Source organism: Collinsella sp. wc0583, from assembly GCF_046116915.1.
GTDB lineage: Bacteria > Actinomycetota > Coriobacteriia > Coriobacteriales > Coriobacteriaceae > Collinsella.
In genome coordinates this window covers 56,803-114,473 of the sequence record NZ_JBJXBN010000005.1, presented here as the reverse complement: position 1 = coordinate 114,473, position 57,671 = coordinate 56,803, and the positions used below count along the sequence as shown (strand labels likewise).

Genomic DNA, 57,671 nt, shown 5'->3' with positions numbered 1-57,671 from the left:
GCCAACGAGCCGGGCGCCCTCTATCGCGTACTCGAGCGTTTCTATGCACTCAACATCAACCTCATCAAGCTCGAGAGCCGCCCCATCCCCGGGCACGACTTTGAGTTTATGTTCTACTTTGACCTGGACTGCCCCTTTGGCAGCAAGGCCCTCGATGACTTGCTCGATTCCATCGACGACGTGTGCGAGAGCTTCACCTACTTTGGCAGCTACACGGAGGTGCTCTAGATGACCGATACCGCCGCAACCCGTCCCTACGGCGTGCTGGGCCGCGTGCTGGGCCACAGCTACACCCCGACCATCTACAAGGAACTCGCTGGGCTTGAGTACGTGCGATTTGAGCGCGAGCCCGAGGACCTCCAGGCCTTTATGACCGGCGACGAATGGGAGGGCACCAACGTGACCATCCCCTACAAGCGTGCCGTCATGGAATACCTGGACGAGCTGAGCCCCCTGGCCGAGCGCATGGGAAACGTCAACACCATCACGCGCCTGTCCGACGGCCGCCTGCGCGGCGACAACACCGACTACTTTGGTTTTCGGTGCCTGGTCGAGGAGCTGGGCGTAGAGGTTGCCGGTAAGAAGGCCCTCGTGCTCGGCGCCACCGGCGGTGCCGGCACTACAGCGAGCATGGTACTCGGCGACTTAGGCGCCGTCGTGGTGCCCGTGGGCCGCACGAGCGACGTCAACTACGGTAACATCGCGCAGCAATCCGATGCCGCGCTGCTCGTCAACTGCACGCCTGCCGGCATGTTCCCCCACTGCCCCGACGCCCCCTGCATGCTCGAGGGACTTGACGCGCTCGAGGGCGTCATCGACATTGTCTACAATCCCGCCCGCACGGGCTTGATGCTCGAGGCCGAGCGCCGCGGCATCCCCTGCATCGGCGGCCTGCTTATGCTTGTGGCACAGGCGGCACAGGCTGTCGAGCGCTACACCGGCCAGATTACCCCGCGCGAGCGCATCCTGGACGTAACGGAACGACTTTCCCGCCGCGAGCAGAACATCGCGCTGATTGGCATGCCGGGTTCTGGCAAGACCCGCGTGGGCGAGCAGATCGCCCTGCTCACGGGTCGCGAACACATCGACCTGGATCGCGCGCTTGAGGAGCGTCTAGGCATGCCCTGCGCCGACTATATCGTCGAGCGCGGCGAGGTGGCCTTCCGCGAGCAGGAGACGGCGGCGCTGGCCGACATCTCCAAGCGCAGCGGCCTGGTGCTTTCCACGGGTGGCGGCGTGGTCACGCGCGACGAGAACTACCCGCTGCTACACCAGAACAGCCAGATCGTAATGCTCAACCGTAAGCTTGACGAACTCGCCCACAAGGGACGCCCCATCACTGCCCGCGATGGCATCGAAAAGCTCGCCGAGCAGCGCATGCCGCGCTACCGCGCCTGGGCCGACCACACCATCGACTCGCGCGACTGCGCCGCCAACACCGCCCGCGCCGCCCTCGACACCCTCCCACCCGCTCTCTAACAAAAACCACCACAAAGGGGGCAGGCACCTTTGTGGTGGTTTTTCAACTGCAAAGGAAGCAACCATGAAAGCACTCGTCATTAACGGCCCCAACCTCAACATGCTCGGCATTCGCGAGCCAGGCATCTACGGCAGCGACAACTACGATCGCTTAGTGCAGATCTGCCAGGAAGCGGGTGCCGCACAGGGCTTCGACGAGGTCGAGGTCTTCCAGTCTAACCACGAGGGCAGCATCGTCGACAAGATCCAGGAGGCTTACGGAAAGGTCGACGGCATCGTCATCAACCCGGCCGCCTACACGCACACAAGCGTGGCCATCCTGGACGCGCTCAAAGCCGTCGCCATCCCGGCTGTGGAGGTCCACATTAGCGCAGTCGAGACCCGCGAAGACTTCCGCCAGGTGAGCTACGCCCGTCTGGCCTGCTTCGCCACCATCACCGGAGAGGGCCTCCAAGGCTACGCCCACGCGTTGGAGCTGCTGAAAGAGCATCTCGAAAAGTAAAATGCCAACCCCAACAAACAGCAGCGGCTTGCTCGCGCTCGGCTCCAGCAGCACACAAGATGAAAAAAGCCCAGACCACCAAGCGGTCTGGGCTTAATAAACGATGGTGCTCCATGGCGGATTCGAACCGTCGACCTTGGGATTAGAAGTCCCCTGCTCTATCCAACTGAGCTAATGGAGCAAATAGCCGCACGCCCAAGCAAGCGCAAGCCTGTCAGGCGCAAGTAATTATAACCTAGTTGAACTGCTCGCGATACGCCTTGCAGACCTCATCAACCGGGCCGTCCATGCGAAGGTCACCCTTCTCAATCCAAACGGCACGCTGGCAGATGCGCTCAACCTGCTCCATAGAGTGCGAAACGAACAGAACCGTCACGTCGCCGCTCTGGATAAAGTGCTGGATACGGTCCTCGCACTTCTGCTGGAAGAACACATCACCGACGGACAACGTCTCGTCAACGATCAGAATATCGGGCTCGGTAATCGTCGCGATTGCAAAGGCGATACGCGCCACCATGCCCGAGGAGAAGTTCTTAAGCGGCATATCGACAAAGTTCTGCAGCTCAGCGAATTCGATAATGCCGTCAAAGTTGGCATCGATGAACTCCTTGGTATAGCCGAGCAGGGCGCCGTTCAGATAGATGTTCTCGCGGGCGGTCAGCTCGGGGTCAAAACCAGCACCAAGCTCAATCAGCGGCGCGATGTTACCGTGCACCTTAACGCTGCCCTCGCTTGGCTCAAGCACGCCAGCGATAATCTTGAGCATCGTAGACTTGCCGGAGCCATTGGTGCCGACCAGACCCACGACCTCGCCACGATGAATATCAAACGAGATATGCTTAAGCGCCCTAAACTCCTCAAAGAACAACTCATGCTTGGCAAGCTTAATGAAGTACTCCTTGAGGTTGGTCAGCGACTCGGACGCCATGTTAAAGATCATGGTGACGTCGTCGACCTCGACAGCCAGAGGCTGCTCGCTGTAATCAACAACAGATTCAGTCATCACAGCACTCCTTAGATGTAGAGGATGAACTTGCGCTCGGACTTATGGAACACGGTATAGCCAATAATAAGCGCAAGAACCGCCCAGGCAACGCACATACCAAACGTCATAAGCGAGGGCGTAGTCTGGAACAGGAAGATATCGCGCATAAACTGCAGGTAGTTGAACATGGGGTTCGCATACATCAAGATACGCACGAGATGCGGCATTTGCGCAATATAGTCAGTCGTCCAGAAGATGGGCGTAATGTAAGTCCACGCCGTAATGACGACGCTCCACAGATGCATAACGTCGCGGAAGAAGACCGTAAGGGCAGAGAGCATCATGCCCAGGCCCATGCAGAAGCACATAAGCAGCAGCAGGCAAACCGGCAACAGAATCAGTTGCCAAGAAGGCATAACGCGGAACCACAGCATGACGATGGCGACGGCGACCAGCGAGAAGGCAAAGTTGACCAGCGAGAAGAGCACCTTCTGCACCGGGAAGACCCAGCGGTGCACCTTAACCTTCTTGAGCAGAGGGGCAGCGCCCACGATCGACGTCAGGGCCTGGTTCGTAGACTCGGACATGACGGCAAAGGTAATGTTACCCACGATCAAGTACAGCGGGTACATCTCGGGCGTCATTGAGCCATTGCGACCCTGGCCAAAAATCGTCGAGAACACGATGGCCATGACGATCATCATCAGCAGCGGGTTGAGCACCGACCATGCGACGCCCAGAACGCTACGGCGATACTTGATCTTAAAATCCTTGGTAACCAGCTGACGAAGGATAAACGCGTCCTTCTCAAATTCGTTCTTAGCAAACGTCGCAGGCAGACTGCGAGTTTCTTGTTGCTTTGTCTGATCCGACACGGATGCAACTCCTTTACTCGTAATCGTTGACAAACGAACAGTATAGACCCGACGGCCATGCAAACGATTCGCGCAACAAAACTGGAGAACTAACCCACATCTTAGGATGCCAAGCCCAAACGGCTATACTTTCAAGGATTGAACGTATAAGGAGCATTGAGTGAATTCTGAATCCATCGCCGTCATCATCCCCTGCTACAACGAAGCGCCCACGATCGGCAAAGTCATCGACGACTTTCACCGCGAGCTTCCGCAAGCGACGGTCTATGTCTATGACAACAACTCGTCGGACGATACCTCACGCATCGCCACCGAGCACGGCGCCACGGTCCGCTTTGAGCCCCGTCAGGGAAAGGGCAACGTATGCCGCCAGATGTTTCGCGACATCGACGCCGATTGCTACCTGATGGTCGACGGCGACGACACCTACCCCGCCGAGGCGGCCAAGGCCCTCTGCGAGCCCATCCTTAACGGTACGGCCGACATGACCGTAGGCGATCGCCTTTCAAACGGCACCTACGCCGAGGAAAACAAGCGCGCCTTCCACGGCTTTGGCAACAATCTGGTCCGCGCCATGATCAAGTGGATCTATGGCTACAGCTTCGATGACGTCATGACCGGCTACCGCGCCATGAGCCGCCCGTTCGTTAAAACCTTCCCAGTGCTTTCCGAGGGCTTTCAGATCGAAACCGAGCTCTCGATCCACGCCGTCGACCACCGCTGGCGCATCAAAGATGTGCCCATCGAGTACCGCGACCGTCCCGAGGGTTCCGAGTCCAAACTCAACACCGTGAGCGACGGCATTAAAGTCGTTGCGATGATCGGCACGCTGTTCAAGGACTACCGCCCGCTGAAGTTCTTCAGCCTCGTAGCGCTTCTGTTCGCGGTATTCGGCCTCGCCCTGGGCATGCCCATCGTTGTCGAATATTTCCAGACCGGCCTCGTCCCGCGCTTCCCCACCGCTATGCTCGCCGCCTCGTTTATGTTCCTGTGCGGCCTGAGCCTTGCGACCGGCTTCATCCTAGATTCTGTAGCAAAGGTCGAAAAAAAGCAGTGGGAGGTAAACGTGTACAGCAAATACGCCTACGATGACCAGCCCGGCCGCCCTACTTCCAAGCCAAGCGAGAGGTAAACCACCATGCCGCTCATCTCCATCGTCGTGCCGTGCTACAACGAGCAGGAATCACTTCCAATCTTTCTCAAAGAGCTCGATGGCGTCGTTCGCATCATGACTCAGCAGTACCCCGAGATCTCCTTTGAAGCCGTCCTCATCGACGATGGTTCGGCAGACAAAACGCTTGCCGTCATGAAAGCAGAAGCCGCGGCGGCGCATCCATACGTCATCCACTGGCACTCTTTCTCGCGGAACTTTGGCAAGGAGGCGGCACTACTCGCAGGACTCCAGCACGCAAAGGGCAACTATGTCGCCACCATGGATGCCGACATGCAGGACCCGCCCTCGCTCCTGCCGAAGATGTACGAAATCTTGCAGACCGAAAACTACGATAACGTCGCCACACGCAGGACCACCCGCGAAGGCGAGCCTCCCATCAGGTCGTTCTGCGCCCGTATGTTCTACAAGATCATCAACCGCATTTCCAAGGCCGACATCGTCGACGGAGCACGCGATTTTAGGCTCATGAAGCGACCTATGGTCAACGCCATCATCTCCATGGGCGAATACAACCGATTCTCCAAGGGCATTTACGGCTGGGTCGGCTTCAAGACCAAATGGCTCCCCTACGTAAACGTCAACCGCGTGGCCGGCGAGACCAAATGGAGCTTTTGGTCGCTGCTCCTCTATTCCATCGACGGCATCGTCGCATTTTCCACGGCGCCGCTCTCCCTCGCCGCCCTCACGGGTATCGTTTTCTGTCTCATCGCTATCCTGGGATTCATCGTCATCCTGGTCAAAACGCTTGTTTGGGGTGACCCCGTCGGCGGATGGCCGTCCCTCGCCTGCCTCATAACGCTGTTTGGCGGCATGCAGCTTCTGTGCTTAGGAATCATCGGTGAATACTTGGCAAAAGCCTACTTGGAGACCAAGCGCCGCCCCATCTATATCATTCGAGAATCCAACGAGGAATCTGATGACACAGCCCAATAACAGCACGCTCAAGAATGTGGCGTTCTACGCCGCCTGCTTCGCGTTTTCCGTCGCACTCTTTGTCGCACTTGCAGCGGCGGACCATGTCTACCCCTTTGGCGGCAACTCGTTTCTCACCAACGATCTCAAATACCAATACATCGACTTCTTCGCGTGGTTTCGCCGCGTCCTTTTAGGCGAGGCAAACCTTCGCTATTCCTTCTCGCAGGGACTCGGCATGAACACATGGGGGCTCTATAGCTACTACCTCGCCAGCCCCTTCAACCTGCTCTGCGTGCTGTTTCCCGCAGACAAGCTGACGCTCTTCGTATTTGCCATAACCGCGCTCAAGCTTGGCTGCATTCACATCAGCAGCGCTTGGTTCCTGCAAAGGCGTTTTGGTCTACCCAAGCCCGCAGCATTCCTACTTTCCCTATCATTTACGTTTTGCAGTTGGACCATAAGTAATTTGTGTAATCCGCTCTGGATTGATTGTCTTATCCTACTGCCCATCTGCGCTTTCGGATGCTACGAGCTCATTCGGGAACAAAAAATGATACGCCTCGTTATTGCGATTGCCCTCAATGTCATGTTCTGTTGGTATACGGCCTATATCAGCATCCTATTCCTCTGCATCTTCGTATTGGTTGAGTTTGTCGATTACGTCGCTGCAGAAGGATTTAGCTGGATGCTCACGCTCGACCGGGCCCTACGATTTGCAGGGGCTATGATGCTTGGGCTGCTCCTGTCCGCCTGGACCTTTTTGCCGACCATCCTTGCCATGGCAAAAGGCGGCCCCGTGCTGGCACTTGGCCCTTTGCTTAAAACAGGCCTTAAATCGCTCATCAGGGGCTTCATCCCCGGCATGTGGGTGAATAACGGGAACACGCCGCAGTTCTATTGCGGCGTAATCATGATGTTACTTGCAATAAGCCTACTGTTTAACCGCAAGGTTTCGGCCAAGATACGCATCGCAACGTTCGTCGTCACAGCCGTCCTGATCGCTAGCTCCGTTTTGAGCCCGCTCGAGTACATCTGGTGCGGCATGCGCGTTCCCAACGGGTTCTATTCGCGCACAGCCTTTTTGCTGGGCTTCTTTACGATGTGGGCCGCAGGCTATTCGTTGCAGGTGTTCGAGGGCCAGCCCAAATTTCGTCATGTCTATCGACCCGCCGTCGTATTACCAATCCTGACAATCACCGCAATTGAGTTGTTTATCAACGCCCATGTGATGTGGAACCAACTGTACGCAGGCTATTCCGAAGATGCCAACTGTACCTATGTGACCACCGCAACCAACACGATCACAGCCATTCAAGACCAAGATTCTGCGTCATTCTACCGCATCGATCGAACGACCACGCGCGCCGATAGCGCCGCCCTCAACGAGGGCTTAGCGCTTGGGTACAACCAGCTGTCGTCCTACTCATCCGCAAATAACCCGCAGGCCATCGCACTGCTCAACTCCCTTGGATACAGCAGCGTCGGCGAATTCTCGACCCGTTATGCCGAGCCCATTCTCGCCGTCGATGCCCTACTGGGAGTCAAGTATGCTATTCCTGAAAACGCGCCCGCGGGATACGTTTTAGCCAAGACGAATCATGCCGACTCCACAAGCGCGGTGTACGAGAACCCCTATGCGCTCAGCATTGGCGTCGCGGCCTCAAGCGATATCCAAAACAGCACGCTAAAGATCGAGAACCCCTTCGAAAAGCAGAACGACCTCTACAGCAAAATCCTAGGCCGCGAGGTCGAGCTCTATACCAAGATCGAGGCCACGAGCACGGAGAATAGCGATGGCTTAAAGCAATGGAGCGTTACTGTACCGGCAAGCTCCATCGGGTATCTCTACATCAACAAAGATGCGACCGCCGGCAGTTATTGGCCCGTCACCCTTACCATCGACCAGCGAACGATCGAAAACGAAGCCTGGAGATTCGACAATAATATCCGCCAGATTGCGGATGCATCGGACACCCCGAGCCAGCATACGGTGTCAATCGGAGTCGCAGAGGGCTATACAGACATGCCCCAAGACAATGAGCCGGTCTTTTACGCCCTCAATCTGGACGTTTTCGAGCAGATTATTAACGAGCTTAAGACGAGCGAATTTGTTCCGACGGTTTTTGAGGACGGAAGAATCGAAGGCAAATATACCGCCAAGGATGACGGCAACCTGCTGCTGAGCGTTCCGTACGATGAGGGCTGGAACGTAACGGTAAACGGAACCGCCGCAGAACTAACGCCCGCCGCCGATAAGGGTTTGTCGTCCCTGAACATACAGAAAGGCGCAAATAGAATCGTGATGACCTACAAGACTCCGGGCGCCCTTGCGGGACTTGCAGTGAGTCTGGCGACCGCCGCCCTTGTTGCAGGACTATACGCCAGGCAAAAGAAAAGCCGCCGTTAACAAGCGGCGGCTTTTACTCTCGAAAAGTTAATAGCTGCTAGAGCGTCTTGAGGTACTCCCCCAGCTCTTCCTCCCAGTCGGGCATGTGGAAGCCGGCAGCCTCGAGCCTGGACAGGTCGAGCGCGGAGTGGACCGGGCGCGGGGCGACGGGACCGGCGGCGCTCGCGTAGTAGTCGGCGGTCGATACCGGCAAGACCTTGTCCCCGTTGCCGTTGGCGGCCTCGAAGACGGCACGGGCGATGTCGGCCCAGCTCTTCACGGCGCCGGAGCCGGTGCAATCGTAGGTGCCGTAGGGGGCCTTCGCGTCCAGCACATGGAAGATGGCCTGCGCCATGTCGCGCGTGAAGGTCAGGCGTCCCAGCTGGTCGTCCACGACGGTGACCTGCGCGAGCCCGTCCTCCGGGTCGGCGACGCGGTCGGACAGCCCCTTCATGGTCTTGACGAAGTTGCGGCCCTCGCCGATGACCCAGGAGCTGCGCATGATGTAGTGGCGCGGGCACCCCGCCACGGCGATGTCGCCGGCGGCCTTGGTCTGGCCGTAGACGGACAGCGGGCTGAGGGGCTCCTCCTCGTCATGCACCTCCGCGGTGCCGTCGAAGACGTAGTCGGAGGAGACGTGGACCAGGGTGATGCCGTGCCCGGCGCAGGTGCGTGCGAGAAGCGCCGGCCCGGTCGCGTTGGCCTTCCAGGCGGTCACGCGGCCCTCGGGGGTCTCCGCTTTATCCACGGCCGTGTAGGCGCCGCAGTTGATCACGGTGCCGTAGAGCGACCAGTCGTACTTGGAGTAGGCGTCCGGGTCTGACATGTCGAAGGTGTCGATGTCGCAGAAGTCGAAGTCCTTGGCGACGCCGCGCTCCTCCGCCAGCGCGCGGACCGCATGGCCCAGCTGGCCGTTGCAGCCGGTGACGAGGGTGCGCCTGGGAGCCATGGGGACGACGTCCTTCAGCATCGGATGGTTGAGGTCGGCCTCGGAGACGGTAGCCTGCTCGAGCGGGATCGGCCACTCGATGGCGAGCTCGGGGTCGGCGAGGTTCACGAAGGTGTAGGTCTTCTTCAGCTCGAGGGACCAGTGGGCGTCCACCAGGTAGGTGTAGGCGGTGCCGTCCTCGAGTGCCTGGAAGGAGTTGCCCACGCCGCGCGGGACGTAGATGGCCTTGGACGGGTCGAGCGTGCAGGTGTAGACCTTGCCGAAGGTCTCGCTGCCCTCGCGCAGGTCCACCCAGGCGCCGAAGACCGAGCCGCGGGCCACGGAGATGAACTTGTCCCAGGGCTCCGCGTGGATGCCGCGGGTGACGCCGCGGCTGTCGTTATAGGAGATGTTGTTCTGGACGACCCTGAGATCGGGGATGCCCAGGGCGGTCATCTTGGCGCGCTGCCAGTTCTCCTTGAACCAGCCGCGCGAGTCGCCGTGGACGGCCAGGTCGACGACCTTCAGGCCCCCGATGCCGGTCTCGGCGACGGAGAGGTCCTTCTCGAATGCGATATCTGCCATGTGGAAAAAGCTCCTATCGAAGAGGTTGGATAACCGGGGGCGCTTCGCCGGGGTGTGGCCTACTGGCCCTGTGCGCGGTAACGGGCCTCGGTGGCCTCCTTGGCCGGGCGCCACCAGGACTCGTTCTCGACGTACCAGTCGATGGTCTGCTTCAGGCCCCCGGCGAAGTCGGTGTGGGCCGGCCTCCAGCCCAGCTCGCGCTGGAGCTTCGTCGAGTCGATGGCGTAGCGGCGGTCGTGGCCGGGGCGGTCGGCGACCCAGTCGAAGTCCTCGGGGTCGCGGCCCATCGCCTCCAGGATCATGCGCAGCACGGTGATGTTGTTCTTCTCGCCATTTGCGCCGATGAGGTAGGTCTCCCCCATGCGGCCCTTCGTGAGGATGTCCCAGACGGCCGAGGAGTGGTCCTCGGTGTGGATCCAGTCGCGGACGTTCTCGCCCTTCCCGTAGAGCTTGGGGCGGACGCCGTCGATGATGTTCGTGATCTGCCTGGGGATGAACTTCTCCACGTGCTGGAAAGGGCCGTAATTGTTGGAGCAGTTGGAGATCGTGGCGCGAAGCCCGTAGGTGCGGGTCCACGCGCGTACGAGCATGTCGGAGGACGCCTTGGTGCTCGAGTACGGGCTGCTCGGGTGATACGGCGTCTCCTCGGTGAACTTCGCCGGGTCGTCGAGCGCCAGGTCGCCGTAGACCTCGTCGGTGGAGACGTGGTGGTAGCGGATGCCGTACTTGCGGACGGCCTCCAGCAGGCGGAAGGTGCCCTCCACGTTGGTGCGCAGGAACGGCTCGGGGTCGGCGATGGAGTTGTCGTTGTGGCTCTCTGCGGCGTAGTGCACGATGGCGTCGTGGCCCGGGACGATCCTGTCCAGCAGCTCGGCGTCGCAGATGTCGCCCACGACGAGCTCCACGCGGTCGGAGGGCAGGCCCGCGATGTTCTCGGGGTTGCCGGCGTAGGTCAGCTTGTCCAGGACGGTCACGTGCACCCCGGGGTGGTTGTTGACCACGTAGTGCACGAAGTTGCTGCCGATGAAGCCGCAGCCGCCCGTGACGATGATATTCTTGGGTTCAAAAATCTCAGACATGAAAATCCAATCTGAAGCATGTACAGCTTCTTTAGTATGCCGCAGGAAGTGACGACGCGACACTATTCAACAAAACTATCGGACATTTCGGCATGCGATAAGAGCCATAACCTTCGCAGAATTACCCCCCGTACAAAACGCCTCCGGAATGCAGTCTTTGTCGTAGTGAAAAACCGAATCCCCAGTTATTTCACGTAAGTACTTATAGAAGAAATCCTCCCAGCTTTTAAACTTCTCACTGTTTACAAAGGCTTCTGGGGTTTCCAAAACCGTCTTAACATCTAGCCCTGAAATTACGCCGGAGCTCAGCAGAAGCCATTCGAACGACTCGGGAAGACAAACCGTAACAGTATCGCGGTGAATGTCTTGCAGCTTAAGGACGCGGTCCGCATAGCACCCAAATGCCGCTCCGTCCGCAACAAGAAACACGCGATCGTCGAGATGCTGATCCAACCAGCGCAAAATCGCGCTGTTCGTCATGGCCGAAGTACAGGTAAGCTCACTGTCAGCGAAATGCCGTTCAAAGAACTGGAAACCAGACTTACTGTCCTCGCATAGAAGGATAGAAAAGTCCTGTTTTGGCGCCGACCGGGAAATAGCATAACGATGATTCCCGCGATCTTGATAAACAGGGATGAAAGAATGGTATTTTCCGCTCGTCTTAATCTTGTAAATCTCATCCACGCTATACGGAAGATTGGGGAAATCAGCCCTTGAGATCAGCACGAAATAATTCGAGGAATACAGCACATGATGGGCAAACTCATCAGAATGAATCTCTTTTAAGCCCTCATCGACAAATACAATCGAGTCATGAACGGACGAAAGCTGGTTTCGCCAATCATAATCGGTCAAAGCGACACAGGGACAATCACATTGCAAGGAAACACCCGACTGCTCGCCCGTTCGCATGTAGTCTGCGACCATGTCAAACAGTGTCGTCTTACCCGTGCCGCTATCGCCACGCACAATAGTGATGTTCCGCTTGATGGTAAATGTGTACTTAGTTCCCCTGCGGCGGGAAATCTTAACGAGATGCGAACCGTTCATAAGCAGTACCTACAGATACGGAATCGACTCGTGAATCAATTCGGCCATGTTGTGAACGATTCGGCCGCTATTCACGACTTTAATTTTAAAATCCTCGCGACCAAAGTCCATCACATGATAGAGATTCACAACGAGCTTGCGATCTTTCGCCATGTCGAGAATCCACTTGGCACAGTTGTCACCACAGGTAGAAGCGTTAAAAATTTGCTTACGATCAAATCTCATAAGCAGCAGCGTTTTCACGCCACCAGAAAGCTGGAGTGGGGAGATGGATCCAAGCACAGGGCTTTCGATGACGTTTTCGGAGACAACATCCGATCGATCGACATCTTTAATTATCGAGACTGCATAGGGATTCGTAATCCAAGAAGACCGGTAAGAGTTTTTGAAATATGTCGCTGTGTTGTAAATCGCTTCTGGCATATCGCCAAAGTAGACGCTTAACACATCCACTCCCAATCATATTGGCTATATGGTCACCGTAATCATAACGAAAGGGGCCACCAGATAACGGTGACCCCTAAAAGAAAACAAGAAGGCGCTAATACTCGCGCGGGCTGTTGACGATCTCGCCGGCGGCGACCTTCTTGAGATGCCGGCCGTAGACCGACTTGCCGTAGGCCTTCGCGGCCTCCTCCAGCTCGGCGGTCGTGATCCAGCCGTTCTCCCAGGCGATCTCCTCGGGCACCGAGACCGGCAGGTCCTGGGAGTGCTCGACGGCGCGGACGAACTCCGCCGCCTCGTGGAGCGACTCCATGGTGCCGGTGTCCAGCCACGCGTAGCCGCGGCCGAGGGTCACCACGGAGAGCGTCCCCTCCTCCAGATACATCTGGTTGAGCGTGGTGATCTCCAGCTCGCCGCGGGCCGAGGGCCTCACCTCGTGCGCCTTGGCGGCCACGTCGCCCGGGTAGAAGTACAGGCCGGTGACGGCGTAGCTCGACTTGGGCTCGGCGGGCTTCTCCTCGATGGAGACGGCCCTCCCCTCGCCGTCGAACTCCACGACGCCGAAGCGCTCGGGGTCGTCCACGTGGTAGCCGAAGACCGTGGCGCGACCCGACTCTGCGTTCTGGACGGCGCGCGTCAGGTGGCGCGACAGGCCGTTGCCGTAGAAGATGTTGTCGCCGAGCACGAGCGCGCACGGCTCGCCGTTAATGAACTCCTCGCCGATGGTGAAGGCCTGCGCCAGGCCGTCGGGGCTCGGCTGCTCGGCGTAGGAGAGGTTCACGCCGTAGCGCGAGCCGTCCCCGAGCAGGCGCTCGAAGTTGGGGAGGTCCGTCGGCGTGGAGATGACCAGGATGTCCCGGATGCCCGCCAGCATGAGGGTGCTAAGCGGGTAGTAGATCATGGGCTTGTCGTAGACCGGCAGCAGCTGCTTGGAGGTCACGAGCGTGAGCGGGTACAGGCGGGTGCCGGACCCGCCGGCGAGGATGATGCCCTTCATAATTGAAGAACCTTTCTAACAGAAATCAAACCGTTAGGTTAATTTTATTATTAATAATCCCACAATGCTAAATTCGCACAAGAACCTTGCCGACTACTAGGATTTTAAATCACGTTTAATTTGAGTGGTGGAAACTTCCGGCGTGCGTGGCAGGTAAACGACATCAACGCCCTCATCCTGCAGAAAGTCGAATTCGCCTTTCCAATCATCGCCCATAACAAACGTATCGATATGGTATTCACGCACGTCAGTCACTTTCTGGTCCCATGATTCTTCGGGAATCACAAGGTCAACGTAACGAATTGCTTCAAGAAGAGCTTTGCGTTTGTCAAAAGAGAAATAACACTTCTTTCTCTTCTGATTCCAATTGAAGTCATCGGTAGACAAAGCGACTATTAGATAGTCGCCATACTGCTTGGCCCTCCTTAATAAATTGATATGCCCGTAATGTAGTAAATCAAACGTTCCATATGTAATAACGCGCTTCACGTCAATGCCTACCAAACCTAAATACACGACTCAATGACCCCGAAAGAGAATGCACGGGCTCTTCTGAAAGAGAGCGTCCGCGCTCCATGAGACATGAAACATAGTCAGCTGAATCTCCAAGCTCGCATCTGTCGAAATTGACACACAGTTCGCCGGCCGAGCCATCAAAACCTGAGACCAGAATCTGGGGGTCAAGTCCGCAGAATACGATATTGGAGTGTGATTCAGAACCATTTAGCGCGTCCCAAATCAATGGCGTTCCGTTAAAAGAGAAGGAGACATCCTTTAGAAGAAATGAACCGTCATCGGCGGGGTCAAAGCGAACTTCGTTAACGCCAGAAGGGACATTAAAAGTCAGGCAGACATGAGACCCAAAACAGTTAGACGTATATTCGATAGACAGAACGTCTTCAGAATTGAAGCCCGAACCATAGTCTAAAAATAGCTCCGCTTTGGAACGTAGATTCATATACTGCCGCAAAGGGGAATTCGAGTCCGCAAAGCATGAACCGATTTCCTTGTCACAGTCACGCGAGTGGGTGCTGGCCACTCCGATCATCCTCTGAACAACACGCTCGGCAGCTTTTGCATCCCTATGAGAATGAATGACTGGCATGAACGACTCACGCAAAGAAGCAGCAGCGTCAACTCCATTAAAAAACGAACCAAGCGCACTCAATAAATCGGATTGCGACTTAACAAAAGCCCCGGGCATCATCCAGCGTGGATCATCGCTAATGAATCCTCTGTCCTTCTTGTATTCTTCGAAATCCGGACATGAAAAGACAATAGGCCTATTAAGAAGAAGATAGTCTACATACACTGACGAGTAGTCAGTTATCAATAAGTCGAATGCGTTAAGAACATGGTAAATGGTGAGCAACTTCGAACCCAAAGACAGACTATCGAGGAATAAAACCCTTTTGGGTAGCTCAAAAGAACCTTGGTTGAAGCTCGAATCATCGGCAAAGTGCATCTTCGCAATTACATAAGCATCATTCAGCTTCAGGAACTCATCAAGGCCAGCAGCGTCGTAATCCTCGTAATTAAAGATATTTTTATCGAATTGACCGCCTTCAGCCTTTAGACCCTTGCGCATCGTGGGCAGATACATAATCAATTTACTGCTGCCGAAATCAACCCCCAAAGCGCCTTCCAGGAGTTTTCTGCCATCAGTTGTAAAAAGGTAATCATTTCTCGGGAAACCGGAATTCATTACCTTGCGAGGGTCCATAGAAAGCATACCGGCCATCATAAGCTGCGACATACGTGATGTAGTGGTCAGAAGATCACATTGGGTCGTAATGACCTTCAAATCTCTAAGCGCACTTGATTCAGACGCTGCATCTTCATCAAACCCGATGGTCTTAGGGCCAAAGCCATGCCATGCCGAAACATGAATCTGCCCCGGATGCTTATTGTACGCAAACATAAAGCTGGACGTAACCAAATAATGAGCACATTGCTCCATAGCAATAGCGCGGTCTGAATTCTCAATATCACAGTCAACGCCAGCAGCCCTCATGGGCCCTAGCATAGCCGGATCCTTAACAACCCAAAAAGTCTTGAAATCAGTCTTATCGACGATGTAATCATACAAGGCACGAGAATTGTCAGCGAAATCTGGATTCGATTCAAAGAGAACAAGGTTTTGATCAATCATGACAATCCAAACGTCATCGAGTACTCATCGGACTGTGATAAGGGTCACCGTTGACATAATACTCCGCCCAAGCAGTGCGTAATTTGCCCTGCTCACGCATAAATCGGACTTTCTTTTCACCAGTCTCATAGCCACGGCTGAAGGACTCATAATGATACAAGAGGGCATCAGCATCGAAAACAACAAGCTTGTCGAGCGAGCGAACTCTCAGGCAAAAATCAACGTCATTAAAAGCAACCTCAAAGTCCTCGTTAAACCCATTTAGCTCTTCAAATACAGAACGCTTTGTCATCATGCATGCAGCGGTAACAGCACTTAAATCTTGTGAAATAACAGCGCGACGCATGTAGCCTGGATCATTGCGGTCAAGATTATTGAACACGTGAATGGGTCCGCCCATTTCGCCTTCATTGTTGCAGTAAATCATCATAACGCCCGCATGCTGCACCGTATCATCCGGGTAGAGCAGTTTTGCACCGACGGCTCCAACGTCCTCACGCTGACAGAAAGAGAGCATTGAAGATAGCCAACCGCCCTCAATAACCTCAGTGTCATTATTCAAGAACAGCAGGTATTTGCCAGACGTTAGCCCAACACCATAGTTATTGATAGCGGAATAGTTAAACGGACCATTCCACGTAACAATACGAACGTTCTCATATTGCTCGGAAACAGTGCGGTAATACTCAAATGTCACATCTTCTGTACTGTTATTCTCAATAACCAGAATCTCGAAGTTGCGATAATCCGTTTTTTCCTCAATAGAGTCGATGCAACGGCGCAGAACCTCAACGCTATCTTTATTTGGAATAACGATACTGACCAAAGCCTCTTCATTAAGAGCATAGGAAATGTGATAGAAACAGGCGGAATCAGTTAACTCCGCAGCACCATTCAATCCGCAGCGATCCAAATGCCCTTGCAATGCCTTTCTACCAGCTTCGTCGGCATAGTTCTTATTTCCCGCGCTCTTCGCAGTTGACGTATCGCTAATTCTCCAATGATAGAGAACCTCACGAACATGATAGATACTCTGAGTTCTCTCTACCAAACGCAGCAGAAAATCATAGTCTTGAGCTCCATCGAACTCTTTCCGTAACATCAGCTCATTAGCGAACGGGGCGCGAACGCAAAGCAGATGGGTTATATAGTTATGAACGCGAAGTAAATCTAGATTGAAATCAGACTTGAAATGAGGGGATACATACTCACCGGCCTCATTCAAGAAGTCCTCGTCGCAATACAGTGCATCAGTATCAGGACAGTCCTGAATTCGCTCTGCGTATCTATATAGAGCAAACGGATCGAGCGTATCGTCGTGATCGAAAAACACGACATAGTCACCAACGGCGGCGGCGATACCAGCGTTAGTATTCTCAGCAATCCCCTTGTTCTCTTCAAGCGTAATAACTTTAATTCTAGAATCAGTTAAGCCGCCCAGCTCTTTCTGCAATTCCATGCATTCGGGACTGGCGTTAACGAGAATGAGCTCCCAATTTTGATATACCTGAGAGACGACCGAATTAATCATATCCCTAAAATATGATACAGGGGTTTTATATAGTGGAACGACAATGCTAAATAAAGAGTCCTGATTAATTTCAGAATTCGAAACTAGTTCTGCAGCATTAATTGAACGAGATCGCATTCTAAAGAAATCATGATATGCAGCAGGAGAAGACGCTTTATAAAAAAGAGGCGAATTAACCTCAAGCATATAAGATAGTGCAGCTGGATCAAAATTAAGAAAACCTTCTGCATTTTTTTCGCTATCCGCAGCAACAAGACAGTAGGTCTTTCCATCTTTCGGAAGCCTAATAGAAAAAGAACGCTCAATCCTGCTAAATCCACAATAATCAACAGGCGTAGGTCTTCCCAGCCAGATGTCGAAGTCGTTTAATTTACTAGCCTGTCCGTCAATCAAATAAATGTCATCAACATTAAAATCTGACGGGAAACAGACGACGCCTTTCAAAATTATTGCCTCATCGCTCGCAACTTCAACGGCAACATCGCAACGGACATGAATCTGACCAAAATAAGTGTCGTTTTCAATGTCCCTGAACTGCTTGGCGATCGCAGAATTGAATTTATAGTTAAACCGTGATTGCCACTTAATTACTGAGTTAGAAATTTCAAATCTCGGATTCTTATTGTCAGCAAATAGAAAAACAATCTTTTCACACTGAAGTAGCGGTAAAACAAAAACAATTGTTCCATATTCAGAATTCCAGAAACTGGAATAAGGAATTGAATTTCCGCATTCCGTCTCAACAGCCAGCGGAATGAGCTTGTCACCGTTAGCCTTAAAAGGAAGATAGACAGCACCAAAACCCCTGCAAATACCTTTGGAGAATAATTTCATAGTTTTTCCTTATCCAAAGCACCTAGAAAAAAGTAAGGTAAACATAATTAGATAAAGCATCATGGCTGAAGACAATAACGACAGTGCTTCAAACCTACCGCAACGCTTTTGTTCAAGATGACAAGAAATGTTAAAAATGAAAAGATCAGCCGCAAACAACAGCGGAGTTAAATATCTTGCCTGCACACCAGCAACGCGTTCGCATGCAACCCCAGTGAAAGAAATATATAAGGCCGTAGATATCAAATAGCAAGTGAGAATCAGAAGCAAGGAGCACCAAATAGCGTTTTTCCGGCAAATTAAAGAAATCGAAGTGTCGTTGCTATCAAGAATGCAAATCGCAGTACCAATAATTATAGGCAGATAGCTAAACACAGGTACATAAGATGCGATATCCCCTAGATAAGCAATATTCGTAGCGATTGAGTTTATAAAACCCGGGTTCAGAAACTCAACAAAGACGAACTTACTAAGAATGCCAAGTGCACTCAACGGATTGGTCAAAATAAAATGCACTTGCTGAGTTGAATTAACATTATCGCCACCACGGGCATCACCTGCTCCGCCTCCATTTGATGCAATAAAGGGGATAAGAAAAGAGATAACAACGAGAACGCCTAAGAGCAGCAAAATACTCTCAAATATTCTTTTTTGCCGATTATCAGCAAACCTTGAAGAAGGAATGAGAAACAGTAACCCTAAAAGAGGGAAATAAACCGCCTTTGGAGCGAACGCGAAGACAAATACTAAGACTGTCTCAACGTACGTCGAACACTTTAGTTCAGTTCTACCCGTGATCAATCTAAGAAGGAGAGCAACTCCGAGAAGAGTTAAACAATTGATCCAAGGGTCATAGGAATAATTGGCCGCCATGAAAACATTCGAAGGAAGCAGCGCAATGAAAGACAATAAATATTTCTTGCATGGGGCTACTTTAATTGCTAAGTAGCAAATAAAGGCATAGAACATTAAATTGAACAGTTTCCCCAAAACAAACTTAAAACTGAAAGGTAGCTTCAATACTCTACCAAGCCAAATACCGCATGATGAAGGAAGATAGCCTAGAGATTGGAAAGAAACAGAAGTGGAAAGGCCGGTCTCCTTGCAAAGGGTGGCGGCAGTATCCTGATGATTTAATTCCAAACATAATGACTCAACGGCTCCACGGCCCCATTCATTATCTGGGCTTATCGGCCACTTTCCAAGTGCAGCGTTATTAGAGAATCCGGCATCTTGCTCAAATAAGTTCTCAAGCATCCTATCTGAAACAGTAGTCTCAGCTTCGCTGACAAAGGAAAAGCTATTCGCATTATGAAAATGAATTTGATCATCCCATGAAAATAAATTAGTTACAGGAAAGACAAGTATGATGCCAAGTCCAACAACGGCAATTGCTAGAGGGGTAAATAAATCAGGGCGATTCCACCAATCATGGAAACAAATTATGAATCCAGTGCACGCAAACAACGGAAGAACTGATGCAAGAATAACGGTTTTACTGAAACCAATAAAACCGAAAAGAGCGCTTGCAAGCAGGGCACAAAGTACGATTGCAGCGCAGACAACAATGTTCTTTTTTGAAAAACTCAACTTTATATTAAGGTCAAAATCTATTTTAAATAGCCTAAATACGGCTAAGACTGCGCTTCCCAATAGATAAAAGAAGAGAATTCGCGCAGGAGAAATGGCCGCAAGAGAAAAGGGCGATTTGCACCCAACTACCGTTAAAAGCTCAAGCACGCAAGAAAGAACAGCAATTCGAATCGAATCAACTTTAAGCTCTTGAGAAAAACAGCCTTCAACAATTACATCTGTTATGCCTATTGTCGTGTCCTTATGCAAAGACCGACTTCTTACACATGTACAAATCAAATAAATGACAATCAGAAAAAAATATAGGAAAACTGCCGCAAAGTTGTGAACGAACAGCAGGGAAACTATAAATATTAATAGGCTAACAATAAGAGAGGCTTTGACCTTTTTAAGCCAATCTAAATCAAGTGAAGAAGACAAATTTAGAAACCCCTTTAACAAAATAATCGCTTTTATAGTGCATTGCTATTCATACTAAATGAATAAAATCGAAAGATTGCCCTGGCTACAATCTGAGGCCAGAATTTATTTAACATTTCAAGATCTTCATTGCTTCTCGTGTCATCCTCTATCAGCGCAGTTGTCTCTGATCCTTCATGAATTCTGTGATGCATAAGAATCTCTGGTGAATAGACGAAAGACCCCTTAAGCCGTGAGAACCTCTCCCATGCCTCCCAGTCTAAATCACATTTCATAGAACTAGAAAACAGTGGGGTCTTAAGAGTGTCAAGATTATAAGTAACTGAGGGGCAACAAATCGCCGAACCAAACTTAAGAATATGGCGCTTATCTCGAGTGGATGCGGAGTAACCCAAACGGGCAAATTTATTGAGTAGAACCCTTTTCACTTTAAGGATGGAATTTTCATCAACAAATTCACCGTTGCGAAGCTCACCATAATTCGAGAAGAAAATCAAAGGATCACAGGAATGATTGACGGAACGAAGCATTTCCAGAGTGTAATTTGGAGAATACACATCGTCTTGGTGAGCAATGGTAACCAAAGGAGTCTGTGCATGACCAATTGCGCAGTTCCAATCATGGCTGATGCTAGGCTTCCCGTCATTAATAACAACTGGAACGTTAAATCGAGAAGCAGTCTGATCTATATACGTGTTCGGAGTTGAGGTCGAAACAATAATATCGCTAGCCTGCTGTTGGTTTACAAGCGAGGAGAGACAGTCGGCCAGGTAAGGAGACTCCCCATAGGCGCAAAGAACAAAAGTGTGATCATGAGCAAAGTATTTCAACGATATTTCCTAATCCTTGTGAATTTCCTTATCGAGCAATGCAATTTTTTGCGTCAAGTTCTTAATAGCAATAGCTTGCTTACTAACAATAGAGCTTAGAGATAGCAAGATCAGGATTAAAAACAGAAAACCGACCACGAAAATGAAATTGGATGAAGTTGCAAAACCAAAAAAAGAAGAAATGGAATACAACGGTTGTGGAAATAAGCCACAGATCAAAAGAGCCGCAACCAATGCAAGCCAGAGAAGCGAATAACGCAACTGTAATTTGTCTTTAAGAATTAGCCGTATAACATAAATTGCAAGCAGTAGACAGGCAATAACGATTGCCAACTGTAACGATGCAGACATCAAAACCCCTAGTTCGAGAAAGCCGAAATTATTATCGCAAGTGTCACTTTAATCATGTAGTAAACGCTCGAAAAACCCGAAATAGAAGAAGACCCACCTTGGCGTTCTTTCATCACCACTGATACTTCAGCAACATTCAGGCCCCGCGAAAGAGCCGATACGATTGAATCCGGCTCAGGATAATCGGCTGGGTATTTTTTGCAAAACAAATCAATTGCCCTAACGTTGCAAGCCCTGAAACCAGAGGTGGGATCCGTAATTCTTTGATGTGTGACCAGTTTTATTACTCCGGAAAGCCAAGTTATTCCAACTCTCCTAAGAAAGGAAGACTGGAAACCCTCCGTCTGTTCCAAAAATCTTGAACCAACGACCAAATCTGCACCGGCAATTATTCTATCTACAAGCTTGTAGATATATGCAGGGTCATGCTGTCCGTCACCATCAACCTGAACATCAATGTCATAGCCATATTGTTGAGCATATTTATGCCCAGCCTGAACAGCACCGCCAATCCCAAGATTCTGGGGCAGATTTAGTACATTGATATTATTCTTTCGACAAATATCGAGCGTGTCATCCGTGGACCCATCATTAACCACAACGTAGTCATAGCCAGCTCGAACCACTGAATCAACAGTAGAGACAATACTCTCCCGCTCATTATAGGCAGGTATTATGACAAGAATTCTTGGGGAGTTATTCATGTTGCTCCGTAAACTATGCCAAAGCTAAAGCCAATAAAACAAGTCTATCCACTCCAAATGGAGCCAACTTAATCATCACAAAAAGAGCGACCCGGATTTTAAGAGATTGACCCTTTGGCGAGAACAATCCGATTAAAGGGTTTGAAGGATAGCTGGGAAACTGTTGGCTCATTTTGGCTTTAGCGAACTTCAGCTTGGTCGACATCACCTTGAGACCGCATCCGCGACAATATGTTAATAAGGCATTGAACACATTTGCCAAATATGCATACTCAATTACATCGTAATCAGTTTTGTTCAATGAACTTAAATCGTGCGACTCAAGGAAAGAGTCAAACATATCGAAAATCAAACCATCGAAATTATGGTTACTCCCAAGAGTTTGAGTGGTCGATTTCCTATTTAGGCGATAATAATAACCAGCATAATCAATCACTTTATACGTAGCCCCCCAATAATAGAGGGACAGATTAAAATAAATATCTTCCCCTTTCCGGGCATCGCTAAAATCAATATTATGATCTTCGATAAAAGACTTCTTTATCATTTTGCAGCAAGCAACTGAATACGTGACAACGCTCCAAACACTATCGCTTGGGATATATGTTGATAAAGCACCGTCTACATCACGCGTGTAGCCACCAATAATTAGATCAAAGTCCTGATGTAATACATCAGCAACATAGCGACTGATATAGTCGCCAGCCACATAGTCATCGCTATCAACGAACATAATATACTCGCCCGACGCAATGCTTAAGCCACGAATCCTTGATTTACCTTGACCGACATTTTCATCGTTATAGAGAACGGTCAGTTTATCTGAGCAACGTCCTGCGTAATCAGCAAGAATCGCTTGGGACGAATCAGAGCTGCAATCATCAATGCATATTACTTCGTAATTTGAATAGGTTTGATTAACAAGTGAATCCAGGCACTGTCTTAGATAGTTTTCGGCGTTAAATACGGGGACGATCACACTTACCTTAATCAACGAAAATCCCCCTTAGTCGACTTAAGGGTATAAATAATAAAACAGAGTGAAAAAACAAACGCTAACCCATAGCCTAATATTCCGGTAAAGCTAACGCCGTTCATAGAGAAATTCGGGACGAAATAGAAAGAAAATGCCAACGCTAGAAGTGCTGCGGCTGCGTTACCAATAAAAGACTCAATTACTTTTCTCATGGCAACCAATAAATCATTTGCAAACCAGAGTAAGACCGTAAAGAGCGAACAGATTAACATGGGCACCAACAGCTCAGTATGCTCAGCAACTTCTCCGCCATATAGCAAATAGAGGAAATAGTGACCGAAAAAACTAAATAGCAAAGAAAGCGCAGCAACGAGAGCCAGCATCGTCAGACTAACTTTGATGAATAAAGATATAAAGGATTTATTATCGCCACGGGAAAAATGCTCGGCGAATCTACCTATCAAGGGCGTATAGATATAAGAAGCCCCCGTTTGAACGATAGCAATTGGCGAAGCAACCGAGGCATATATTCCAAGACTAGCCGTTCCGAAAAATGAACTTAGCATTTGTCGAGGAAATGTCATGGCCGCACTGCAAGCAAATAAAGAAGCAGCCGGCAAAATCCCGATTTTAAGAAAATAGAAGACTGTTGATTTATTAATAATAGGACGTAGCGTATCAAATTGCTGTGCTTTTGGGATATCAAAGAACAAGCAGACAGGAATGCAGACAAGAGTCATGATCACAAGAGCCATTTCGAGACTCAAATTCATAATTAGAGCAACTGAGAATGCCGTCACCGACAATATTCCCCGAAGCGCAAATGAAATACCGACATAATCCATCCTGTAATTCTGCTGATCCAGGCCATGGAAAACATCGATAACAAGTTCAAGGGCTTTGTATAAAAGATAAATAAAGATAGATATCAATGCGCTAGATGCACAAGTGAAATAGCTATATATCATTGAGCCAATGAGTGCTGCGATTACGGTTAAGAACCTGAAACCAAGATAATCACCAGCAGAAAAGCTATGGCTCACATCTGAAACTTGAATGGTTCTCATTCTATACTGAGCAAAAGGTACAAAAATATTTGCGATGGACATCGCAAGCGCCAAATTGCCAGCATATTCAAGTCCATCACTTAAGCGGACAACTAAAACCGTGAGAAGCCACTGGCAACCTAGATAAATCAAAGAACCCGCAGCGTTATATAAAATATTCTGTTTATCAGACAGTTCTCTACTCACTGACATCCAATCAAGACAAAACGGATTGCTTTAGTTTAAAGCAATCCGTTGAATACTGATAATTTACGCCAATAAACCCAGCATCAACTACTTAGAAACACTAAGCAGCCACGATTGCGCCTCGGTGCCGTTGGCGGTGTACAGCTGGGCCCGCGTCCCGTTCGAGGTCTTGCCCGAGGTTAGGTCGAACGCGGCGTCGGGGTCCATCGCCGAGCGGAACTCGTAGCCCCCGTCGTCCCTCCTGATCGCGATCCAGCGCTGGGGCCGGGTACCGCTCGCGTCCCAGAGCTGGAGCTTGGTCCCCGGGTCGGAGGACGGGCCGGTCGGGTCGATGGCCCTCCCGCTCTTGGCGTTCCTGATGACGACGTAGTCGCCCTCGTGGGTCACCGTCCAGGCCTGCGCGACGGTTCCGTTGACGTCGTACAGGGAGACCGCGGTACCGTTGGCCGTCCTGCCGCCCTTCGCCTCGAGGGCGGAGGAGGGGCGCTTGGCGGACCTGATCACGTACGTCCCGTCGGCGAGGTCGCCCGCGTGCTGGGATGCGAGCTCGTCGGCACGGGTCTCGGGCAGCTCGTAGGCCTCAAGCGCCCACGACTGCGCCTCGGTGCCGTTGGCGGTGTACAGCTGGGCCCGCGTCCCGTTCGAGGTCTTGCCCGAGGTTAGGTCGAACGCGGCGTCGGGGTCCATCGCCGAGCGGAACTCGTAGCCCCCGTCGTCCCTCCTGATCGCGATCCAGCGCTGGGGCCGGGTACCGCTCGCGTCCCAGAGCTGGAGCTTGGTCCCCGGGTCGGAGGACGGGCCGGTCGGGTCGATGGCCCTCCCGCTCTTGGCGTTCCTGATGACGACGTAGTCGCCCTCGTGGGTCACCGTCCAGGCCTGCGCGACGGTTCCGTTGACGTCGTACAGGGAGACCGCGGTACCGTTGGCCGTCCTGCCGCCCTTCGCCTCGAGGGCGGAGGAGGGGCGCTTGGCGGACCTGATCACGTACGTCCCGTCGGCGAGGTCGCCCGCGTGCTGGGATGCGAGCTCGTCGGCACGGGTCTCGGGCAGCTCGTAGGCCTCAAGCGCCCACGACTGCGCCTCGGTGCCGTTGGCGGTGTACAGCTGGGCCCGCGTCCCGTTCGAGGTCTTGCCCGAGGTTAGGTCGAACGCGGCGTCGGGGTCCATCGCCGAGCGGAACTCGTAGCCCCCGTCGTCCCTCCTGATCGCGATCCAGCGCTGGGGCCGGGTACCGCTCGCGTCCCAGAGCTGGAGCTTGGTCCCCGGGTCGGAGGACGGGCCGGTCGGGTCGATGGCCCTCCCGCTCTTGGCGTTCCTGATGACGACGTAGTCGCCCTCGTGGGTCACCGTCCAGGCCTGCGCGACGGTTCCGTTGACGTCGTACAGGGAGACCGCGGTACCGTTGGCCGTCCTGCCGCCCTTCGCCTCGAGGGCGGAGGAGGGGCGCTTGGCGGACCTGATCACGTACGTCCCGTCGGCGAGGTCGCCCGCGTGCTGGGATGCGAGCTCGTCGGCACGCTGAGCTTTAACTGACTCCGCAACGACAGAACCGTAGGAATAATTCATATCAACGTAGCCGTTAACACCCGGAACAAGACCATCGCTCGCATATTGCCAAATACTGTAGTTGCCAGTGTAATCACACTGATAGTTATACTGCGCAATCCAATGGTCCCATGCGGATGACTTAAAAACCTGATCAGTCAAGACGTTGTTAAACCAATACAGATTCGCGTAAATACCAACCGAATATCCAGCGCTAGTAATACGGTTGCAAAAAATTGAGGCCCTGGAAGCAATTCCATCTTGTCTACCCTCTGCGATAATGGAATTATCTTCAAGATCGTAATAAACGGGAAGCTGCGGGGTATGTCCCGCCAAATTATCGATCACAAACGAAGCTTCATCTTCCGCCTGCGAGTCATCCCACGCATATGAATATAAGTATATGCCGTAAGGAATTCCTAGGCGTTCGCACTCAGAGATATTCCTTTGAAATTGGTAGTCGAGTCGGCCGCCGAAAGAAGGAGCGCCGAAGCCAATTCGAAGAATGGCAAAATCGATACCAGAAGCCTTAACAGCTTCCCAATCAACTTTTTTTTGATGTTCGCTGACATCGATTCCCTCAGCAGTCGCCCCAGTTGGCAAATCCGTTATCGATAATGTCGAGATACCTTCGTCTTCAGAGGCGTTAAGCGAAGAAACGATTTCGCCATTTTCATATCTCCACGAGTTTTCAACTAATGATCGCGAGGTATCGCCATAGCAAGAGTGCGCGAACGCAAGCCCAAATAGCAGTAAAGAAATTCCAAATAGTATTTGTCTTTTTATTTGACGCATGCACATATCCTTCGAACGAAAAACGTTGCAATTATATCAAAGTGAGAGAGCTCGAAAAAAAATCGCCTCTCTTTCACCTCTACAATCCAGCCACAAGCAATCTTTCATCCACCCTTAATTAATTCGCCAAAAAGCAGGTAGGGCAAGCGTGGCGCAATTTAATCAAACTTGTATTAACCCATTTAACTGCAATTACACTACACATCTGCCACATAATTATTATCAAACAAATGGCAAACCATAACATGCAACGGCATCCCGACTCTCTAAAGTGAGAAATACTCGCTCTCAGTGGATAAGTTCTGCCCCAACCACGGATCGCCCGTCAAGAAGAACTCTGGCCAGCGCTGCATGAACAGTGCCTGTTCGCGTTTCCAGCGGCGCAGCTTTTCCTCGTTGGCCTCTTCCCTGCCGCGCGAGGTGAACTCGTAGTGGTACAGCTCGGCATAGGGCGTAAAGATGGTGCGGTAGCCCGCCTCCCACACGCGCAGGCAAAAGTCCGCGTCGTTAAAGCCGACGGCGAATTCCTCGTTGTAGCCGCCGACCTGCTCAAATGTGTCGCGTCGGACCATCTGGCAGGCACCTGTTACGGCGCTAAAGTTGCCCGGCCGCACGGCGCGCGCAAGATAGCCCTCGCGCTTTGCCGAGAAATCCTGGTTGGCATGGGCAAGTGCGCCACGCACGCCAACCAAAATGCCAGCATGTTGCACCAGATGATCGGCAAAATAGAGTTTGGCGCCCACCACACCCGCATCGGAACGCTGCAGATAGCCCATCATCTCTTCGATAAAGTCCGGGCTTATGACCTCGGTATCATTGTTGAGCAGCAGCAAGTAGTCGCCCTTGGCATGCTCAACACCAAAATTGATGATCTGGGAGTAATTGAACTCGCCCGGCCAGTACACAACACGCGCGACGCCCTTGCCTTCAGATACTGCGGCCACGCGCTCCGGCAGGGTTTCGTAATACGCAAACGTCTCCGGGGCTTCGCTGTTGTTCTCTACCAAGACGATCTCATAGTTGGCATACGTGGCCTTCTGGGCGATAGACATCACACAGGCATCGAGCGTCTCAATGTGATCCTTGGTGGGAATCACAATACTCACCAGCGACGCAGGCTCCGGCAGCGCATAACGCATGCGATAGACAAACGGCGTCTCGGTCTCCTTGACCGTTCCGTGAACGCCAAGCGAGTCAAAGTGACGCTGCAGCGCCAAACGACCGGCTTCAATGGCATACGGCTTGCTATCTGCAGAGCCATCGGCGGTGGAACCGGGGTGCACACGCCAGTGATACAACACGTGGGCAATATGCTCAAAGCGTGCGCCCGATGCAAGGCAGCGAAGCGTCAGATCATAATCCTGGGCGCCAGCGACGTCTTCCGGCGACATGCCAATGCGATCGATAAGTGCCTTCTCCACCATCAGAAAATGCGTCACGCAGTTATGGCTATAGAGCAGGTCGACGTTGAGTTTGGTCTTAAAGACCGGTTGACCCCACTCCCCCGTTTTCTGGAACATGTCCTCGTCACAGAACAGGACCTGCGGACGCTCACCCTCTGCCGCCTTGTTCAACGCGGCGACATAGTGGAACAACGCATCCGGCTCCAGAATGTCATCGTGGTCTAAGAATGCGATGTAGTCGCCCGTCGCTTGCTGAATGCCAGCATTGGTGTTGAGTACAATGCCGCCGTTACCAGGCAGCTCAATCCAATAAACCCGCTCGTCATTGGCGTCGGCCGCAAGATTGGACACCGCGTCCCAATCGGGCGAGGCGTCCATAAGCAGCAATTCCCAGTTGTCATAGCTCTGGGATAGCACAGAGTCCAGCAACTCGCGCAGGTAAACCCGATCGGTCCTATAGCACGGCACTACAATGCTCACGAGCGGCCTATAGGCAAATGCCGCCGAAGCGACACGCTGGCACGCCAAATCACCCGGCTTTGCGCGATGTTGCTCAAACCAACGTCGATAGGCCGCATCATCCGCGCGCGCATCCTTCATGCGGTTCCAACTGTCGTCGACCATGCCGTTGTACAAACGACCATCCATGGCACAAAATCCACTCTGGATTTGGCCCGTGGGATCAGCCGCAATCACGACAAAATCGCGTATATCCTGAGGCATCTCAACGCTCAGATACGTTTTATTGACGCGACATCCGTTCTGCTGGGGAACATCGACCTGCGACTCAAACACATGCACCGTGGCATCGATCGCATTCATGTGCGTATCGAAGATCTGGAGCTCAGGGACGCACTGGGGATCTCCCGCCCACTTGACCTCATAGCGCCAGACGACGCCCTCATCTGCCGGTAAATAACGAACGGCATCGATCTCGTAGCGACCGCAGCACTCGCCGCGCTGCGCGTCGCGGACAAGCGCGCACAGCGCAGGCTTTGCTTTGTAATTAATCTTAGATTCCAACTTGGCAATACGACTATCAAGGCGAATAGAGCCCAGCCTTTTACCGCCGGACGCAAATGAGACGTCAATTGTAGAGCCGTCCATAAACGGAAGCATCAAGACAACGAGCTCGCGCTCATAATCGGCAACGGAGGGACAAAGCGCGAGCACGCGGCCATGATCGACCGGCAGTGCCAAAGACGGCACGCAAACGCCATTGGTCGTCGCGCGGACAAAGGCCTGAGAACCTTCTTGCTCAATAATCTCCGCGATATCCTGGCCGGCAAAACGAAGCAGCACAAACAGGCGGCCCTGGCTGCGGCAAAGCGCTAAACGCTTGATACTCATCTACACCTCTCGCTTTCCCAGAGCATTCGCGGCCATGCGCTTGCACGCGCCCAGGCGCCCAAACCTCAAGACGTCGTAATCGAACATGAGCTTTTTGCACGAACGAGCAGCAGGCACCTTACCGACAAGTGCCGCACGCACCATAGCGGCAACAGAAGGAGCACATTGCGCGAGCGCGGCATCGTTGCCCACGGCAGAACCATCAAGCGCCGCGGCGACGGCAGCAAACACCTTACCGCAGTCCGAACCCAGCAACCTGAGCGCATCGTACAGCACCAGATCGCAGAGGAAGTACGCCAGGTCATCGGCATGCTGAGCATCGAGACCGTCGCGTTGCCAGTCAGCAAGCACCGCGGAGTAAATCTTCACGTGCTCCAACAGGCGCGTCTCGTCGTCATAGCGCATGGTGTCCATGAGCGAGCCTTTGCGTGCCACGCGATAGTCGTACAGTTTGTTCGAGATAAGCGCGGTCTTGTGCGAGCGACCGTACACGGCAAAATCAAAGACCTGATCCTCGCCATATTTAACGGTTTCATCGAACACGATCCCGTTGCCCAGCAAAAAAGCGCTCTTGCAAGCGGTGCGCCATGCAAAGGGGCGGGATGCTTCCTTAAACAGCAGGTCGGAGCTATAGCCCACAAACGACACATCGCGCGGACTCAGCACATAGTTAAGCCACGGATACCCCGCCTCCAACGGATACGGGTTCGCGCCAAAGGTCAAAACGTCGCAATCCTCACGCTCAAAGGCATCGACGATTACGCGGCACGCATCAGACGTAAACCGGTCGTCGGAATCCAAAAACGCGACGATAGGAGCCGAGGATGCAGCGATTCCCGCATTACGCGCGCTCGACAAACCACCGTTGGGTTTATCAACCAGCGTAAAGCGCGTATCCTTTTCGCAAAGGGCAGCGGCGATATCGCGCGAGCCGTCCGGCGAGCCATCGTTAACCAGCACGCCCTCCCAATCGGGCATATCCTGCGCGAGTAGGGAGTCCAGGCACCATGCCAGGCACTCCTCCACCTTGTAGATGGGAACGACGACGGAAATCCTAGGGGTAGCCATGGTCACGCGCTCCTACTGTGCCGCCGGCACGTCGTCGGGATGCGGGTTATCGCCGTAGGTACGCTGATACGTCAGCACGCGCCAGACCAGCGGCAGCCCGCCTATCTTAAAGTAGTGCTTAAACGTATTGAGCTTGCCCGGCTTTTTAAAGCCAAAGCGCGAATCGATATAGGCACGGGGCGATTTGACCATCAAACGCAGGTCGGTCTCGCCGCGCGGGTCGAAGAGCGACAGGTCAAAGCGATCGGCATCCCAATCAGCCTTAAGCTCGGGAGACGCCTTCTCCCAAAACCGCTCACGCAACTCATCGACCAGACGCTCGTCATTCCAGCGGTACGTATCGACCTTCATGCGCATTAAAATGCCCTGGAGCCGAGCCTTGAGCTCGGGGCGTTCATCCAAAAAGCGCTGCATCTCGGCATATTCGTCGCACACGCAAAACACCTTGTTGGGCGAATTAACGGAGCTCTTCTCGTTATCCTGGCGATAGCACAAAATGGGATCCGCAATAAACGCAGCACGCTCGGCGCTTGCCCAGACCTTAAAGTTAAAACCCGCATCCTGATACGAGGCACCCGGCGTGGGAAGGAACCGAATCTGATTGTCGTTGAGAAACTCGCGACGATAGATGGCCGACCAAATGGACGGCTTGCGGTAGAAAATGCCCGGTCGATCGACGGGACGATACGCCGCACCCGTCATATACTCGTCGATAATCCCAAACAACTCGCGGCGCTTGCTGGGCGTGGACCAGTACAGGTAGAAGTCGCCCTTAACAACATCGGCGTGCTCGGCGTCAGCCTTGGCAACCAGCTTTTGGAGCGAATCCTCGAACATAAAGTCATCGGACTCCAAAATGCCCACGTACTCGCCACACGCCATCTCCAGGCCGCGATTCATCGAGTCGCCGTAGCCGCTGTTGGCCTTGTCAATCATCTTGACGCGCGCATCGCGTGCCATGTACTCGCGAATGATATCCGGCGAGCTATCGGTGGAGCCATCGTTGATGCAGATGATTTCGATGTCCTTGAGCGACTGTGTCACAGCGGAATCGAGGCACTCGCGCAGGTAGCGCTCAACATTGCAAATGGGAATAAGCAACGAAACTTTAGGGGTATCAGAGTTCTGCAAGAGAACCTCCTGTTGAATAGCGTGTAACAGGGTTATTTTAGCAGCCGAGTTGCGGCGGGCGGCACCGCTCGGAATTAGATAAAGCGTTCCAGGCAGGCCTTGAGACCGCGGGTCGAAAGATAGAACAGCGCGGCGTCTGCCATCGAAACGCCCGAGGTCGCCGCAACGAGCTTATGGGCAACACGGCAAACGGCGCCCTTAGCAGGCATATCCGCCCACTCCGTTCCCAAAAACGTCGTGAAATCCATATTGACGCGACCGGCCACGCGACGGAAACCATCGGCATCCAAGCGCGCCAAATCAAACACGATAAGGTCCAAGAACCAGGTAATCAGCTCTCCGGGGCACAGGTCCAAAAGGCCGTAGGCCGCCCAGTCTTCCATAACTTCCTCGAGCATCCTCATGTGTGCGTCGAGCTTTTTGGCGCGTGCCTCGGCACTGTTGAACTCGTGCGTCGCCGATTCGCTCTCCATCACGTAGTGGTAGAACCTGACCGGCATGACGACGGTCTTAGGAGCCAGCGCGTAAGCTGCGAACTGGAACACAACGTCCTCACCCAAGGCCAAGCCGGGGGCAAAGCGAATGCCTTCGCGATTGAGCAGCTCGCGCGAAAAAGCCGCGCGGCACGCATAGGGCTGTGCGTTTGCGTGGAACAGCAACTGGGGATCACGGGCGCCAAAAGTGCCCGCCTTGGGGCTCATGAGTTGCTGGACCCGCTTGGGCGCGGCGTCGGACGGCTCGCAAACGCCGCCAAAAACGGCGACCTCGGCATCTGCAGACTCCATGGCATGCAGCACGCACTCGACCGTCTGGGCGTCGATGTAATCGTCGGCGTCCACAAAAAAGACGGTCTCGCCCTCGGCGGCATCGATACCGGCATTTCGAGCGCACGAGACACCAGCGTTTTCCTGGTCAATCACCAGCACACGGTCGTCGGCCTGCGCAATTTGACGCAAGACGCCCAGCGAATCGTCAACCGAACCGTCGTTGACACAGACAACCTGAATCGAGCGCTCAGACTGTGCCAGCAGCGAGTCGAGGCATCTCTGAATGGAGCGCGCGGAGTTGTATACGGGAACGACAATAGTCGCTTTGGGAATCGAGGCCTCTCCCATACCGACCTACCCCCTCAGCGATTCGATGAGGAAGGCGGCGACCACACCAGGGCCTCCAACCGAGGCGTAATACTTAGCGCGCCCCAAGGCACCATCCGTTGCAAAGTGCGGATGCTCGTCAACCCAGCCCTCTGGATCTTTGAGGATGGCAGCGAGATTCGCGCGCTTCCACGGCTTAAGATCGTCCAGCGAAAACTCCCCGGCGTCCAAGGCCGCTTGGAATTCCTTGGCCATCTGCACCAGGAACTCCTTATAGAACTTGGGTGCCAAGCGCACATAGTTCCACATATACGAATCGTATTTAATGAGCTGATTGAACTTGAGCATGCGGGCGACGTCATCGCTTGCGTGATCGCGAGCATAATCTTCTCGGATCCAGCGCTCGATTTCGGCATACTCGGTATTGACGCAAAAGACCTTAGCCGAAGAATTGACCGAGGAGTTCTCGTTGTCCTGACGATACGAAAGCACGGCATCGTGCAGGTAAACGGCCTTGTCTGCGCATGCAATCGCCTTAAAGGCAAACGACGTGTCCTGAAAGGATGCTCCCGGAGTCGGCAGGAACTTGATGCCGTTGCGCTCAAGAAAATCACGGCGGTACACGGCCGACCAAATCGACGGCTTTTGCTTAAAGAACTGCGTCGTGTCGCTCGGATGCACCGGCTTGTCACAGTCCCTTGCCTTAAACATCTCGTGCAGCGAGCGGCGCTCCTCGGGCTTAGACCAGTAGAAGTCAAAATTTGCCTTCGCAAAGTCGGTATTGAAGCGCTCGGCAGCTGCCACGAGCTTCTCCAGCGCATCGGGCGCCATAAAGTCATCGGACTCCAGAATGCCCACGTACTTGCCGCGCGCCATCTCAAGCCCGCGGTTCATGGAGTCGCCGTAACCGCTATTGGCCTTGTCGATCATCTTCACGCGCGCGTCGCGCTCCATGTACTCGCGGATAATCGCCGGCGAGTTGTCGGTAGAGCCGTCGTTGATGCAGATGATTTCGATGTCCTCGAGCGTCTGCGCCACGGCGGAATCGAGGCACTCGCGCAGATAGCGCTCAACGTTGTAGATGGGAACAAGCAGCGACAGGACAGGGCCGCCAGGGGAATTAGTAGACAAATGTGCTCCTTAGGAAATACCTGCCGTTAATGGTATCAAAGGGTCGTCCCGCCCGCGGGCGTTTATATAATCTATGGAGCCCGCAGAGGCAAACCGATACGAAAGGACGTCATGCAGCACAAAGCCGCACGCAACATAGTCATCGAAGCGCTGCGCTTAATCGCGGTCGCCACGCCCATGGCAGGTTCCTGCGTTTTATTCAAACCTTGCCAACATGGCGCAGCGACCCTTTACAATAGGTGCCGTCCAAACGACGCATTCGATAGCTTCCGTGCGGCGCTCGCCCGCCACGCGTGAAAGGATATATTCCCCATGACTTCCACCCTTCCCGCTCCCATCGACAAGCTTGCCATCGTCGTCGTCACCTATAAGCGCCAGGAGCTTCTGGCCAACCTGTTCGACTCCATGACCGAGCTCACGGCAATGCCTTGGCGTATCGTGATCGTCGACAACGAGAATTCACGCGAGACCGAGGCCATGTGCGCCGCATTCAACGAGCGCCTCGCCAACCTGTGGGGCATCGACGCCGATCAGCCCGATGCAAAGGGCGGCACCGACCGCGTCATCTACGCCCCGCAGCTCGAAAACGGCGGCGGCGCGGGTGGCTTCTCCGCCGGCACCAAGTGCGCCTACGACCTGGGCGCCCAGTGGTTTTGGGTGATGGACGACGACGTACTCGTCATCCCCGAGGGCATTGAGCGCCTGGCCAAGTGGGCGGACCGCTACGACGTCATCCAGGGTTCGCGCCTGGACTTTGACGGTGGCGCCTTCTTTTGGCAGTACCAGCTTATCCTTTCGCTTGGTATCCCCAACCCCATCGCTAAGTGGGACCTGGGCCCCGAGGGCTACCGCACCATGAACCAGCTGTGCTTTGAAGGCGGCCTGTTCTCGCGCCGCGTAGTCGACAAAATCGGCCTGCCCGATGCGCGCTTTTTCATCTACGGCGACGATGCCTGCTACGGCTATGTTGCCAGCCAGCACTTCCCCGCCGCCGTGGTTGCCGACGTGGTGCTCAAGCGCGCCCGCGCCGTCTCTAACTGGGACATCGCCGGCAAACGCCAGCTCAACTCCACGAGCGACACCAACCGCTACTACATCATGCGCAATCGCGGCTTTTTGGCCCGTTACATGCAGATTTACGGCGACTACCACCCCATCTTGTTCCGCTTGGGCAACGCCGCGACCTTCTGCAAGGAGTTCATTCGTCTGGCAGCGGTCGACAAGTGCTTTAAGACCGGCATCCCGGCGCTGCGCCGTGGCATGAAAGACGCTCGCAAGATCATCAAGGATCCCAACTGGAAGCCCATGCCGCCCATGAAGGACGCGGAGTAGCGGGCACCCCTACAGCCGCTGGCACACCGCTGCCACATGACACCCGTCAAACCCGAATCCCCAGCGCATGCGGCCCACACCGGGTCGCGGTACGCGAATCTTGTCGATGCCGTCGCGCTCTATGTCGAGCAGTGCCTGAACGGCCAGCAGCTCCAGGCCGAGCGCGTCTACGCCGGGGTCATACATCATGTTGACCGTTATCAGCGGACGCTCGTCGAGCATGCCGATCGTGTCTGCCACGTCAAACACGGTGCCCGTAGGAAATACCTGGATGTCCCAGCGATCCGCGCCACGCTTTCGCCTCGAGGCAGGATTGGCATAGCCCGGCAATCCAAAGCAGAGCCCCTGCAAGAGCAGGTGATATGGCAGCTGCGCATCTGGGTTGTTCACACCGATTCCCGCATCTCCCAGGATGCGGTCTAACGCCCGCTTTACCGCATCCTCGTCCCCACGGCACAACCCGTCTCGAAACGCATCGACATCTCGAACGTCCTCGGCAGCACGCTCAAACCAATCAATAATCACCAGACGAAAGGTCTGGCGAAGCTCGTTATTGGGCAACCGCAGAGCACGGAGACGACCACCATGCTCCGGCTCCTCAGCCATATCCGTCGTCAGGAAACCGGACAGATACAGCGCCGTCCACGGGCCATCGTCAGGCGAGACATCTGGCCCCGTAGCACCCAAACCAAGCGAGACCTCAACGCATGCATGGGGCTCGAGTAAATCGAACAAGACCGAAAGGCGGTCGAGATTCCACCCGGCAACTACCCTACTCAGGCAATCGGCATACCCATACAGATCGGCTCGCACGGGCGCCGTGCAGCCTCGGTCCAGAAAACCGATCACACGCGCCGGACTCGAGCAATAGGCCCTGCCAAACCGATATCCCTCGAGCCATTCACGCGCATCATCCAGGTATTCCTCGCGTCCAGCATGACTCAACAGAGCCTCGACCTCGGCATCCGAAAAGCCAAACCATCGGTCACACCACATCGAGAGCGGCGTCGAAAGACAATACGAGCAGCCGTGCGAAGAAAGCGCCGCTTCGGCAGGACCGGGACGCTCCCCCATCAGACACGTCAGCCGCAACGAATTGCCCGCAGCGGCAATGGCGTCAAACAGCACGCGATCGAATAGCTCCGCCGGACCGGCGCCGGAAGCGTCCCTCGCGCTCGCGCTGGGCGACCACGCCGCGTCGTACCCATCAACGAGCAATACAACCTGCTCATCGCAAGCCATCTCCAGCAGCTCAATGAGCAGACCAAGCACCGAGTCAACCTCGTCCGCGCTCGCCACGCCACGCGCAACGCGCTCGATGTGACGCACCTTATCTCGAGCTAAATCCGGGGCTTCCAAGAGTGCCAGCAGGCGAGCGCACTCGCCCGAAAGAGCATCGCGCACGACGTCGGCAACAGCGGTGCCACGTCTCACAGCGTCAGAAAAGTCCAGCGATATCACCGGATAGCAAGCGTACTCGTTCCTATAGCGCCCGCCGTCCGCATCCCAAATCTGAGCACCGGCAAACGAGATCCGACCGGCGCGACCGACCACGGGACGCTCCAGAAAAGCCTTGAGCATCGACAAGTTCATGCTTTTGCCAAAACCCTCGGGTCGGCAGCACACCATAACGGACGCATCGCAATCCAGCATATCGGCAATAAACATGGTCTTATCGACCAGTGCGCAGCAACCAAGAGCCCCCACATAGTCGTGCATGCCAATGGGCAAAATCGCATCGTCGGCACAGCCAATCAGACGCACACCAAAGCCGGCAGCACAACCATTATTTGCCTGTTCAGACATTGCAACGTTCCCCCTAAATCGCAGCACGATTCCAATTGTAATGACGGCCTCTCACGTACTGATGTAGCGCGCAAACATATCGGGCAACGGTAGCAACATGGGGTGTGAGGGGGCATAACTAATCGTTGCACAACAAAACAGGGCCCGATGCATTCGCACCGGGCCCCGACCCGACTCTTTAGTTATCTGGCAACTGAGAGCCTACTCCTCAGAGTCGTCCTCTCCAGAAGCTTTCTTCTGCTGATCGAGCTTATGCTTACCACTTACGATAGACGTAGCGCCCAGCGTGGCCAAGCTCGCGCTGGCAAGGCTCGCCATCACAATCAGATCGCCCGTCTTGGGCATATTGCCGCCAGATGACTTGGTTGTGGTGGTCGTCGTGGTCGTAGTGGTCACCGTTTTGGAGTCATTTTGCTCCTGAACCTGGTTGTCAGCACCGCTCTTGTCGTCGTCTTCGGACTGTTTCTTTTCGCCCTCGGTCTTGCTCTCGTCCTTCTTCTGACCGGACTTGTCGCCCTTCTCATCAGAGCTAGGACCCTTATCGGATTCAGCCTTCTCGGAAGCCTTGTCCTTTGAGTCGCCCTTTGCGGCCTCGGTCTTTTCCATGGAAACCTGATCAGAGTTGTCCTTGTTCTGAGTCGAGCCATTATTGACGCCAGCCATCAGCGAAGAGCCCAACGTAGAACCAAGCTGCACGGAGAAAGAAGGCTTCTTGTCCGGCGAAGCAACGGGAGCGTCCGGCGCCTTATTCGAGTCGTCCTTGGAAGCATCGGAATCAGGGGTTGCGTCAGAGCCGGAGCCGTTGTTAGAGCCGGTGCCAACGGACAAATCGCTCGAGCCGGTGGATGAGTTAGAGGTGTCAGCGTCGGTCGAACCAGAGGCGGCGCTGTCCGTATTGCCGGCAGAGCTTGGAAACGAATCACCCGCAGCAGAGCCGTTCGAATCGGAGCCGTTCGAGGTAGAGCCGTCGTTGGTAGTGCCACCAGCAGAGCCATTACCGTCAGCATCGGTCGAGGGCGCATCCATCCTGTCATCGTTGGCATCGTCACTCGAGTCGTCATTCGAATCAGGTGTCGGCGAGGGCGCCGGCGTAGGCTCGGGCTGCACGGGCGTCGCAGCGGCTGCCTCGTCCTCAGCGATATAAACCAAGCAGTCCTTTAGCTCGTTGCGGTAGCGGTTCTTCCAGCCCTCGTGGTACTGGGGCTGGCTTGCATACTTGGTCGCCACATTATTGACCACGCTGTTGGAAAGCGCCGTCACAAACTCGCGGTCGGTCATGCTGTTGGAAAGTTTTGCCCAGCGGAAAAAGTCCTGGCAGCCACCGGTGCCGCACATATTGGTGATACTCCACACCATGCCCTTAACGCAATCGGCGCGGCCGGAGATGTCAATGCCAAGAGCACTCTTGAGCCACGCCTCGGTCACCGCATAGTACGAGTTGTACGCATACGCATCCTGCAGGGCTGAGAACTCAGCAGGATCGGTGTTATAGGCGCTCTGGAAGGCCTCCTGCGCAATACGTCCCAACTCGGTGAGCTGGCCGTTCGCATACATGGGGTTGCTCGCGTTGGAAATTTCGCTGCTGCGATCGATCGCAGCCTTAAGCATGCTGTACTTAGCAGAATCGTAGTTGTAGACCTGCTTCATAAACGGAATGAGCGAACAACGACGGTCGAACTGGTAATAACCCAGCGCGTTATAGCCATCGCCATACGAAAAGCCCTGGTTATAGTTGCCATGGCTCTCATATTTGGTGAAGTACTTCATCTCGGCGGTCACGTTGACAAACGAAACACCCTGAACCGACCTCAACACGCCCGAGAAGGACTGCTGGGTATAAAGGCCCTTATCGATATCGGTGGCATCCGAGGCAACACCCGGCGTGGGCTCCTCGGCAACAGCAGTCACAGGCGCGGCAACGGTGCCAAACGAAAGCGCCAACGTCAGGCCCGCGACAATTGCGGAATGCTTGGGCTGCATAGATCCTCCCTGCATTGGTGTAGTTAAAGTGCAGTTTGCAAAGATGGATTCAGTATTACAGCCCCCCGTTTGTTGCACAACAACCCATCGGTAAACGGCAACAACCCTCCGCGAAATCTTAAGGAATTAAACAAACTGGTCGTCGGGCACCAGAAGAAGCTCGCCGTATCGCTCCATCAGCCCGTCTCGCAACTGGCAGAAAGCGGGAATATAGACGTTCAAGATGCGCTGAATCAAATCTTGAGCGAGCTTGTTGTCATAAATATGAACGTTCGTGTTACGGTCTCTGAGCATATCTAGCCAGGCCGCCTCATCAATAAAGTCGTAGAAACGGTAGGACTCCTTCAAGATGGCACGAGGAGACCCCGACGCGGCAAGCGTGGCACCCTCATACTCGAGTAGACGCTTAAGGAGCTTCCAGCTCAGTTCAAATTGAAGATTAAACTTATTAATCAATCCACTCTGAACAAAATCATTGTTGAGATCCTGATTGGGCGCATCCTCAAGATTCGCCAAGGCGCTGGCAAAGTTCTCATATTTTTTCATACAGAATCACACCATCCCTGGCAATTTCATCGAGCAATTGCTGCGATAAGGACTCGTCGAGATTGACGACATCTACATCCAAAAGAGTATCAAGTCGCTCCTCGATCAAATATGAGAAACGGCCGAAATCCCGGCAACCTGCTACGGCGATGTCAATATCGCTCTTGGGCAAGTTGTCGCCTCGAGCACGAGAACCAAACAACACGACCTTCTCGGCGTCACATTCCCGAGCAAAAACTTCGATTTGCTTGTACACTTTGTCGAGAGATGCCATTTACACCCCTACAGCTTAATGTCAAAGTTGATCTCGGGGACGGCGGCTAGGTCGGCCAACGTCACGCCGTCGACGTACTTTTCGATCACGTCGTCCAGCCCGCGCCAGAACTTGACGGTCGAGCAAAGATCGCTGCGGGTGCAGCTGTTGTCGATGCCATCGCACGCCACCGGAGCCGTGCTGCCCTCGACGGCACGCAGGATGTCGCCGGCACGCACCTCGGAGGGGTCCTTGGCCATCATGTAGCCGCCGCCCTTACCGCGCACGCTCCTAAGCAGGCCTGCCTTCATAAGCGGACGAACCAGCTGCTCCAAATACTTTTGCGAGATATGCTCGCGGTCGGCGACCTCGCGCAGGGCGATTTTGCCCTCGACGTCGCCAAGCGCTGCGATATAGATCATCAGACGGAGGGCATAGCGGCCCTTAGAAGAAATGAGCATACCTACCCTCTCATCGTTGCCGGGACAAAATACCAGGCTTGTTTATCCCAAATCTTATGCACGCGGGGCAAACAAGCCTGATTATTATGTCCCACATCTAAAAAGTCGAGTGGATTAGTCGGGTTTTCCCTTGACTAACGCCGAACCCATAGTAACTTTATTCCGAGAAGATTCCTAGGGTTTAGTACACCTATGAGTACACCATACATAGAGAGGGACAGCATGAGCGCAAATCCGCTGCTTTCCATCGAAGGTCTGACCGCCTCCGTGGACGAGAAGACCATCCTCCACAACGTCAACCTCAACGTCGCCGCCGGCGAGACCCACGTGCTGATGGGACCCAACGGCGCCGGCAAGTCCACCCTCGGCCACCTGGTCATGGGCGACCCCGTCTACACCGTGCAGGACGGCCGCATCGTCTTTGACGGCCAGGACATCACCGAGCTCACTACCGACAAGCGTTCGCGCGCCGGCCTGTTTCTGAGCTTCCAGGCCCCGGTCGAGATCCCGGGCGTGCCGCTGTCGAGCTTTTTGCGTGCCAGCATCGCCGGCCGCCCCGGCCTGGAGATGAAGGGCAAGGAGTTCCGCCGGCGCGTCAAGGAGCTCGCGGCAGAGCTCAACATGGACACCGCCTACCTCAACCGCGAGCTGGGCGTGGGCTTCTCGGGCGGCGAGAAAAAGAAGGTCGAGATGCTCCAGCTTCTGCTGCTGCAGCCTAAGCTCGCCATCCTGGACGAAACCGACTCGGGCCTGGACGTCGACGCCCTGTCCACCGTCAGCCATGGCATGGACGCCTACCGCAAGAGCTGCGACGGCTCCATGCTCATCATCACGCACAACACGCGCATCCTGGAGCACCTGGATGTCGACCGCGTCCACGTTATGGTCAAGGGCCACATCGTGCGCGAGGACGACGCCTCGCTGATCCCCTGGATCGACAAGAACGGTTTTGAGACCTTCGAGCGCGAGGCCGCCGAGCAGCACGCCAAGGCCGAAGCCGCCGCTGCCGAGCAGCAGGCGTAAAGGGGCGACGCAATGACCAAGAACCGCACCGAGGTCGCAGACATCGACCGCAGCCTCTACGACTTCACCTATGGCGAGGAGGGATTCGAGCGCCTCGACGCCGGCATCACGCCCGACATCGTGCGCGAGATCAGCGCCAAGAAGGACGAGCCGCAGTGGATGCTCGACCTGCGCCTCAAATCCCTCGAGATCTTTAACCGCTTCCCCAATCCGACGTGGGGCCCCTCCATCGAGGGCCTGGACATGGACAACATCGTCACCTACGTCAAGCCCAACACCGACCAAAAGCACGACTGGGAGTCGGTGCCCGACGACATCAAGAACACCTTTGAGCGCCTGGGTATCCCCGAGGCCGAGCGCAGCTACCTGGCGGGCGTCGGCGCGCAGTACGACTCCGAGCTCGTCTACCACAACATGCAGGACACCGCGTCCAAGATGGGCATCGTCTACTCCGGCATCGAAGAGGCCCTGCACGACCCGCAGTGGGAGCCGCTCATCCACGAGAAGTTTATGACGCTCATCCCGCCCACCGACCACAAGTTTGCGGCCCTGCACGGCGCCGTGTGGTCGGGCGGCTCGTTTGTCTACGTGCCCAAGGGCACCAAGCTCGATTTTCCGCTGCAGAGCTACTTCCGCCTCAACGCCAAGGGCGCCGGCCAGTTTGAGCACACGCTCATCATCGTCGAGGACAACGCCGACCTGCACTTTATCGAGGGCTGCTCCGCACCCAAGTACAACGTGGCCAACCTCCACGCCGGTGCTGTGGAGCTCTTTGTGGGCAAGCGTGCACACCTGCGCTACTCGACCATCGAGAACTGGTCCAAGAACATGTACAACCTCAACACCAAGCGTGCGCGCGTGGACGAGGACGGCGACATCGAGTGGATCAGCGGCTCCTTCGGCAGCCACGTGGGCTACCTCTATCCCATGAGCGTGCTCAACGGCCGTCGCGCCCGCTCGAGCTTTACCGGCATCACCTTTGCCGGTGCCGGCCAAAACCTCGACACCGGCTGTAAGGTCGTACTCAACGCGCCCGATACCTCGGCAACCGTCGAGACCAAGGGCATCTCCAAGAGCGGCGGCATCCAGACCTTCCGCAGCTCCATCGTGGCCACGCCTAAGGCCGAGGGTTCCAAGGCAACCGTGAGCTGCCAGTCGCTCATGCTCGACGACCAAAGCCGCTCCGATACCATCCCCGCCATGGACATCCGCGCCAAGAATGTCGACATCGGCCACGAGGCCACCATCGGCCGCATCGGCGACGACAAGGTGTTCTACCTGATGAGCCGCGGCATCTCGGAGGAAGAGGCCCGCACCATGATCGTCAACGGCTTTGCCAACCCGGTCTCCAAGGAGTTGCCGCTGGAGTACGCCGTCGAGATGAACAACCTGATCAAGCTCGAGATGGAAGGAGCGATCGGATAATGAAACAGGAAACCAACACCGCTGCTACCACGCTCGAGCAGGTTAATGCGATGCCTGCCGCCACTTGGGGTTGGCTGCGTATGAACCAGACCAAGCTTGAGCTTTCGGACGAGCTTGCCGCCGCTCCCGCCGAGGCCGTTGAGATCGAGGGGCTGGACGAGCAGTTTGCCGGCTCGGCCGACGCCTTCGACGCCGCCATGGATGCCATGGCCGAGCGCTTCCCCGAGCGCCGCGCCTCCGCCCCCGGCGACGCCGCCGATCGTGCCCGCATCACGCCCGAGACCGAGCTCGACGTGCCCGCCACCTCTGTCTACCAGGCCGGCGCCATCAAGCTCGAGGAGGAGCTCTCCCCTGCCGAGGCCTTCGAGACCGGCATGGGCGAGGCTGCCTATACCTACCTGGCCGACCACGCCACCAAGCGCATCGTCATCGATGTGTCCGCATACAAGCACGCCACGGTTACCGTGCGCGTGAATGGCGTCGACGCAGCCGCTGCGATTGCCGCCATCGACGTCGTCGCCCGTCCGCAGGCAACGCTCGACCTCGCTCTAGCCCTAGACTCCCCCGTCAACGGCCAAGGCGTCGTGGGCTCCGTGCTGCGGGTGTGCGCTCACGAGTACGCCACTGTCAACGTGACCTGCACGCAGACGCTCGATGACAGCTGGATCGCGCTCGACGACACCGGTCTGTTCCTGGACGAGGGCGCGCGCGTCAACGTGCAGCACACCGTCCTGGGTGCCGGTGCCAGCGCCACCGGCCTTGCCGGCGACCTGCTGGGCGACACCGCCAAGGTGACCATCGATACCGATTACCTGGGTGCCCGCGAACAAGTTCGCGACTTTAACTACGAGCTGCGCCACCGCGGCCGCAAGACCGAGTGCGAGATCGACGCCAACGGCGTGCTGACCGGTACGTCCAAGAAGGTCTACCGCGGCACCATCGACCTCGTGCACGGCTGCAAGGGCGCAACCGGCACCGAGCGCGAAACCGTGCTGCTGGCCAACAAGGGCGTCGACAACAAGACCGTTCCCGTCATCCTCTGCGACGAGGACGACGTCGCCGGCAACCACGGCGCCACCATCGGTCACGTCCGCGACGAGCAGCTGTTCTACCTCGCCTGCCGCGGCCTTGACCAAAACGCCGCCGAGGACCTGTTCATCCGCGCCAAGCTGGAGGACGCCGCGCTTTCCGCCATCGACGAGCGCACCCGCGCCGCCGTCGTTCGCTTGGGCAACAACCTAATCGACAACTTTGAGGAGGAGCTCGCATGATCGACACCGAGCACGTTAAATGCGATACCTGTACTGCCCCCGAGCCCATGGAGCTCGACGCCAGCGACGAGGCCTCGCGCGGCTGGCCTACCGTCGACATCGAGACCAATCCCTACAAGGCGCAGTTCCCGCTGTTCCAGCAGCACCCCGAAATCGCCTTCCTCGATAGCGCCGCCACCGCACAGCGCCCCGCCTGCGTGCTCGACGCCGAGCGCGACTTCTACCAGCGCATGAACGCCAACCCCCTGCGCGGCCTGTACTCGCTGTCCGTCGAGGCCACCGAGGCTATCGCGAAGGTGCGCCAGCAGATCGCCGATGTCATCGGCGCCCCCCAGGCCAACGAGGTCGTCTTCACCCGCAACACGAGCGAGTCGCTCAACCTGGTCGCCAAGAGCTTTGCGCCCACGGTGCTGGAGCCGGGCGACGAGGTCGTCATCACCATCATGGAGCACCACTCCAACCTGATCCCGTGGCAGCAGGTCTGCCGCGAGACCGGTGCCAAGCTCGTCTACCTCTACCCCACCAAGACCGGCCAGCTAACGACCGAGGAAGTTCTGTCCAAGGTGGGCCCCAAGACCAAGATCTTGGCCGTGGGTCAGGTCTCTAACGTGCTGGGCGTTGAGAATCCGGTCAAGAACCTCGGCAAGCTCGTGCACAAGTACGGCGGCTATCTGGTCGTCGACGGTGCGCAGTCGCTGCCGCACATGCCGGTCGATGTGGCCGATCTGGGAGCCGATTTCTTTGCCTTTAGCGCGCACAAGGCTATGGGCCCCATGGGCATCGGCGTGCTGTGGGGCAAGATGGACCTGCTCAACGCCATGCCGCCCATGCTTACCGGCGGCGAGATGATCGACTCGGTCACCGAGCAAGACGCCGTCTGGGCGCCCGTCCCCGAGAAATTCGAGGCCGGCACGCAGGACGCCGCCGGCATCTTCGCCACGGGCGCGGCGCTTGACTACCTGGTCAACACGGTAGGCTACGAAAACATCCAGACCCGTGAGAAGGCACTCGTCCACTACCTGATGGGCGAGCTCATGCAGCTCGACTTTGTCCAGATCATCGGCTCCATCTATTGGGACAACCACCACGGCGTCGTCAGCTTTAACGTCAAGGGCATCCACCCGCACGATGTCGCGAGCATCATGGACATGGACGGCGTTTGCATCCGCGCCGGTCACCACTGCGCGCAGCCTCTGCTCACCTGGCTGGGCGTCGAGAACCTTGCCTGCTGCCGCGCCAGCGTGGCCTTCTACAACGACAAGGCCGATATCGACAAGTTCATCGCCGGCCTGCATCACGTTTGGAGCACGTTCAATGGGTAATCTGTACACCTCTACCACGTTTATGGAGCACAACTCGCACCCCGACTACAAGTACGAGATGGATGCCCCCACGCACGAGCACGACGGCATCAACCCCAGCTGCGGCGATGAGCTCACTCTGCAGCTGCGTGTCGAGAACAACGTGATCGAGGAGGCCTCCTTTACCGGTCACGGCTGCGCCATCAGCCAGGCCAGCGCCGATATCATGGCCGACCTCATCACCGGCGAGACGGTCGAGGAAGCACGTCGTCTGGCAGGGCTTTTCCTCGCCATGATCCGTGGCGAGCGGCTCTCCGAGGAAGACCTGGAAGACCTGGACGAGGCCGCCCAGCTCCAGGACATCTCGCACATGCCCGCCCGCGTCAAATGCGCCGAGTTAGCCTGGCGCACCCTCGACGGCATGCTCGAAGGGTAAACTAGCCAGAAGCGGATGCCCCAGATCAAAGGGTTTGATTGCCGAGCCGCCCAATACGGGCGGCTCGGCTTTTTCATAACGCCTCGGACACACAAAGTTCGCGCGTCCGGCGCTCGCCCTGTCATTTACCGAACAGCCAGCCGCAAACACGGACGTTTTCCACAGTGCCAACGGCTAGCGACAGAGCCACGGGCACCCCAAGCAACGCCCCATGCCCCGTCCTGCTGGGCTCCGGTTCGCTTCGCGCCCGCCACAGACGGGTCCCATAGGGTGCGGCGTGCATTTTTGCGAGTTTTCAGCACGCCAAGTTGCGTGTATACGCATTGAAAGCGTTAATCAACGTCTCCAGGCACCCTTTTATATCGTTTTAGAACAAGCATAGTGGTCTCAGGGGTCACAAGCATGCGCTTTGGAGGCACATCGGCAGACATAAATGGCTTCGGGACCCATATATTTCAAGATTACGGCGGTGCCGACAGCACCACGATGCTGAAAACTCCGCTTTTTGCACGGTGTGGACGGGGGTAGGCGCGGGTAAAACCGGACTGAGCCGTATTTTTATGCAAGACGGCAATCGTTCTATGCATATCAAGAAGTGCAGTCAGCGTACCAAGCATTTAGAACGCAGGTTGCGGCGCATGAACGACCCCAGCCGCGGTGCACAGGCAGCCCTACATCACGTTTCCGCCAGCCCGCATCGCCGTCCCCGTGCGGGTCCGCACAATACGAGAAACCGTACTTTTGCCAATCCCGGTATAGTGCTCAATCTGACGCACCGTAAATCCGGCATCGTGCAATCCAACGATAACGGCATCGCGCCGCGCCGGCGGTGCGGCTTTAACCCCGTGGAGCGGAGCCCCGAGGCTCTTCGCCAACCTGTCGGCAAAGGCGTGGCGTTCCCACTCCGTCTCTTTCATATCGCACAGCACCGGTTCGCCGCCGTCGGGCATCGCTAGCGAATAGGCAATAAAGCCCTCGGCAGAACCAAAAAGTTCAAGTACACAAGAAGGATCGGAAAATCCCCTCGTGACATCGGCCGCATCGCTGTCGTAAGCGCGCAGATGCTCCGCAAAGCTGCTCCAGGGATAACGCTCGATTAGGCTAATGCCCTCCTCCTGCGGATCGGCGTGTACGGAGCGAATAGCCTCCATCACCTGCCAGTCGGTATCGAGCGAGCGGCGCTCAAAACGCTCACGAAATAGGCAGCCCGCGCGCCCAGCGCGCTTATTGAACCGACGAGCATACGTCAACAGCAGCCGCTGCATAGCAGCGCTCATTTCGTCCTCGTAATCCAAAAGCACCAGATCCACGTAGTCGCTCATGAGACACCAGGCCACAATCGTCACCTGGGCATCGCGGCAGCAGTCGCGCATCAGTTCCAAAAACTCCCACCGGTCCTCGTCGCTCTCAAAGATCAACTGCCCGCCCATACCGCGGGCACAAACATGGTAAAAACCGGTGATCGTTTTCCAAACGCGCTGCATGGCGCTCCCTTCGCCGGGATCTGCTTACCATCCAATACATCACGATTGAAACGTGCCATCAAAACATTCACGCAAAATGGCACCCGTCGACGGTAAAAGGCGGCAATCCGATGGCGAACGGCAATATAGCCACAGGTCAGGCAACGCTGTCTTGCCAAAAGCTAATCAAAACCTTGATAAAAACTTACACCCTACAAAATGTCGCTTGACCGCAAATAGTCTGGTTAAATCGTTTCAATTGAAAGTTCCGCGCTTCTCGCTACGAAAACTGAGCCGTTCGCCGAATATTCCGTGCATTTCGCGGTATTATAGGGGCTGCATGTCATGTCCCTTTCGAAGGGTCGCCCGGCAATCGCCAGCCACGACCCCCAGACGGGACGCCAACACGATAGAGAGGAGAGGCATGCAGTACTCACAGGAAGTGGAGAACATGTGCCCCGTTGCCAAGGGTGCATACCACGGCCCCGCACCCATCCCCGAGGAGGGCAAGTGGGTCCAGGCTAAGGAGATTTCCGACATCTCCGGTCTTACGCACGGTGTGGGTTGGTGCGCACCTCAGCAGGGCGCCTGCAAGCTCACGCTGAACGTCAAGGACGGCATCATCGAGGAGGCCCTCGTTGAGACCATCGGCTGCTCGGGCATGACCCACTCTGCCGCCATGGCTTCCGAGATCCTTCCCGGCAAGACCATCCTCGAGGCCCTCAACACCGACCTCGTCTGCGACGCCATCAACGTCGCTATGCGCGAGATCTTCCTGCAGATCGTTTACGGCCGCAGCCAGACCGCGTTCTCCGAGGGCGGCCTGCCCGTGGGCGCCTCCCTCGACGACCTCGGCAAGGGCCTTCGCTCCCAGGTCGGCACCATGTTCGGCACCAAGGCCAAGGGCGCTCGTTACCTCGAGCTCGCTCAGGGCTACGTCACCCGCATGGCTCTCAACGACAAGAACGAGATCATCGCGTTCGAGTTCCTGAACCTCGGCAAGTTCACCGACGCCGTCAAGGCCGGCAAGACCCCCGAGGAGGCCATCGCTGGCGCTATGGGCCACTATGGTCAGTGGGAGAACGCTGCCAAGTACATCGACCCGCGCACCGACGAGGAGACTCACTCCGTCGCCAGCGTGTTCCCGGTTCACGAGTAGAAAGGGAGGGAAATAACTATGACTGTTACGTTCGAAGGTTACGAGCGCCGCGCTGACAAGATCAACAAGTGCCTCGCCGACAACGGCATCGCCTCCCTCGAGGAAGCTCTGCAGATCTGCACCGACAAGGGCTTCAACCCGCGTGAGATCGTCAACAACACCCAGTCCATCGCCTTCCAGAACGCCGAGTGGGCCTACACCCTCGGCTGCGCTCTCGCTGTCAAGCGTGGCGCCAAGACTGCTTCTGAGGCTGCCGCCATCATCGGCGAGGGCATCCAGGCCTTCACCGTTCCCGGCTCCGTCGCCGAGGACCGCAAGGTCGGTCTGGGCCACGGCAACCTGGGCGCTATGCTGCTCTCCGACGACACCGAGTGCTTCGCCTTCCTGGCTGGCCACGAGTCCTTCGCTGCCGCTGAGGGCGCTATCGGCCTGGCTCTGAACGCCAACAAGGCTCGCAAGAAGCCGCTGCGCGTTATCCTCAACGGTCTGGGCAAGGACGCCGCTCAGATCATCGCCCGCATCAACGGCTTCACCTACGTGAAGACCCAGTTCGACTACTTCACGGGCGAGCTCAAGGTCGTCGAGACCATCCCCTACTCCGATGGTCCCCGCGCCGCCGTCAACTGCTACGGCGCCGACGACGTCCGCGAGGGCGTTGCCATCATGTGGCACGAGAACGTCGACATCTCGATCACCGGCAACTCCACCAACCCGACGCGCTTCCAGCACCCCGTCGCTGGCACCTACAAGAAGGAGCGCCTCGAGGCTGGCAAGAAGTACTTCTCCGTCGCTTCTGGTGGCGGCACTGGCCGTACCCTGCACCCGGACAACATGGGCGCCGGCCCTGCCTCTTACGGCATGACCGACACCATGGGCCGTATGCACTCCGACGCCCAGTTCGCCGGTTCTTCCTCCGTGCCTGCGCACGTCGACATGATGGGTCTCATCGGCATGGGCAACAACCCCATGGTCGGTGCCACCGTCGCCTGCGCTGTCGCCGTCGAGGAGGCCCTCAAGGCCTAATCGCGCCCGCGCGATGCTCATATAGTTGAGTTTTAGAGCCGCTACCCACCCGGGTAGCGGCTCTTTTTGTTTGCGCTGGCGCAGGGTAGCTAATGCCGATATATCAGCTGGGGCGAAATGCAAGATGTGATGAGATGGAGCGTCAGAGCGTCCATGACGCCCACCTGCCATATTTGCCCTTTACCGATTTGCCGGGTCTTTGCGGCCCCATTGCCGATCACCCGTGCGACAATGCGCCGGACGAGAAAGGAATCCGATGGAATCGACTGATGTACTGGTAATTGGATCTGGCATTGCGGGCCTTTGTGCCGCCATCGAAGCGGCACGCACGGGTGCAACCGTCACTGTGGCAAGCGCCGGCAAGACCATGAGTGGATCGAGCTTCTTCCCGGGTACCTGGGGCCTCGGCCTCATCGGTCCCGTCGACGAAGACGACGAGCAGGACCTCATCGACACCATCCTGGCCGTCGGCGGCGGCGTTGCCGACCCCGAACTCGTCCAAACGTTCGTCCACGGCATTCCCCAAGCGATTGACTGGCTCGAGCAAGACCTGGGCGTTGAGCTCCAGCGTCCGCAAAGCGCCAAGAGTGCTCAACAAAAGCAATTTATCCCCTGCTTTGACCACAAGACGCGCATGTGGCGCGGCCTCACCCGCAAGCCCCTTGAGGACGCTCTGACGACCTGGATCGAGTCGCTCGGCATTTGCCTGCTCCCCCGCCATGAGCTTATCGACCTTGTTGAGGACACGAACGGCAGAATAACCGGAACCGTACTCTACGACCTTACCGAAAATCGAATCGTGCCCTTTGCTGCCAAGGCCACGATCATCGCAGCCGGTGGCACAGGCGGCCTGTTCGAGCGCAGCCTTACGTCGGCTGATGTGCTCAGCTCCTCGCAGGCCATCGCACTGGCGCACGGCGCAACACTTACTAATATAGAGTTCATGCAGATGATGCCTGGCTTCATCGAGCCCAGGCGTAACTTGGTCTTCAACGAGAAAACCTGGCGCTACGTGCATGTAGACCAGCCGGTAGATATTGCCGACGACAAGCTGGACGACCTGCTCGAGCAGCGCTCTGGATATGGTCCCTTCACGTCACGCTTGGCCTCCCGCGCTATCGATCTCGTCATCGAACAGGCAGGTGCCGAAGGCCTGGCACTCCACTACGACTTCCCCCGCGAGGATGTCCCAGAGTTTGTGCAGACCTTTGCCACCTGGCTGCAAGACGAGCACGGCATCGCGCCGACCGACGAGATGCGCGTTGCGATGTATGCCCACGCCGCTAACGGCGGCATCAAGATCGATAAGACCGCGCACACGGGCGTTGAGGGCCTCTACGCTTGCGGCGAGGCGACAGGCGGCATGCACGGCGCCGACCGCATTGGTGGCTTGTCAAGCGCCAACGGCATCGTGTTCGGGCGCGTCGCGGGCGCATCGGCAGCCCTTGCAGCGCAGAAGGAGCCTGAGGCAGCCCTGAAGGCGGATATCACCCTCCCCCAGTACGGCATTGCCACAACAGATGCCGAACGCCTGACACACAGCCTTAGGCACACGATGAGCACCTATTGCATGATCAACAGGACCGAAACAGGCCTATCCGAGGCCCTGCAACAGCTTGAAAGCCTGCAAGACAAGGCCATGGCGCTGAGTAAGCCGCATGCCGATGACAGCGAGATCGCAGCCCTCGCCCGCCTACAGTCGCAGATTCGACTAGCACAGGAAATGGTCAAAGCCATGCGCAAGCGAACTGAAAGCTTAGGTTCGCACTATCGAGCAGACTAAATCGATTCTCACTTTGAGTTTGATCACAACTTCTCAACATGCATCGAGCCCCGTAAGCATGATTCCCCTAAGGAGAACACGCCTACGGGGCTTTAGCCGTGTTTCCCTAAGGGAATCACGGTGCAGATTACTCAGCTCCGCGCCCTTTCGGGTTCGACCCCATGCGTGGTCAACAAAAAACGACCAGCCTGAGCCAGTCGCTTTAACAATCTTTGGGTGGGCCGTCAGGGGGTCAGCCTGCTGCGCAGGCGGTCACTGCGGCGCTTCGCGCCTTGCGCGCTGCGCTGGCAAATGCTTACGCATTTCCTCAGCTCCGCGCCCCGACGGGTTCGACCCCGTGCGAGGTCAACAAAAAAGCGACCAGCCTAAGCCAGTCGCTTTAACGATCTTTGGGTGGGCCGTCAGGGGGTCGAACCCTGGACCTTGGGATTAAGAGTCCCCTGCTCTACCAACTGAGCTAACGACCCAAAGCTAAAGTCCGTTATGGCGGACTTTAGAGGAGATATCGTGTGGTGGGCCGTCAGGGGTTCGAACCCTGGACCTTGGGATTAAGAGTCCCCTGCTCTACCAACTGAGCTAACGACCCGATATCAACACGAAGCAAGAACTGGGGTGGGTAAAGGGACTCGAACCCTCGACCTACGGGACCACAACCCGTCGCTCTAGCCAACTGAGCTACACCCACCGTGTCCTGTGCGCTTCGCGCTCGACTATTATTGCAAGGAACGCCACGCGATGCAAGCCCCAATTTTCAAGAATTTTGAAAAGAGTTTTTCGAGCGCGTTTCGAGCAATTCCCACCGGTTCCATAGGAGTAAACTTGCCCCACTGCAAATCCTCGAAAGGACCGGCATGAAAGAACTCTCCAACCGCACGGCAACATTTACCGATTCGGTCATCCGCCGCATGACACGCATCTCCAATAAGTACGATGCCGTCAATCTCTCGCAGGGCTTCCCCGACTTCGATCCTCCGGCGCAGCTGCTCAACAGCCTGAGCACCATCGCCGCCGACCCCGAGCCGCTCTACCACCAGTACTCCATTACCTGGGGCTCCCAGGCCATGCGCGAGGCGCTCGCCGCCAAACAGGAGCACTTTATGGGCATGTCGATCGACCCCAACCAGAATATCGTGGTCACCTGCGGCTCCACCGAGGCCATGATGGCCGCCATGATGACGGTTACGAACCCCGGAGACAAGGTCGTCATCTTCTCGCCGTTCTACGAGAACTACGGCGCTGACACCATTCTCTCGGGTGCCGAGCCCATCTATGTGCCGCTCAACCCGCCCACATTCGACTTTGACCGCGAGGCGCTCGAGGCTGCCTTCCGCGACAACGACCCCAAGGCCATCGTCCTGTGCAACCCTTCCAACCCCTGCGGCAAGGTCTTTACGCGCGAAGAGCTCACCTTTATCGCCGACCTGTGCAAAAAGTACGACGCGTACTGCATCACCGACGAAGTCTACGAGCACATCGTCTACGCGCCCCATGAGCACGTCTACATGGCCACGCTGCCCGGCATGTTCGAGCGAACCATCAGCTGCAGCTCGCTGTCTAAGACGTACTCCATCACCGGCTGGCGTCTGGGCTACACCATCGCCCCGGCCCAGATCACCGAGCGCATCAAGAAGGTCCACGACTTTCTCACCGTGGGTGCCGCCGCTCCCCTGCAGGAAGCCGTTGTCACCGCCCTCAACTTCGACGACAGCTATTACGATGAGGTCCTCGACCTCTACACCGCCAAACGCGACCTGTTCTGCCAGGGGCTCGATAGCATCGGTCTTGAGCATAACGTGCCGCAGGGCGCCTACTACGTCATGATGGACATCTCTGAGTTTGGCTATGACAGCGACCTCGAATTCTGCGAGGACCTCGCATCCAAGGTGGGCGTGGGCGCCGTGCCCGGCTCGAGCTTCTTCCGCGAGCCCGTCAACCATCTGATTCGTTTCCACTTTGCCAAGCGGGACGAGACGCTTAACGCGGCACTGGAGAACCTCAAGTCGCTACGTGATAAAATCAAGCCGCGCGGGTAAGGACGGCCCGGCAACTAAAGCAACCAAAGAAGCCCCGCACCGCCCGCCACGTTGCGAGGCTTCTTTTTATAGCGCTTTCTTAAATGGTTTAGAGCCCTATACTTTAGTCACGGAGCAACTCGTCCCAGAGAGAGGAATACTATGGCAGAACAGCAGCTTATCGGAGCGCTCGAGGCCGGCGGCACCAAGATGGTCTGCGCCACGGGCTATGCAGACGGTACGGTCCTGGAGCGTGAGCAGATCGCGACCACGACCCCGCAGGAGACCGTTGAGGCCGTCAATGCATGGTTTGCCGACAAGGGCATCGCCGCGCTGGGCATCGGCGCCTTTGGCCCCACCGCAGTCAACCCTGCCTCGCCCCAATACGGCAAGATCCTGGAGACGCCCAAAACGGCATGGCGCTACTTTGACCTGCTGGGCACTATCCAAAACGAGCTCAATATCCCCTGCGGCTACGACACCGACGTCAACGTCGCCTGCCTGGGCGAGGTCACCTTTGGTTGCGCCCAGGGCCTCACTGACGTTGTGTATCTGACCATCGGCACCGGCGTGGGCGCCGGCGTGCTCTCGGGCGGTAAACTCGTACACGGCATGATGCATCCCGAGGCCGGCCACATCCTGGTCACGCGCGACCCGCGCGACACCATTGGCGAGCACAGCGCCTGCCCCTTCCACGACAATTGCCTCGAGGGTCTCATCGCCGGCCCCGGCGTTAAAAAGCGCTGGGATGGCAAGAGCGCCGGAGACATGGCCGATGACCCGGAGGCCATGGACCTGCTCGCAGGCTATCTGGCACAGGCGCTCATGACCTACACGCTGTGCTACGCGCCGCAAAAGATCATCATCGGTGGCGGCGTGGCCGACCACACCCCCATCGTGCCGCTCGCGCGCAAGAAGTGCGCCGAGATGCTCAACGGTTATATCGTCACGCCCGAGGTCAACGACATCGATACCTATATTGTCAACAACAGCCTTGAGGGCAAGCAGGGCATCATGGGCTGCCTGGCCCTGGGCGCGCAGGCGCTTCAGTAACAGACGCACCCACAGGGCGTGGCGCGCCCGGCAAATCCAACCTACGGAACGACGCCACCACGCCCTATATAAGCCCTCTAATAAAAAAGGCCGCTAGCACCAAGCATACGTCCTAGGCGGCCTTTTTGGCACATATGAGCGATCGTAGTAGATATCGGAGCACAACGCCCGTTGCCGCTCCACAGCAGTCGATCATCACATCGGTGATCATGCCGGCGCGTCCCGGCACAAAGAGCTGAATCGTCTCGTCGATCGAAGGAATCAGCAGCAGGAACACCGCCGTGGGCAGCAGCACGTCAAAGGTGCGCCGGCCCTCAAAATCAAAGGCGTGCGTTGCCAAGATGCCGAGCACCATATACTCGGTAAAATGCGCGCACTTGCGAACAACATAGTTGGTCACCCATTCATATGGAAGTCCCACGCCGTGCAGGAAACCGCGGATAGCTTCCATGACCGTTAGGCTCAGCGAGCCCGACCCCGAGCCGGGAACCAGCGAATTGCCCCAGATCAAGAGCGCCATCAGGCAGGTCACGACCGCCCATTTTCGATTGATCTTAACCATGCAGAAGTTATGCCTCCGCGCGGAGCGGCGCGAAGCTGGCGGTACCGCCCTCGATAACGCTCAGGTAGGCACGGCCCGTACGCTTGGCGGTAGAGGACTGCAGGCGCTCGATCTCCTCCTCGAGGATCTGATTGACGCGCTCGTGACGACGGTTTTCCATAATGCCGGCGGCAATAGCCTCGGCCCGCTCGATGCTCTCGCGCGAGATACGCGCGGTATCCTCGGGAAGCACGGAGCTGTGGCGGCCGACATAGACGGGAGCAACCGAGACAGGTGAGGCTGCAGGCGTGGGCACCGCCACGGGGGCGGGCTCGGCAGCCTCGGCCATGATCGCCATGGCTGCGGCCCACATGTCCTCGTGGCCCGAATAATCGGCCATGGGGACATCTTCCTCAAGAGAGGCATCGGGGAGACTGTCGGTATCCACGCGATCCTGGGCGTCGATAGACGCAGTGATGGCGGCAGGCTCGTCCAGATCGGCGAGATCCACACCCTTGGCGTCGGAAATGATGGGCATGCTGGCGAGTTTGGCGTTGTACGGCGCCGCCTCCGCGGCCTGCATTTGTGCCGAAGCGCCCCAAAGCGAGCTTTCGGCAGCTCGGCGAGCGGCAATGGTCTCCTCGTCGACAGCCAGGGGCTCATCGGCAAAGGGGTCGGCGACAGGAGCCGCCTGAGCTGCGCTCTGTTGACCGGCCGAAGTAGCCGACGCGGCAGAGGTGTACACAGCCGACGACGCGCCGTTATAGGCGGCATTGTTGGCGGCGTTGGCTACAAGCGCCACGAAGGCTGCGGTGCTGCCCGCAGGGGCGGCTTGAGAGCCCGAGACGGCGCGTGCGGCAGCGGCGATGTCATCGCGATTGTAAGAACCGGTCTTTCCACCGTTGGTGAGCTCGTCGATTGCGACCTGGTAGACATCGCGCGAACGCGCGGGATCGCAGCTGACCGGGGAATCGTCATCGAGCATACTGTCGATCATAGACCAGGCGTCGGCCTCATCCATGGCGTTGGCCGCGCGCGCGATGGTGGGAACGCCATCGTCGGCGTGGCGGTGCTGGAACGCACCGGTCAGGCCGGAGAGAAATGCGGAAGAGGGCTGTGCGGCATTGGCCTGGTCGGCCGGGACCGCAGGCTGAGGTGCCGCCCCCTGCTGCTGCGCGGGAATCGAGGCGGTCTTGAACTCGCTGTGGGTCCGGCCAAACTGAGCGGCACCGCCCACAGCATCGGGCTCAAACAGGCGGCCATCGTGCTCGGCACGATACTCGGAGATGCCCAGCGAGGCGGCGTAGATACCCACGCCCGCCACCGCACCAACGGCAAAGGGGACCGCGCCCGCGACAACCGTCTCATTAACCGACGAGAACGGCAACGTCGCAGCATACATCACCACGGGGGCGGCAAGGCCGATCCCGCAGGAAAGTCCGGCAAGGACTGCTCGTTGTGTTGCATCAGAAGAAGCCATGAGCTCTCCCCATCTTCCAGCACCCAAATCGCATCATTTAATTGGCTGCGCGAGAGAAGATGAAGCGGGACATGCGTCCCAAAGCAACGGTATATGGTTCGTTTCATCTGCGTTTTCCGTCGCGAAGCTTAAAAGTTATTATGCGAAACCGACCCTCCGATTGCAAGCGATGAGGCCGGATTGTGGCTCGAAAACTGCTGCTTGTCGGTCATAAGGTCAAAAAATGTTGCCGAGTGGCGCCATAAAGAAAGAGCCGGGGCATAAACCCCGGCCCGATTGCCCGTTCTCATGGCGATATAGCGTGCGGCTTTTGGTCTAAAACGTCTGCTCGTAGTCGCTGTGCTTTTTGGCCGAGCGCACCAGGAACTCCTGGTTGGTGTTGGTTCCCTTAAGGCCCTTAATAAACGACGCCGCCGCGCGCTCGGTGTTGTTCATACCAGCGAGGATGCGACGCAGGCCAAAGACAAACGGGCGCATCTGCTCGTCGACCAGCAGGTCCTCGTTGCGCGTACCGGAGGCAACGGGGTCGATGGCCGGGAAGATGCGGCGATCGGCAAGATCGCGGTCGAGCTTGAGCTCCATGTTACCTGTGCCCTTGAACTCCTCAAAGATGACCTCATCCATCTTGGAGCCGGTGTCGATAAGGGCGGAGGCGAGGATGGTGAGCGAGCCGCCGTTTTCGATATTGCGGGCTGCACCCAGGAAACGCTTGGGCGGATAGAGAGCTGCCGAATCGACGCCGCCCGAAAGGATACGGCCCGAGGCGGGTGCCGCCAGGTTGTAGGCGCGGGCAAGACGCGTGATGGAGTCGAGCACCACCACGACATCGCCGCCCAGCTCCACGATGCGCTTGGCACGCTCGATGACGAGCTCGGCCACGCGGGTGTGGTTCTCGGCAGGCATATCGAAGGTCGAGGCCACGACCTCGCCCTTGATGGAGCGCTGCATATCGGTGACCTCTTCGGGGCGCTCGTCGACGAGCAGGCAGATGAGGTGCACCTCGGGGTTGTTGATCGAGATGGACTGGCAGATCTTCTTAAGGATCGTTGTCTTGCCGGCCTTGGGCGGCGACACGATCAGGCCGCGCTGGCCCTTGCCGATCGGCGACACGATATCGATGGCGCGACCGGTGATGGAATCCTTGCCATGCTCCATGCGCAGCGGCTCGTTGGGATAGACCGGGGTAAGGTCGCCGAACTTGGGGCGGTTGCGGATCTGCTCGGGATCCATGCCGTTAACGGTCGCGATCTTGGCGAGGCCGGCTCGCTTGTCGCCGCCGCGCGAAGGGCGCAGCGAACCCTCGATGACATCACCCGTGCGCAGGCGTGCGGAGCGGATGAGGTAAGCGGGGACGAAGGCGTCTTCGTTGGACTTCATGTAACCGTGGGCATGGATGATGCCGGAGCCGTCCGGGCGAATCTGCAGGATGCCCTTAATATCGCGGAAGCCCTCGGCCTTCGCGGCGGTCGTGTAGATCTCCTCGACAAGCTCGGCCTTCTTCTTGCCGGTCGTCTCGATCTCGAACTCTTTTGCCTTCTCGCGCAGCTCGGCGACCTTCATGGCCGCAAGCTCCTCACGCGAAAGCGTGGGCTCGGTGGGGGCGGCGTTGCGCTCCCTGTTGCGCTGTTTGCGGTCGCGCTGACGGCTGCGGCGGTCGTTGTTGCGATCGTCTTTGCGGTCGTTGCGCTCATCGTTGCGCTTGTGCTGACGGCGGCTGGGGCGGGCGCCCTCTTCGGTGTCGACGCCCCCGTCGGCTGCGGGTG

General features: G+C 56.1%; 48 protein-coding genes and 4 tRNA genes (2 of these 52 only partly in view). 17 read left to right on the top strand and 35 right to left on the bottom strand.

From position 1 onward, the window contains the following. From pheA to aroQ, 3 genes are all read left to right on the top strand, one after another. On the top strand, window positions 1-228 hold the 3' end of the coding sequence (pheA, locus tag ACKUUJ_RS05690; protein ID WP_409064953.1) for a prephenate dehydratase. The gene continues 918 nt to the left of window position 1, outside the view; the window shows 228 of its 1,146 coding nt (coding positions 919-1,146); its start codon lies beyond the left edge, outside the window; it ends in the stop codon at window positions 226-228. Then, window positions 229-1,479: a shikimate kinase gene (locus ACKUUJ_RS05685; protein ID WP_409064952.1), complete on the top strand. Its 1,251-nt coding sequence runs from the start codon at window positions 229-231 to the stop codon at window positions 1,477-1,479. 64 nt (window positions 1,480-1,543) lie between these two features. Next, window positions 1,544-1,981, top strand: a complete 438-nt coding sequence (aroQ, locus tag ACKUUJ_RS05680) for a type II 3-dehydroquinate dehydratase (protein WP_022094776.1) — start codon at window positions 1,544-1,546, stop codon at window positions 1,979-1,981. Between the two features lie 104 nt (window positions 1,982-2,085). Here aroQ and ACKUUJ_RS05675 read toward each other — a convergent pair. From ACKUUJ_RS05675 to ACKUUJ_RS05665, 3 genes are all read right to left on the bottom strand, one after another. Next, window positions 2,086-2,162, bottom strand: a tRNA-Arg gene (locus ACKUUJ_RS05675). A 54-nt stretch (window positions 2,163-2,216) separates the two neighbouring features. Further along, window positions 2,217-2,984, bottom strand: coding sequence for an ABC transporter ATP-binding protein (locus ACKUUJ_RS05670; RefSeq protein ID WP_022094777.1), 768 nt, complete (start codon window positions 2,982-2,984; stop codon window positions 2,217-2,219). A gap of 11 nt (window positions 2,985-2,995) precedes the next feature. Further along, window positions 2,996-3,841 carry an ABC transporter permease gene (locus ACKUUJ_RS05665; RefSeq protein ID WP_409064951.1) on the bottom strand — a complete coding sequence of 282 codons (846 nt, stop codon included), beginning with the start codon at window positions 3,839-3,841 and terminating at the stop codon, window positions 2,996-2,998. 160 nt (window positions 3,842-4,001) lie between these two features. Here ACKUUJ_RS05665 and ACKUUJ_RS05660 point away from each other — a divergent pair, with 160 nt between their 5' ends. From ACKUUJ_RS05660 to ACKUUJ_RS05650, 3 genes are read left to right on the top strand one after another with little or no spacing between them, the layout of a single operon-like run. Then, window positions 4,002-4,973 carry a glycosyltransferase family 2 protein gene (locus tag ACKUUJ_RS05660; protein ID WP_409064950.1) on the top strand — a complete coding sequence of 324 codons (972 nt, stop codon included), beginning with the start codon at window positions 4,002-4,004 and terminating at the stop codon, window positions 4,971-4,973. A 6-nt stretch (window positions 4,974-4,979) separates the two neighbouring features. Then, window positions 4,980-5,948, top strand: coding sequence for a glycosyltransferase family 2 protein (locus tag ACKUUJ_RS05655; protein ID WP_409064949.1), 969 nt, complete (start codon window positions 4,980-4,982; stop codon window positions 5,946-5,948). Then, the gene (locus ACKUUJ_RS05650; RefSeq protein ID WP_409064948.1) at window positions 5,932-8,337 is read left to right on the top strand and encodes a YfhO family protein; all 2,406 of its coding nucleotides are present in this window, start codon (window positions 5,932-5,934) and stop codon (window positions 8,335-8,337) included. The genes ACKUUJ_RS05655 and ACKUUJ_RS05650 overlap by 17 nt, the downstream gene beginning before the upstream one ends. A 37-nt stretch (window positions 8,338-8,374) precedes the next feature. Here the strand turns inward: ACKUUJ_RS05650 and ACKUUJ_RS05645 are convergent, their stop codons facing one another. The 20 genes from ACKUUJ_RS05645 to ACKUUJ_RS05550 all read right to left on the bottom strand — a co-directional run bounded on the left by ACKUUJ_RS05645 (window position 8,375) and on the right by ACKUUJ_RS05550 (window position 33,560). Beyond that, window positions 8,375-9,829, bottom strand: coding sequence for a sugar nucleotide-binding protein (locus ACKUUJ_RS05645; protein ID WP_409064947.1), 1,455 nt, complete (start codon window positions 9,827-9,829; stop codon window positions 8,375-8,377). A 59-nt stretch (window positions 9,830-9,888) separates the two neighbouring features. After that, window positions 9,889-10,908, bottom strand: a complete 1,020-nt coding sequence (gene rfbB, locus ACKUUJ_RS05640; RefSeq protein WP_409064946.1) for a dTDP-glucose 4,6-dehydratase — start codon at window positions 10,906-10,908, stop codon at window positions 9,889-9,891. Between the two features lie 75 nt (window positions 10,909-10,983). Further along, entirely contained in the window at window positions 10,984-11,958 is a 975-nt protein-coding gene (locus tag ACKUUJ_RS05635) for a hypothetical protein (RefSeq protein ID WP_409064945.1), read from the bottom strand. Window positions 11,959-11,967: 9 nt separating this feature from the next. Continuing rightward, window positions 11,968-12,405 (bottom strand): DUF4869 domain-containing protein, encoded by a 438-nt coding sequence (locus ACKUUJ_RS05630; protein WP_117790449.1) that lies wholly within the window; start codon window positions 12,403-12,405, stop codon window positions 11,968-11,970. A gap of 94 nt (window positions 12,406-12,499) precedes the next feature. Further along, the gene (rfbA, locus tag ACKUUJ_RS05625; RefSeq protein ID WP_409064944.1) at window positions 12,500-13,399 is read right to left on the bottom strand and encodes a glucose-1-phosphate thymidylyltransferase RfbA; all 900 of its coding nucleotides are present in this window, start codon (window positions 13,397-13,399) and stop codon (window positions 12,500-12,502) included. A 96-nt stretch (window positions 13,400-13,495) separates the two neighbouring features. Further along, a complete protein-coding gene (gene tagD, locus ACKUUJ_RS05620; RefSeq protein WP_409064943.1) occupies window positions 13,496-13,888 on the bottom strand; it encodes a glycerol-3-phosphate cytidylyltransferase in 393 nt (130 codons plus the stop codon). Between the two features lies 1 nt (window position 13,889). Continuing rightward, window positions 13,890-15,551: a CDP-glycerol glycerophosphotransferase family protein gene (locus ACKUUJ_RS05615; protein ID WP_409064942.1), complete on the bottom strand. Its 1,662-nt coding sequence runs from the start codon at window positions 15,549-15,551 to the stop codon at window positions 13,890-13,892. A 13-nt stretch (window positions 15,552-15,564) separates the two neighbouring features. Then, window positions 15,565-17,916, bottom strand: coding sequence for a glycosyltransferase family 2 protein (locus ACKUUJ_RS05610; protein ID WP_409064941.1), 2,352 nt, complete (start codon window positions 17,914-17,916; stop codon window positions 15,565-15,567). 9 nt (window positions 17,917-17,925) lie between these two features. Further along, complete coding sequence (locus ACKUUJ_RS05605) at window positions 17,926-19,929, bottom strand: DUF2142 domain-containing protein (protein WP_409064940.1); 2,004 nt, start codon at window positions 19,927-19,929, stop codon at window positions 17,926-17,928. 32 nt (window positions 19,930-19,961) lie between these two features. Beyond that, window positions 19,962-20,759, bottom strand: a complete 798-nt coding sequence (locus ACKUUJ_RS05600) for a glycosyltransferase family A protein (RefSeq protein WP_409064939.1) — start codon at window positions 20,757-20,759, stop codon at window positions 19,962-19,964. A 9-nt stretch (window positions 20,760-20,768) separates the two neighbouring features. Next, the gene (locus ACKUUJ_RS05595; RefSeq protein WP_409064938.1) at window positions 20,769-21,110 is read right to left on the bottom strand and encodes a DUF2304 domain-containing protein; all 342 of its coding nucleotides are present in this window, start codon (window positions 21,108-21,110) and stop codon (window positions 20,769-20,771) included. An 8-nt stretch (window positions 21,111-21,118) separates the two neighbouring features. Continuing rightward, complete coding sequence (locus ACKUUJ_RS05590) at window positions 21,119-21,814, bottom strand: glycosyltransferase family 2 protein (protein WP_409064937.1); 696 nt, start codon at window positions 21,812-21,814, stop codon at window positions 21,119-21,121. A gap of 13 nt (window positions 21,815-21,827) precedes the next feature. Next, window positions 21,828-22,808 carry a glycosyltransferase family 2 protein gene (locus tag ACKUUJ_RS05585; RefSeq protein WP_409064936.1) on the bottom strand — a complete coding sequence of 327 codons (981 nt, stop codon included), beginning with the start codon at window positions 22,806-22,808 and terminating at the stop codon, window positions 21,828-21,830. After that, complete coding sequence (locus ACKUUJ_RS05580; protein ID WP_409064935.1) at window positions 22,805-24,043, bottom strand: lipopolysaccharide biosynthesis protein; 1,239 nt, start codon at window positions 24,041-24,043, stop codon at window positions 22,805-22,807. Before ACKUUJ_RS05580 ends, ACKUUJ_RS05585 begins: the two co-directional genes overlap by 4 nt. Window positions 24,044-24,130: 87 nt before the next feature. Then, window positions 24,131-26,383 (bottom strand): RICIN domain-containing protein, encoded by a 2,253-nt coding sequence (locus ACKUUJ_RS05575; RefSeq protein ID WP_409064934.1) that lies wholly within the window; start codon window positions 26,381-26,383, stop codon window positions 24,131-24,133. A 266-nt stretch (window positions 26,384-26,649) separates the two neighbouring features. Further along, window positions 26,650-29,136: a glycosyltransferase family 2 protein gene (locus ACKUUJ_RS05570; RefSeq protein WP_409064933.1), complete on the bottom strand. Its 2,487-nt coding sequence runs from the start codon at window positions 29,134-29,136 to the stop codon at window positions 26,650-26,652. Then, the gene (locus ACKUUJ_RS05565) at window positions 29,137-30,204 is read right to left on the bottom strand and encodes a glycosyltransferase family 2 protein (protein ID WP_409064932.1); all 1,068 of its coding nucleotides are present in this window, start codon (window positions 30,202-30,204) and stop codon (window positions 29,137-29,139) included. Between the two features lie 12 nt (window positions 30,205-30,216). Then, the gene (locus ACKUUJ_RS05560) at window positions 30,217-31,335 is read right to left on the bottom strand and encodes a glycosyltransferase family 2 protein (protein ID WP_409064931.1); all 1,119 of its coding nucleotides are present in this window, start codon (window positions 31,333-31,335) and stop codon (window positions 30,217-30,219) included. A 74-nt stretch (window positions 31,336-31,409) separates the two neighbouring features. Continuing rightward, window positions 31,410-32,450: a glycosyltransferase family 2 protein gene (locus ACKUUJ_RS05555; protein ID WP_409064930.1), complete on the bottom strand. Its 1,041-nt coding sequence runs from the start codon at window positions 32,448-32,450 to the stop codon at window positions 31,410-31,412. A 6-nt stretch (window positions 32,451-32,456) separates the two neighbouring features. After that, window positions 32,457-33,560 (bottom strand): glycosyltransferase, encoded by a 1,104-nt coding sequence (locus tag ACKUUJ_RS05550; RefSeq protein WP_409064929.1) that lies wholly within the window; start codon window positions 33,558-33,560, stop codon window positions 32,457-32,459. 312 nt (window positions 33,561-33,872) lie between these two features. On the opposite strand from ACKUUJ_RS05550, the gene ACKUUJ_RS05545 reads away from it, so the two are divergent. Beyond that, window positions 33,873-34,892 (top strand): glycosyltransferase, encoded by a 1,020-nt coding sequence (locus tag ACKUUJ_RS05545; protein WP_409064928.1) that lies wholly within the window; start codon window positions 33,873-33,875, stop codon window positions 34,890-34,892. 9 nt (window positions 34,893-34,901) lie between these two features. Here the strand turns inward: ACKUUJ_RS05545 and ACKUUJ_RS05540 are convergent, their stop codons facing one another. From ACKUUJ_RS05540 to ACKUUJ_RS05520, 5 genes are all read right to left on the bottom strand, one after another. Then, on the bottom strand, window positions 34,902-36,698 hold the full coding sequence (locus ACKUUJ_RS05540; protein WP_409064927.1) for an AAA family ATPase: 1,797 nt from the start codon (window positions 36,696-36,698) through the stop codon (window positions 34,902-34,904). Window positions 36,699-36,899: 201 nt separating this feature from the next. Next, window positions 36,900-38,678, bottom strand: a complete 1,779-nt coding sequence (locus ACKUUJ_RS05535; RefSeq protein WP_409064926.1) for a hypothetical protein — start codon at window positions 38,676-38,678, stop codon at window positions 36,900-36,902. A gap of 126 nt (window positions 38,679-38,804) precedes the next feature. After that, window positions 38,805-39,224: an HI0074 family nucleotidyltransferase substrate-binding subunit gene (locus ACKUUJ_RS05530; RefSeq protein ID WP_409064925.1), complete on the bottom strand. Its 420-nt coding sequence runs from the start codon at window positions 39,222-39,224 to the stop codon at window positions 38,805-38,807. After that, on the bottom strand, window positions 39,211-39,498 hold the full coding sequence (locus tag ACKUUJ_RS05525) for a nucleotidyltransferase family protein (protein WP_022094823.1): 288 nt from the start codon (window positions 39,496-39,498) through the stop codon (window positions 39,211-39,213). Before ACKUUJ_RS05525 ends, ACKUUJ_RS05530 begins: the two co-directional genes overlap by 14 nt. 8 nt (window positions 39,499-39,506) lie before the next feature. Beyond that, on the bottom strand, window positions 39,507-39,938 hold the full coding sequence (locus ACKUUJ_RS05520) for an RrF2 family transcriptional regulator (RefSeq protein WP_409064924.1): 432 nt from the start codon (window positions 39,936-39,938) through the stop codon (window positions 39,507-39,509). A 222-nt stretch (window positions 39,939-40,160) separates the two neighbouring features. Here ACKUUJ_RS05520 and sufC point away from each other — a divergent pair, with 222 nt between their 5' ends. From sufC to sufU, 5 genes are read left to right on the top strand one after another with little or no spacing between them, the layout of a single operon-like run. Then, on the top strand, window positions 40,161-40,961 hold the full coding sequence (sufC, locus tag ACKUUJ_RS05515) for a Fe-S cluster assembly ATPase SufC (RefSeq protein WP_409064923.1): 801 nt from the start codon (window positions 40,161-40,163) through the stop codon (window positions 40,959-40,961). A gap of 12 nt (window positions 40,962-40,973) precedes the next feature. Beyond that, entirely contained in the window at window positions 40,974-42,386 is a 1,413-nt protein-coding gene (gene sufB / locus ACKUUJ_RS05510; RefSeq protein ID WP_409064922.1) for a Fe-S cluster assembly protein SufB, read from the top strand. Then, the gene (locus ACKUUJ_RS05505; RefSeq protein ID WP_409064921.1) at window positions 42,386-43,657 is read left to right on the top strand and encodes a SufB/SufD family protein; all 1,272 of its coding nucleotides are present in this window, start codon (window positions 42,386-42,388) and stop codon (window positions 43,655-43,657) included. Before sufB ends, ACKUUJ_RS05505 begins: the two co-directional genes overlap by 1 nt. Further along, window positions 43,654-44,979, top strand: coding sequence for an aminotransferase class V-fold PLP-dependent enzyme (locus ACKUUJ_RS05500; RefSeq protein ID WP_373204336.1), 1,326 nt, complete (start codon window positions 43,654-43,656; stop codon window positions 44,977-44,979). Before ACKUUJ_RS05505 ends, ACKUUJ_RS05500 begins: the two co-directional genes overlap by 4 nt. Next, window positions 44,972-45,394 (top strand): Fe-S cluster assembly sulfur transfer protein SufU, encoded by a 423-nt coding sequence (sufU, locus tag ACKUUJ_RS05495; protein ID WP_409064920.1) that lies wholly within the window; start codon window positions 44,972-44,974, stop codon window positions 45,392-45,394. The genes ACKUUJ_RS05500 and sufU overlap by 8 nt, the downstream gene beginning before the upstream one ends. Window positions 45,395-46,065: 671 nt before the next feature. On the opposite strand, the gene ACKUUJ_RS05490 is transcribed toward sufU, so the two are convergent. Beyond that, the gene (locus ACKUUJ_RS05490) at window positions 46,066-46,878 is read right to left on the bottom strand and encodes a transposase (protein ID WP_409064919.1); all 813 of its coding nucleotides are present in this window, start codon (window positions 46,876-46,878) and stop codon (window positions 46,066-46,068) included. 403 nt (window positions 46,879-47,281) lie between these two features. Here ACKUUJ_RS05490 and ACKUUJ_RS05485 point away from each other — a divergent pair, with 403 nt between their 5' ends. The 3 genes from ACKUUJ_RS05485 to ACKUUJ_RS05475 all read left to right on the top strand — a co-directional run bounded on the left by ACKUUJ_RS05485 (window position 47,282) and on the right by ACKUUJ_RS05475 (window position 50,822). Further along, window positions 47,282-48,016: an iron-sulfur cluster assembly scaffold protein gene (locus tag ACKUUJ_RS05485; protein WP_006235554.1), complete on the top strand. Its 735-nt coding sequence runs from the start codon at window positions 47,282-47,284 to the stop codon at window positions 48,014-48,016. 18 nt (window positions 48,017-48,034) lie between these two features. After that, complete coding sequence (locus ACKUUJ_RS05480) at window positions 48,035-49,039, top strand: GGGtGRT protein (protein ID WP_022094815.1); 1,005 nt, start codon at window positions 48,035-48,037, stop codon at window positions 49,037-49,039. 256 nt (window positions 49,040-49,295) lie between these two features. Continuing rightward, window positions 49,296-50,822: an FAD-dependent oxidoreductase gene (locus ACKUUJ_RS05475; RefSeq protein WP_409064918.1), complete on the top strand. Its 1,527-nt coding sequence runs from the start codon at window positions 49,296-49,298 to the stop codon at window positions 50,820-50,822. Window positions 50,823-51,216: 394 nt separating this feature from the next. On the opposite strand, the gene ACKUUJ_RS05470 is transcribed toward ACKUUJ_RS05475, so the two are convergent. The 3 genes from ACKUUJ_RS05470 to ACKUUJ_RS05460 form a co-directional block, all read right to left on the bottom strand. Then, window positions 51,217-51,289, bottom strand: a tRNA-Lys gene (locus tag ACKUUJ_RS05470). Window positions 51,290-51,332: 43 nt separating this feature from the next. Beyond that, window positions 51,333-51,408: transfer RNA gene (locus tag ACKUUJ_RS05465), tRNA-Lys, on the bottom strand. Between the two features lie 22 nt (window positions 51,409-51,430). After that, window positions 51,431-51,507, bottom strand: a tRNA-His gene (locus ACKUUJ_RS05460). 166 nt (window positions 51,508-51,673) lie between these two features. Between ACKUUJ_RS05460 and ACKUUJ_RS05455 the strand changes: the two genes are divergently transcribed. Beyond that, window positions 51,674-52,855 (top strand): pyridoxal phosphate-dependent aminotransferase, encoded by a 1,182-nt coding sequence (locus ACKUUJ_RS05455; protein WP_409064917.1) that lies wholly within the window; start codon window positions 51,674-51,676, stop codon window positions 52,853-52,855. A 141-nt stretch (window positions 52,856-52,996) separates the two neighbouring features. Next, a complete protein-coding gene (locus ACKUUJ_RS05450) occupies window positions 52,997-53,887 on the top strand; it encodes an ROK family protein (RefSeq protein WP_022094812.1) in 891 nt (296 codons plus the stop codon). Between the two features lie 112 nt (window positions 53,888-53,999). Here ACKUUJ_RS05450 and ACKUUJ_RS05445 read toward each other — a convergent pair whose 3' ends face one another. From ACKUUJ_RS05445 to rho, 3 genes are all read right to left on the bottom strand, one after another. Further along, complete coding sequence (locus ACKUUJ_RS05445) at window positions 54,000-54,449, bottom strand: VanZ family protein (RefSeq protein ID WP_409064916.1); 450 nt, start codon at window positions 54,447-54,449, stop codon at window positions 54,000-54,002. Window positions 54,450-54,456: 7 nt separating this feature from the next. Then, window positions 54,457-55,908 (bottom strand): hypothetical protein, encoded by a 1,452-nt coding sequence (locus ACKUUJ_RS05440; protein ID WP_409064915.1) that lies wholly within the window; start codon window positions 55,906-55,908, stop codon window positions 54,457-54,459. A 315-nt stretch (window positions 55,909-56,223) separates the two neighbouring features. Then, window positions 56,224-57,671, bottom strand: the 3' portion of a protein-coding gene (rho, locus tag ACKUUJ_RS05435; RefSeq protein WP_409064914.1) for a transcription termination factor Rho. Its footprint extends 1,090 nt past the window's final position; 1,448 of the gene's 2,538 nt are visible here — the last part of the coding sequence; its start codon lies off the right edge, out of view — the gene reads right to left on this strand; it ends in the stop codon at window positions 56,224-56,226.

Excerpts from the sequence above, each read along its gene's own strand:
- ACKUUJ_RS05685 (WP_409064952.1), top strand. The coding sequence starts at position 229 with ATGACCGATACCGCCGCAACCCGTCCCTACGGCGTGCTGGGCCGCGTG.
- aroQ (WP_022094776.1), top strand. The coding sequence starts at position 1,544 with ATGAAAGCACTCGTCATTAACGGCCCCAACCTCAACATGCTCGGCATT.
- ACKUUJ_RS05670 (WP_022094777.1), bottom strand. The coding sequence starts at position 2,984 with ATGACTGAATCTGTTGTTGATTACAGCGAGCAGCCTCTGGCTGTCGAG.
- ACKUUJ_RS05655 (WP_409064949.1), top strand. The coding sequence starts at position 4,980 with ATGCCGCTCATCTCCATCGTCGTGCCGTGCTACAACGAGCAGGAATCA.
- ACKUUJ_RS05650 (WP_409064948.1), top strand. The coding sequence starts at position 5,932 with ATGACACAGCCCAATAACAGCACGCTCAAGAATGTGGCGTTCTACGCC.
- ACKUUJ_RS05645 (WP_409064947.1), bottom strand. The coding sequence starts at position 9,829 with ATGGCAGATATCGCATTCGAGAAGGACCTCTCCGTCGCCGAGACCGGC.
- rfbB (WP_409064946.1), bottom strand. The coding sequence starts at position 10,908 with ATGTCTGAGATTTTTGAACCCAAGAATATCATCGTCACGGGCGGCTGC.
- ACKUUJ_RS05635 (WP_409064945.1), bottom strand. The coding sequence starts at position 11,958 with ATGAACGGTTCGCATCTCGTTAAGATTTCCCGCCGCAGGGGAACTAAG.
- rfbA (WP_409064944.1), bottom strand. The coding sequence starts at position 13,399 with ATGAAGGGCATCATCCTCGCCGGCGGGTCCGGCACCCGCCTGTACCCG.
- ACKUUJ_RS05615 (WP_409064942.1), bottom strand. The coding sequence starts at position 15,551 with ATGATTGATCAAAACCTTGTTCTCTTTGAATCGAATCCAGATTTCGCT.
- ACKUUJ_RS05610 (WP_409064941.1), bottom strand. The coding sequence starts at position 17,916 with ATGAAATTATTCTCCAAAGGTATTTGCAGGGGTTTTGGTGCTGTCTAT.
- ACKUUJ_RS05595 (WP_409064938.1), bottom strand. The coding sequence starts at position 21,110 with ATGTCTGCATCGTTACAGTTGGCAATCGTTATTGCCTGTCTACTGCTT.
- ACKUUJ_RS05590 (WP_409064937.1), bottom strand. The coding sequence starts at position 21,814 with ATGAATAACTCCCCAAGAATTCTTGTCATAATACCTGCCTATAATGAG.
- ACKUUJ_RS05575 (WP_409064934.1), bottom strand. The coding sequence starts at position 26,383 with ATGCGTCAAATAAAAAGACAAATACTATTTGGAATTTCTTTACTGCTA.
- ACKUUJ_RS05570 (WP_409064933.1), bottom strand. The coding sequence starts at position 29,136 with ATGAGTATCAAGCGTTTAGCGCTTTGCCGCAGCCAGGGCCGCCTGTTT.
- ACKUUJ_RS05565 (WP_409064932.1), bottom strand. The coding sequence starts at position 30,204 with ATGGCTACCCCTAGGATTTCCGTCGTCGTTCCCATCTACAAGGTGGAG.
- ACKUUJ_RS05555 (WP_409064930.1), bottom strand. The coding sequence starts at position 32,450 with ATGGGAGAGGCCTCGATTCCCAAAGCGACTATTGTCGTTCCCGTATAC.
- ACKUUJ_RS05545 (WP_409064928.1), top strand. The coding sequence starts at position 33,873 with ATGACTTCCACCCTTCCCGCTCCCATCGACAAGCTTGCCATCGTCGTC.
- ACKUUJ_RS05540 (WP_409064927.1), bottom strand. The coding sequence starts at position 36,698 with ATGTCTGAACAGGCAAATAATGGTTGTGCTGCCGGCTTTGGTGTGCGT.
- ACKUUJ_RS05535 (WP_409064926.1), bottom strand. The coding sequence starts at position 38,678 with ATGCAGCCCAAGCATTCCGCAATTGTCGCGGGCCTGACGTTGGCGCTT.
- ACKUUJ_RS05530 (WP_409064925.1), bottom strand. The coding sequence starts at position 39,224 with ATGAAAAAATATGAGAACTTTGCCAGCGCCTTGGCGAATCTTGAGGAT.
- ACKUUJ_RS05525 (WP_022094823.1), bottom strand. The coding sequence starts at position 39,498 with ATGGCATCTCTCGACAAAGTGTACAAGCAAATCGAAGTTTTTGCTCGG.
- ACKUUJ_RS05520 (WP_409064924.1), bottom strand. The coding sequence starts at position 39,938 with ATGCTCATTTCTTCTAAGGGCCGCTATGCCCTCCGTCTGATGATCTAT.
- sufC (WP_409064923.1), top strand. The coding sequence starts at position 40,161 with ATGAGCGCAAATCCGCTGCTTTCCATCGAAGGTCTGACCGCCTCCGTG.
- sufB (WP_409064922.1), top strand. The coding sequence starts at position 40,974 with ATGACCAAGAACCGCACCGAGGTCGCAGACATCGACCGCAGCCTCTAC.
- ACKUUJ_RS05505 (WP_409064921.1), top strand. The coding sequence starts at position 42,386 with ATGAAACAGGAAACCAACACCGCTGCTACCACGCTCGAGCAGGTTAAT.
- ACKUUJ_RS05500 (WP_373204336.1), top strand. The coding sequence starts at position 43,654 with ATGATCGACACCGAGCACGTTAAATGCGATACCTGTACTGCCCCCGAG.
- sufU (WP_409064920.1), top strand. The coding sequence starts at position 44,972 with ATGGGTAATCTGTACACCTCTACCACGTTTATGGAGCACAACTCGCAC.
- ACKUUJ_RS05490 (WP_409064919.1), bottom strand. The coding sequence starts at position 46,878 with ATGCAGCGCGTTTGGAAAACGATCACCGGTTTTTACCATGTTTGTGCC.
- ACKUUJ_RS05485 (WP_006235554.1), top strand. The coding sequence starts at position 47,282 with ATGCAGTACTCACAGGAAGTGGAGAACATGTGCCCCGTTGCCAAGGGT.
- ACKUUJ_RS05480 (WP_022094815.1), top strand. The coding sequence starts at position 48,035 with ATGACTGTTACGTTCGAAGGTTACGAGCGCCGCGCTGACAAGATCAAC.
- ACKUUJ_RS05475 (WP_409064918.1), top strand. The coding sequence starts at position 49,296 with ATGGAATCGACTGATGTACTGGTAATTGGATCTGGCATTGCGGGCCTT.
- ACKUUJ_RS05455 (WP_409064917.1), top strand. The coding sequence starts at position 51,674 with ATGAAAGAACTCTCCAACCGCACGGCAACATTTACCGATTCGGTCATC.
- ACKUUJ_RS05450 (WP_022094812.1), top strand. The coding sequence starts at position 52,997 with ATGGCAGAACAGCAGCTTATCGGAGCGCTCGAGGCCGGCGGCACCAAG.
- ACKUUJ_RS05445 (WP_409064916.1), bottom strand. The coding sequence starts at position 54,449 with ATGGTTAAGATCAATCGAAAATGGGCGGTCGTGACCTGCCTGATGGCG.
- ACKUUJ_RS05440 (WP_409064915.1), bottom strand. The coding sequence starts at position 55,908 with ATGGCTTCTTCTGATGCAACACAACGAGCAGTCCTTGCCGGACTTTCC.